A 47446-nucleotide genomic window follows, 5' to 3' on the forward strand; every position below is an offset into this window, starting at 1 on the left:
GGCTCGCGGGCGTGCCTTGCGTGCCGGGGCCGGACAGTGCATTGCCCGATGATCCGGCCGAGGTGCGCGCGATCGCCCGGGACATCGGATACCCTGTCATCATCAAGGCCGCCGGCGGCGGCGGCGGGCGCGGCATGCGGATCGTGCGCAGCGAAGCCGCCCTGGACGAGGCGCTGGCGCTGACCCGCACAGAAGCCAGCAAGGCCTTCAAGAACGCTGCTGTCTATATCGAGAAATTCCTAGAAAAACCCCGCCATATCGAGATCCAGGTGCTGTGCGATCAGCACGACAACCATCTCTGGCTCGGCGACCGCGACTGCTCGCTCCAGCGCAGGAACCAGAAGGTCGTCGAGGAAGCTCCGGCGCCAGGGATCGATCGCGCGCTGATCGAGCAGGTCGGCGCAAGTTGCGTCGAAGCCTGCCGGCGGATTGACTATCGCGGCGCGGGCACGTTCGAGTTTCTCTACGAGGACGGGCAATTCTTCTTCATCGAGATGAACACGCGCGTCCAGGTGGAGCATCCCGTCACCGAGATGACGACCGGGATCGACATCGTCAAAGAGCAAATTCGCATTGCGCGTGGCGAATCGCTTCAGATCGCCCAAGAGGACATCGCGCGTGTCGGCCATGCCGTCGAATTCCGCATCAATGCCGAAGATCCTGCCACCTTCGCCCCCTCGCCCGGTACAGTGACGCGCTGGGATGTGCCTGGCGGCATCGGCATCCGCGTCGATTCGCATATCACCGCCGGTGCCACCGTTTCGCGACACTATGACTCGCTGATCGGCAAGCTGATCGCCCATGGCGGCACCCGCGACGAGGCCCTGGCCCGCGCGCGAGTTGCCTTGTCTGAACTGCGTGCCGACGGCATCCGCACTAACGTGCCTTTGCATCAGGCGATCCTCGCCGATCCCTCGTTCTGCCGTGGCGGCTACGATATCCACCACCTCGAGCACTGGATGAATGCGAAGGTGGCCGCGCAATGACGGTAACCGACCGGCCGCGGATTAGCCTGCTTGGCACATCGGCCCTCCTGTTCGAGGCGCCCGGCGCATTCGACCTGCCGCATCAGCGAAGGATCTGGGCGCTGGCGGCGACCGCATCAAAATGGCCAGGAATTCGCGAGGCCATTCCCGGCATCACCAACATGATGCTGACCTTCGAGACCCCTCCCCGCGAGCTCGACACCTTGATCGCCGCGCTCAATGACGGCTGGGACGCGGCGGAAGGCCTCGCCATCGGGGGCCGCGAGATCAGGTTGCCGGTCACCTACGGCGGCGAGGTCGGATCGCAGCTCCAATCCGTCGCTGAACATTGCAACCTGTCGATTGACGATGTCGTGGCGATCCACGCCGCGCCGCTCTACACAGTGTTCGCACTCGGCAGCCACCCAGGCTATTGCTATCTCGGCGGCATGGACCCCCGCATCACCATGCCGCGGCGCCAGACACCGCTGCAACGTTCCGCGGGCGGTTCGGTGTCGATCGGCGGATCGCAGACCGGCGTCTCCGCCTCGCCAGGCCCCAGTGGTTGGCATGCAATCGGACACACGAACTGGACTTTCTTCGATCCAACCTGGCCGGCGCCTGCTGCGCTCGCACCGGGCGATACCATCCGCTTCGAGATTGAGCGGGTGATCCGGTGATGGAGATCCTGTCAGTCACGGGTCCCGCCAGCATCCAGGACCTCGGGCGCTTCGATCAATACCGCTTCGGGGTCGGCACATCAGGCGCAATGGACGAGGTCGCGCTGCGCGCCGGCAACATCCTGCTCGGCAACGACGAGAACGCCGCGGCGATTGAGATCCCGATGATGCCGTTCAAACTCCGCTTCGGCCGCGACATGGCTTTTGCGCTCACAGGCGCGGGCGTCGAGGCTGAGATCGCCGGACGTCCAATTCCGCCTTGGTGGCGCTCGCATGCGCGCGCCGGAGACGTCCTGACCATCAAGGCGATGTCCCGCGGCGCACGCCTTTATCTGGCCGTCGGAGGCGGCATCGATGTGCCCATGATACTCGGCTCGCGCAGCACACAGTTTCGTGGCGAATTCGGCGGCTGGCATGGGCGGCCGCTTCAGGCGGGCGACACCCTTCCCTGCGCGTCGTCTACGGCGGCCATAGACGAACTCGGGATCGAACCCGCCGATATCACGCTGGCGCGCCCGGACGCTGCCGCCGACCAGACTATCGTTCGCGTTGTTATCGCCGGCGAATATGACGCGTTTGACGCCGCCACACAGGCGCTGTTCTGGTCCGGCCGCTGGAAGATCACACCGCAGAGCAATCGCTACGGCTACCGCCTGCAAGGCCCTGACATGAAGCCGAAAGCACCGGTCGAGAAGCGCTCGCACGGCATTGTGCCCGGCGTCATCCAGATTCCGCCCAATGGACAGCCTATTATTCAAATGCGAGATGCACAGACGTCGGGCGGATATCCGAAGATCGCGACGGTGATCCGGGCCGACCTCTGGCGCGTCGGGCAAGCGCGGCTCGGCAGCGAGCTGCGGTTCGAGCAAACTGCCTACACCGACGCGCTGGCCGCCGAAGCCGAGATGTCGACCTATCTCGATCGGCTGCGCACCAATGTACGCCTTGTCGAGGAGCTCAGAGCATGCCGATAGAGATCAGCCACATCGAACGTCTGGCGCAGATCCTCTCGAGGTCCGGCGTCGATGCGATCGAGATCGAGGAGCCGGGGCTGACACTGAAGCTCGTCGTCGACACCGGTAACAGAACCGCGGCGTCTGCAACGCTTGCCGCCGCGGACGCCCCGGTCACGCATCGTTCCATCATCGCAAAAGCTGACGTCGCGGGGCAATTCCTTGCGGCCCACCCCTGGCAGGACAAGCCGTTCGTCTCGCCAGGACAACGCATTGAGGACGGCGCGATGGTCGGTCTCGTGAAGGTCGGCCTGTTGTATGCGCCTGTTGTTGCGCCAGCGGCCGGCACAATCGATGCCGTGATTGCGGAGACGGGTGCCATGGTCGGCTACGGCACCCCGATCGCGCGAATCCGCGAGCTCAATTAAGCAAGACGGTCGCAGGCGTGACTTCGCCGCCGCCCTCTTCGATGACACGGCGTACGGTGCTGGCAAGGTTCACCGATCCGGGCGTGTCACTGTGGATCAGGATCGAGCGCGCTTCGACCTTGATCGACTTGCCGTCGATGGCTTTTACCGTTCCGCTGTCAAGGAATCGCTTGACCCGTTCAGCAACTGCTTCGGTCGAGGTGATTACCGAATTTGGAAGCTTGCGCGACACCAGATGGCCGTACTCGTCATAGGCACGATCGGCCAGAAACAGCGTCAGGATGCGCAGGCCTACCTTGCGCGAGGCGCGCACGATCTCCGCGTCGGGCTGCGAGAATACGATGAAATCGCGATTGATGGTCGCAATCGCGCGGGCCACGACATCCGCCATGTCCGCGTCAGCGTTGACCATGTTACCCATCGCAGCATGGAAGCTGACATGGGTCACGCGGTGACCAGCATTGGCCGCGATCGCCTGCAAGGCGCCGATCTGATAGACCATGTGCTTCTCAAGCTCGGCGGCATCCATCTGGATCACGCGGCGGCCAAACCCGAGCAGGTCGGGCAAGCCCGGATGGGCTCCAACCTCGACCCCTTTCTGCTTGGCGAGGCGCACCATGCGATCCATGATGATAGGGTCGCCGGCGTGGAAACCGCACGCCACATTGGCTGACGAGACGATGCCCATCAGCGCCTCGTCGTCGCAGATCCGGTAATTGCCGAAACCTTCCCCCATGTCCGAATTGATGCCGATTTTCATGTTCGCACCCTGCTTTTGTTTTCGCTGACGTCCACTCAAAGCGCTCGATAGAGGTTCGCGGTCGCACGCAATTTCGCGAGATAATCGTTGACCGGAGCCATCGCCGCGACTGCGTCCTGGTAGCTCACCTCGCTGAAGACGATGAACGATCCCGGCGTCGCCTGGCCAAGACGCCAGAGATCGGCCTGGATCACGGCCGCCATCTTGGGATAGCCGCCCGCCGTGTTGGCGTCGCTCATCTGGATGATCGGCTCGCCGCCGGGCGGCACCTGCACAACGCCGGCCACCACGCCATGCGAACGCATCTCGACCGGCGCGTCCAGGATCAGCCTGGCTCCGGTGAGACGGTATCCGCCGCGGTCGCTGCGGGCGCTGATCTTCCAGCTGGTGGACCAGAACTTTGCCTGCACCTCTTCTGAGAACAGATCATATTCGCCGGCGCGCATCAGGCGTATCCGCAGCATGCGGTCATCGGCCGTACCGGCGCCTGCAATCGCGACGTCAGGCGGCGCAGCGCCGAAATCGAAGCGGCGGCCAGCCTCGCACGACGGCTTCCCGACCGGAATGACATCGCCTACCTGCAGGGTTCGCCCCTCGAGCCCGCCGAAGCCAGCGCGCAGATGCGTGCTGCGCGATCCGAGCACGCGCGGGACATCGACGCCGCCGCCGAAGGTCGCGTAGACGCGCGCTCCGCGGCGTGGTGTCCCGATCTCGAGAATGTCGCCCGCGCGCGCCCGCGTGCACCACCAGGAAGGAACGGGAGATCCGGCCAGCGTCGAGACCGGATCGGCTCCGGTCAATGCAAATGGGGCGTCGGTCTGGAAGCGCAGGCGGAACGGAAACGTCTGGATCTCGATACCGGCCGCATTGTCGTCGTTGCCCAGCAGCGCATTTCCGCCGGCAAGCGCGAGGGGATCCATCGCACCTGACGTACTCACGCCGAAACGACGCGCACCATTGCGACCGAGATCCTGGATCGTGTTGAAGGCGGGGCTGGCCAGAATCTCGATCACAGCTCGATCCGATCAATCCTGAATTTGACTCGGTCGCCCGGAAGCATCAGCGAGGGTTCCTCGGAGCTCGGATCGAACATCGCGACCGAGGCCCAGCCGATGGCATTCCATCCGTTCGGACTTGTCAGCACGGCGACGCCTGTCTGCATCCCGCCGATGGTCACCGAGCCCGCCCGCATGTTGAGCGACGGCACTGATTTGCGCGGCATGTGAATGCGCGGATCGAGGCCGTGGAGATAACCGAAGCCTGGCGAGCTCGCGACTGCACAGACGGTGTAATCGCCTTCGCTATGAATCCTGATGACGTCACGCTCGGAGAGCCCGGCGTGGCGCGCAATCGCCGGCAAATCGAAGGCGAGCTCGCCGCCATAGACCACGGGAATCTCGATGAGCTTGCCGTCGGCCTTGCGGCCGGGCAAACGATGCCACAGCTCGGCGATCGCGGCGCTGAGCATGCCGATATCCGCCGGGGGCTGCTCGAAGACGAGCATCACGTTGGTGACGCCAATGACGGCCTCCTGGACATTGGGCCAGGCGGACACGGCATCGGCAAGCGCCCAGATGCGGCCCTGCTGCACCAGGTCAAAGTCACCCGGCGCCTCGACCAGCATCGCAAGCGTGCCGATCAAGCTGATCTTCGGACTTTTCTCGATCGTGCCGACAAAAGGGGCGTTGGGCTGATTAATCGACAAAAGGGCCTCGCTGGTCGAACGCCCGTGGCGCTGCCACCCCTAGATCTAGCCAAGCGGCGCAAGCCGATCCAAGACGATGTTCGTCTGCGGGTATAAGGGATGTCGATTGCCGGCAGGACGTTTCGCTCGCCTCCGATTTCAGTGACGCGCAATGACGTGGTTGCTGGGCGACTCCCACCGCGCCACGACCTCCTCACCCACCGTGTATCGGAGTCCGGCCTGTTGCGACTGGTTCTGTTCGAATACAATGATCTGGCCGCCACTCGGCGTCTTGAGATAGTAGTGACTGACGAAGCCGCGGTAGATGGCCTGATCGACACGCGCCGTCACGCTGTTAGCGCGTTGCGCCTCCGGGCTCTGACCGGCTCGTTCGACCACGATCGCTTCAGGCCTGATCGAAACCATCACGTCGCTGGCCGATTGCGGGATCTGGTCGACTTGAAGGCTCAATTCCGGCGAGACACGGATGACCGCCCCACTTCCGTTTCGCCGCTCGACGGGCCCCTGAAACAGATTCGACGCGCCGATGAACTGCGCGACGAATTTCGAGGCGGGACGCTGGTAGATTTCCGTCGCCGAGCCGACCTGCTCGAGCCTGCCATCCCGCATGACCACGATCTTGTCGGCCATGGTTAGGGCCTCGTCCTGGTCATGGGTCACCATGACGGTGGTCAGGCCAAGCCTGCGCTGAAGGGCGCGCAGCTCGACCTGCATGCTCTCGCGCAGCCCCTTGTCGAGCGCCCCGAGCGGCTCGTCGAGGAGCAGCATGGCCGGCTCGATCACGAGGGCCCGCCCCAATGCGACGCGCTGCTGCTGCCCGCCGGAGAGTTGCGCCGGATAGCGCTTGCCGAAGCTGGAGAGCTGGACGAGGCTGAGCGCCTCGGCCACCTTCCTTGCGGCATCGGCCTTGGATATCCCGCGCATCTCCAGGCCGAAAGCGATGTTCTCCTCAACGGTCAGATGAGGAAACAGCGCGTAGTTCTGGAACAGCATTCCGACGTTGCGGCGATGCACGGGAACGTCGGTCATCCTCTTGTCGTTCACGAAGACGTCGCCGGATGTCGGGCAGATCAGCCCCGCGATCATGCGCAGGCAGGTCGTCTTGCCGCATCCGCTCGGACCGAGCAGCGCCACCATGTGGCCCGGCTCGATCGTGAGCGAGACGTCGTTGACCGCGGCGGTGCGGTTATATTCCTTGCTGAGGCGATCAAGCCTGACTTCGGAAGACCTCATGGCAGCCTGTCCTAGCTCGTGAACACCTGATTATAGCGCTCCAGCCACGGACCGCGGCGCGGAACGATGAACTTCCAGTCCGGCGTGAACAGTCCGAGATCGGTCGCCTTGGTGTCGGGATAGGCCAGGAACTTGGCCGTCTCCGGCTTGAAGTCAATGCCACCCACCGAGGGCGCGCTGAGCGTCTGCTCGGACAGCATCTTGGCGACCGAGGGCTCCAGAATGCGGTTGATCAGCGCACAGGCGAGATCGGGCTCGGGCGCATTCTTGACCAGCGTCATGCTGTTGATGCCGGTGAACGCACCTTCCTTGGGGAAGGTCATGTCGATCGGCATGCCCTTCGCCGTGTGCGGATAGATCGCCTTCGAATACTCGATGCCACCGATCGTGGCCTGGCCTTGGGCCACCTGAAGCACCTGCGCTTCGCTGTCGTAGATCGTCAGGACGTTGGGCTTGAGAGACGCGAGCTTGTCCCAACCGCCGTCGACGAGATATTGCGCCTCCTTCAATGGCTTTCCGGTCGCGAGCGCCGTGGCGACGATGAGCATCAGCACACTTTGGGTGTTCTTGGGCGTATTGAGCAGGATCTGCTTGCGATACTTCGCGTCGAAGATCTGCTCATAGCTCTCGAGCGGCTTCGTCACCTGCGGATTGATGAACATCGCAGCGCTGGAGATCGAGAAGCCGACGCCGTAGCCGTCTTCGAAGAGATAGCGCGGATAGACCTTCGCAAGGTTCGGAATCTTTGCCGCATCGAGCTTGTCGATCAGCTCCTCCTGCTTGGCCTGGGGGATGCCGACGTCGTCCATCATCATCATGCTGAAGCGCGGCGTATCGCGGGTCGCGCGGAGAGCGGCGATGTTCGAAAGTGTTGCACCTTCGATCGTGAAAACGCGACATTTGAACTCGGCCTCGAACTTGGGAATGACCTCCTTCTGGATAAGCTTGCCCAGCGCGGAGTTATAGACGCCGACATGCAGTTGCTTGGCGTCCTGCGCCCACGACCGGCTGATGATCGTCGGGAAGGCAACCGCGGATGCACCGGCCTTAATGAGAGTCCTACGTGTCAGCTTCATGGGTCCAATCTCCATCTAACCAATGCACATCAAGCAGCCAACGCGCGGCGAAGGCCGACCAGTTTCTCCAGCAGCAGCACGCCGACCATCGCCATCAGGATGATGATTGTCGACATCGCTGGCACGGAAGGGTCAAAGACGTTGACCAGTTGCCGCATCAGCACGAGCGGCACGGGCGAGTATTCCGAGTTCGCCAGCCACATCGTGACCGGATAATTGTCGAAGGACACCATGAAGGCGAACAGCCCGCCGGCCGCAACGCCCGAGGCGATCTGCGGCAACGTGACGCGCCAAAAGGTCCACAAACGGTTGGCGCCAAGCGTGCGTGCCGCGTCCTCAAGGTTTTCGTCCACCAGCTGAAGGCTGGAGACGACGGTGCGGATGACATAGGGCGACGTCACCACCACGTGTCCAATGAGAAGATTGATCCGAGCATCCTGGGAGCCGAGCCTGGTCAACACCTGGAGCAGCGCAAGGCCCGTGACCAGCGCCGGGAAAATCAGCGGCGACAGCAGGAACCCCTTGATCGCCGCTAGGCCAAAGAACTTGCCGCGAACCAGTGCGAAGGCCGCGGGCACACCAAGCAGGAGCGAGCCGGCCGTCGTGCCGAGCGCAAGCAGGATGCTCAGTCGCATCGCCTCGAGGAAGTCGCGATCTCCGAGAACCTTGGCGTACCATTTCAGCGTGAAGCCTTGCGGCGGGAACGTCACAAAATAGGAATCGGAGACAGACGCCGCCATGACGAGAAGAAGCGGCGCCAGGATGAACAACATCATGGCGGCGGTGATGGTGTAGAGAACGAAAGCGCCGAAGCCGGAGAATCGCTCGTCCATCACTCGGGCCTCCTGAGACGCCGGCCTTCCAGCAGCCACATCGACACGCCGTTGACGGCCAGCACCAGGCCGACGAGGACGACGGCGATGGCCGCACCGAACGGCCAATCGTAGACGACGAAGATCTGCTGTTCGATCAGATTGCCGAGCATGATCGCCGAGGCGCCACCCAGGATCGCGGGGATGACGAACGAGCCGGCGGTGAGCGAGAAGACCAGCGTGAAGCCGGCCACGAAGCCGGGCATGCTGAGCGGCAGCGTCACCCGGAGGAACACCTTCCACCAGGGCGCACCCAACATGCGAGCCGCATCTTCGAGATTGGGATCAATCTTACCGAGCGCCGAGGCCAGCGGCAGCACCATCATCGGGAAGAAGACGTGCAGCGATCCGATGACGACCGCCACTTCGGTGTAGAGGACCGAGATCGGCGCGTCGATAATATGTAACGTCATCAGGATCCAGTTGAGCATCCCCTTCGGGCCATTCTGGAGCACCAACTGCCAGCCGTAGCCGCGAACGACCACGCTGACGATGAGCGGCGCAATGACGATCAGCGTGATGATCCGCGTGACTATCGGGCGGCTCTTCACCATCACCAGCGCGACCGGATAGGCGAGCACCGTCGCGAGGGCCGAGGTGATGATGCTGATCCGCAGCGTCGTCCAGAGCACGCGCGCGTAGAGCTCGACATTGATGAGGCGCGCATAGTGCGCAAGTGTGAACGGGCGGCCGATGATGCCGCGGCTGTCCTGCGTCTGGATGCTCGAGAGGAGCAGTATCAAGGCTGGATAAAAAAAGAAATAGGTTAGGAATGCCAGCATCGGGACGGCAAGCAGCCCGACGGGCAGCACCAGGCGCCAGCGCGATCGCTGCCGGGCGGCTGGAGCCGCCTCAACGGTCAAAACCGCCACCACATGGTCGCTGGTGGTCATCGCGGGCCGTCCTCGACTGCGCAATACCAAGGCAATCCCCTCTTTGCACAAAGCTTATGCGCCGGCATTCTATAGGACCAAGAACATCTTCGTTTAGGGGCATCAGGAACGATTATGACAATTGGTTCGGCATATTGCTCCGATCTTGATCGACAGATGCCGCTAGGCGCGTCTTTCATTCTCCTTCCGGTCAGTCCTCCCGTCGTCTCGATGCCGGGTCAGCGCAGCCCTTCGCAGAAGATCGCGATGCGCCGGCAGCCCTCCTTCAGCGAATCGGTATCGGTCGCGTAGGAAATGCGGAAATATGGGCTCATGCCGTAAGCGCCCCCCGGCACCGCCGCGACATGCTGTTCTTCCAGCAGCGCCGAGATGAAGTCCGCGTCGGTTTCCAGCCGCCGCCCGCCTTTCGTGGTCTTGCCGATGCAGCCGGCGATGTTGGGGAACACGTAGAAGGCCCCTTCCGGTTTATGGCAGGTGATGCCGGGAATCTGATTGAGCAGCTTGACCACCAGATCGCGCCGGTCCCGATAGATGTCCGCGCGCTCCTTCAGGAAGTCCTGCGGACCGTCGAGCACCGCGACCGCCGCAGCCTGGCTCACCGTGCAGATGCCGCCGGTCGCCTGACCGTGGACATTGTTCATTGCAGCAATCAAGTCCTTGGGCCCGCCGCAATAGCCGACCCGCCAGCCAGTCATGGCATAGGCCTTGGACGCGCCGTTCACCGTCACGACGCGATTCTTCAGCCTCGGCTCAACCTCCGCAATAGTGCAGAACTCGAAGCCATCGTAGGTGAGATGTTCGTAGATGTCGTCGGTGAGAATCCAGACGTCGGGGTGCTTCAGCATGACGTCGGCGATCGCGTGCATCTCTTCGCGCGTACAGGCCGCTCCGGTCGGGTTGTTGGGGAAATTCAGGATCAACCACTTCGTCTTCGGCGTGATCGTCGCCTCGAGGTCCGCTGGACGCAACCTGAACTGGTTGTTCTCCGGACAGGGCACGGCGACCGGCGTCGCCTCCGCCAGCAGCACGATATCCGCATAGGTGATCCAGCCCGGCGCCGGAATGACGACCTCATCGCCGGGATTGCAGGTCGCGAACAACGCATTGAAGATGATCTGCTTACCTCCGTTGGCGATCAGGATCTCGTCGAGCGCGTAATCGAGATTATTCTCACGCTTGAACTTGCGCTGGACCGCTTTCCGCAGTGCGACAGTCCCCGGCTGCGCGGGATATTTGGTGTCGCCCGCGAGGGCTGCCCGATGCGCGGCCTCGATCGCGTGCGGCGGGGTTGGAAAGTCGGGCTCTCCGGACGACAGGCCGACAATCTTGACGCCTGCATCACGAAGTTCCCGCGCCTTGTCCGTCATCGCCGCGGAAGCTGATACCTTTACGGTCTTGAGGCGGTTTGCGAGCTCAGGCATTGGCAACTCCACTTCTCGTTTCTTTCAATCGCGCGGCCTCGGATCGGGTCGCGAATCGTAGTTCCCCGACGACCTGGAACGTGGGCATGCGCGACGTCCTCGGACTGGAGGGTCTCGAAGCCGCCGACGAAGCGAGCATCCGAATCGTCGGCGGTGTTCTGATTCTGGAAGATGCTCGTTGCCACGCGCCCAGGCGAGACTTCGGTGACGCGCACGCAAGTGCCGGAGAGATCGACGCGCAATTGCTGCGACAGCGAATGAACGCTGGCTTTCGTCGCGTGATAAGCAACGGATGAATTGAATGTCGTGGCGTTCTCGCCGAAGGCATAGTGGCCGGCGATCGACGAGACATTGACCACGTGTCCGCGGTTGCGCCGCGCCATGCTTGGTGCGATCAGCCGCGTCAGGTGCAGGACGGCCCGCAGATTGACGTCGACCAGCGAGTCGATATCGTCAGGCGCCGTATCAAGGATAGTGCCGCGCCGCGACTGGCCGGCATTGTTGACGAGAACATCGAATTCAGCCGCGCTCGCAAGGCGTTCCAGAGCGCCGAGATCGGTCACATCCACCGCCCAGGCGCGACATCCGGTCTCAGCCGACAGGCTGTCCAGCCGGCGAACGTCGCGCGCCAGCGCATGCACCTCGAGCCCCTCGGCGTGGAGGCGACGAACCGTCGCAGCTCCGATGCCTGAGGACGCGCCCGTCACCAACGCCGTTCGGTAATCCGAAAATCCCATCCGCAGCGCTCTCTTGCAGTCAGCCGGAGCGGCCGAAAGTTACGGGCGGAGGCCGACGGATGCCTACAGCGGATTTGTTCTGCCCTCATAAGGACATCCAATATCCCCGCCAAAGATTGTCGGGCGCGCGAGCCATAAGCACACCCGATGCAGGCAGAGTGATTTTCTCTTACTCGTCGCGGCGCGTATCCCCCTACATCTTGCCGTGCCTTTCGCTCACCCACAGGAGACGGACCAGGATGTTGGAAGTCGGCAATCGGATTGTCATGGTCTCCGGGGCTTCGCGCGGCATCGGGCGCGCAGTCGTCGACCGGCTGCTGGCGTCGGGCTTCCGCGTCTCGGCGGGGCTTCGCGACCCCAGCCGTCTCGCCGAGAGCGAGAGGCTCATGACGCACCGCTATGATGCCGAAGACGCCAAGAGCCCGATCTCCTGGGTCAATGCAACGGTCGCGCGGTGGGGCGGCGTCGACGCCATCGTCAACTCGGCCGGCATCAATCCGAAGGTCCGGGTCTCCGACGAGGGCGAGAACGAGCTGGATGAAATGTGGCGCGTGAACGTCAAGGGTCCGCTGCGCCTTGTCAGGGCCACCCTCCCCCATCTGGCTGTCTGCGGCAATGGTAGGGTCATCAATCTGGGGTCGCTTGCGGGTAAGCGCGTGGGCAGCAATGTCGGCTACGCCATGACCAAGTTCGCCTTGGTCGCACTCACCCACGGCATTCGCCGGGAAGGACGCGCGGCCGGCATCCGGGCGACTGTGATCTGCCCGGGCTACGTCGCCACCGATATGACGGTGAACGACGACGAGATTCCCCGCCACGAGATGAGCCAGCCGGGCGAGATCGCACGCTTGGTGGAAACTGCGCTCATGCTACCGAACAATGCGTCGGTCTCCGAGATCCTCGTGCACTGCCAGTTCGAGCCGATGCTTTAGACGGCAGACGACGAGCGCCAGAGCTTCGAACCGTTGACACCGCCAGCATTTTCACGGCCGATATCAGCCGAGCTCTGTACCTGCGTTCCCTTCGCGGCGCTTCCGAAGCTCTTCGTTCCTTCCTACGCGGCCTTCCAACCTCCAGTATCGACTGGTTAGCGCCAGTGATCTGTGCCGCGTCATCTCCGACCTCGACCTGCTCTGGCCGCTGTTCGCAGCAAGGCACATCGGACGTCTGCTGTCCGGCATCGCGGCAATCGCGAAGCAAGCGCCGATGCGGCTGGACGGCGAGATCACAGGTCGCGTCGGAGGCGTTCAATGGCGCGAGTTGACCGGCACTGACGAGGACAAAGTCCTCGTGAAGAGCAAGGCAGGCATCCTCACGACGACGCGCGCGTCAGATCTCGCGTCATGACACCGGCGCTCATACGGCAATCGCTCCCGAACCGCGCGCTTAGCGCGCAGCAGCTCGGCCATCTCGCTACGCTGTGCCTGAAGCTCGAGGTCGAGACCCATCCGAAGCCTGGCCTCGTCAGCCATGTCACCAATGGCGCGCATCGCGACATGGACTCAGCGCTGCTCTGCCTAAGCGCCGCGACTGATGCCGTTCTAGGGCGAGCTCGTCACCGCAGGCGCCGAGGGCGCGGGAATGAACCGGCTGCGGGCCATCGGCGTTGCCGCGGAACGCGCGATGCTGGCCGCAAGGCACGGCGTGAATACGCACCGCGGGGCGATCTTCGGGCTAGGTCTGCTTTGCGCTGCGGCCGGATACCGGAACGCCGTCGGCATCCACAAATCGCTCGGCCGGCTAGTTTCGGAGCGTTGGGACGACGACATCCTGTAGGGTCCGGTCTCGCTGCGCAGCCATGGCGCCATCGCCTCGCGGCGCTATGCCCCCGGCGGCGCCAGGGTTGAAGAAGCCGACGGCTTTCCGTCGGTCTACGACATCGCCCTGCCCGCGCTGCATGCGGCGCGCGAGCTCGCCCCCATGACGAGGAAGCCGCGCGCGTTGAGACCTGCATGCGGCTGATCGCCGAGGTCACCGACACCAACCTGCTGCATCGAAGCGGAGCGGAAGGATTGCGCTTCGCGCAAGAGAGCGCTTCCGGTTTCCCCGCCGCCGGCGGCATCGGTTCACCGGGATGGCGCAAGCGCGCGGCCGACATTCACCAAGCGTTCGTCGCTCGCAATCTCAGCCCCGGCGGCTCGGCGGACCTTCTCCCGATGGCGCTGTTCGTCGATCGGCTTGGAGTCTGATGCTGGCCCTGCTCTGTGGCGGACAAGGTACGCTGTCGGACAAGATCTTCGATCTTTTCGCGGACCAGACTGCTACGGAGCCGGTCTTCGCCGCCGCGGCCGCTTTGCTCGGCGCGGACCCGCGGGAGTTAATCAGGACGCGGAGTGCGGACGAACTCTCCGCTAATCATTCCAGCCAGATCCTGACCGTCACATCGACGCTCGCGATCCACGCCTGCATCGCCGACCTGCTGACCGAGCAGACCAGCGTCACCGGCTACAGCGTCGGCGAGATGACGGCCTGGACTATCGCGGGGATCTGGACCGCCGACGAAGCCTTGCGTCTGACGGATATTCGCGCGCTTGATGCAAGACGCAGCAGGGCCCGATAATCGCCTCGGCTATGTCCGCGGTCTCGACCGGGCTGCGCTCGGACCTCTCCTTGCAAAACATCGCTGCGAGATCGCTATCTAGAATCCTAACCTTCTCGTCGTGATTGGCGGCGCGGAGCGGGATGTCGTCGCCTATGCAACGAGGCCGCCAAAGAGCGTGTGCGCGAGGGCCTTCTCGCCGTGAAGATCGCGTCGCAGACGATGAGGCTCGCGCAGGCTTGCAAACCGCTTCAGCAAGCACTCGATGCCAGCAGACAAGCGGCCGTCGCAGGACAGCGTCTATTGCTTTCCGGCAGCGACGGCGAACGCATCTCTTCGGCCGCTGGCGGCACGGCGAAACTGGCGAACCAGGTCGCACGTCCCGTCGATTCGTCGGCAACGGCGGAGGTGTGTTTCAGAACTCGGCGTGACCCGCGTGCTGGATCCGGCCCCGGACATACACTGGCCGAGAGGATGCAAGCCTTTCGATCCTCCACCCGGTGCTGCGCGGCCGACGTATTCCGCATCATTGCGGGCCTGCGCAAGTGGATCGCTTCGGCCTGAGCATCGATCGAGCTCCCAACATTTCTTTCGAATCGGCTGGTCGGTGCCACGAGCGTGGAGACCCTGCGGGGTAGGCAGACCGGGACAGCTCTTGGGCCTGAGGGCCCTCCGTTTTCAGATGAATGCTGCTCACGTATGAGTGCAAAGTTCTCATTTGTCGGCCGGTTCCGGCTCGACGCAGACTAGCCCCAAAGACAACGCTCTCGAGCGTTTTGGGGAGGACGTGCATTTACAACGCCAACTGGCGTCCATTCAGGTTGCGGACGACAAACCGGGACCCGTGATGCGCCTGTGCCGCAAATCCTCACCATAGATGAATCTGTTTCTTTTCGGCGAGGTCGCCGCCGGCATGGTCCGTTCACGCCTGCGGCTGGCTAACCAGGCAAGGATCACGTGAGAAGCGCTCCGAAGCCGGCTCTTCCGGACTCCGGACGCCCAAGAGGAGGAGGAAGGGATGAAGTTCAGGAGGTTTCTCGGAGCATTCGCTGTCCTAGTGCTCGCTACCGGCTCAGCGCAGGCCGCCGACAAGGATGCGGCCGACACAGCGGTTGAAGCCGCAAAAAAGTACGCGGGTACAACGATTAGCATCGTCTGGGAGGCCGGTCTCCAGTCTCTGGACCCGCTGAACTATTCGGGGCCGCAATGGGAGAAGCTCACCGGCATCAAGGTGAAGGTGGTCGAAGTGCCGACCGACCAGATGTTCACCAAGATCATGCAGGATTTCAAATCGGGCGCAGGGGCCTATGACGCGCTGAACGTCATTCCGTCCTGGATGCCCGATCTTGCGCGTGCAGGCGCGCTCGAGCCGCTCGACAAGTATGTCGACAAGTTCGGCTACCGCGAGGAGTTGCAGGACATCGCGGCCGCCTATCGCGACAACCAGATGCAGTATGATGGGAAGATCTACGGCTTCCCGGACGACGGCGACGTGATGTTGCTCTACTACCGTAAGGACATCTTCGAGGATCCGAAGATGAAGGACGAGTTCAAGGCCAAGTTCGGCTACGAGCTTGCACCGCCAAAGGACTGGAAGCAGTTCGACGAGATCGGCCAGTTCATCACCGACAAGATGGCGCCAAAGGTCTACGGCGCCGGATTCTTCCGCACCGCGCCATATCCGCAATACATGTTCCAGGAACGGTTCCGCATGGAGGGCGGCAAGTTCTTCAATGCGGACTCCATGAAGGCGACAGTGAATGGCGAGGTCGGCCTCAAGGTCTTCAAGCAGATGCTGGCGGAGAACAAGTTTATGCCGCCGGGCGTGGAGCAGTGGAATTTCGTCGACAATCTCGCCGCGTTCCTGCAGGGCACGACGGCAATGACGATCTCCTGGCCGCCCTACGGCCGCTGGGCAGCGGGCTACGGCTCCGGCGAGGAAGCACTGAAGTGGGTGCCGAAATCGCAGGTCGCCGGCAAAGTCGGCTACGCGCTCACGCCTCTCGGCCGTCCCGAGCTCGGTGTCGGCTTCGACCTGTCGGTCTCGGCCACCAGCAAGAACAAGGAGGCCGCCTATCTCTTCATCCAGTGGCTGAACAGCAAGAAGACAAGTCTCGAGCGTGTCCAGCTGCCCTATACGCTGCGCGATCCATTCCGCCTCTCGCACTACGCGAGCGAGAAATATCGCGCGCTCTGGCCCGATGCTCCAGCCTATCTCGACACGATCAAGACGTCGGGCGAGAAGGGACTGCTTGATCTGTCGCTGCTGCAACAGGACAAGTACGACGAGGCGATGACCAAGGCGATCTCGAGCCTCTGGGCGGGCGAAGACCCCAAGGCCATTCTCGACCGCATGGCGCAGCAATTCGACGCGATCACCGACAAGGTCGGCATCGAGAACCAGAAGGCCGTCTACAAGGTCTGGGCCGCGAAGCCCGGCGCCTACCCGCAATAGCTGCTTTAGTCACCGCACAGGAGGCATCGCCCTCCCGTGCGGCCGTTTCCTGGACTGATGATGACGCTTTCCGCAAGTCTCAACGCTGCCGAGCAACGCCGCCCCAGCCGCTTCGGGCGCATGCTCGAGGAGCGCCTGCCCTATCTCATCGTCGCGCCGGCCATTCTGATCCTGCTCCTGGTCGGCTTGTTTCCACTGATCTACTCGCTGATCGTGAGTTTCCAGCGCATCACGATGACCGAGAACGACACGTCGCTCGTTGGCCTCCTGAACTATTCGGAGCTGTTCAGGGATACCCGCCTCTGGGCTTCGCTCGGTCATACCGCCATCATCACCGCGATCGCCCTCCCCCTGGAGCTGCTGGTCGGCTTCCTGATGGCGCAGCTCTTCATCGATCGCATGCCGGGCCGACAGATCTTCGTCGCGCTGCTGGTACTTCCGACGGTGATCTCTCCGATCGTCGCGGGTGCGACCTGGCGTCTGATGTTTGACGTCCGCTTCGGGCCAATTGGCCAGATCCTGAGTTTCTTCGCCGGCGAGCCGGTCCGGATCCTGTGGACCGTCAATCCCGCCTACGTCTATCCGGCGATCATCATCTGCGAGGTCTGGCAGTGGTCGCCTTTCATGTTCCTGCTGCTGCTCGCCGCGCTGTCGAATGTTGACCAATCCCAACTCGAAGCCGCGGAAATCGATGGGGCGTCATACCTGCGCGTGCTTCGCGCGATCGTTCTGCCGGCGATCGCGCCCGTGATCGCCGTCGCCTGCCTGATTCGCGGCCTCGATCTCGTTCGCATCTTCGACATCATCTGGGCCCTCACCGAAGGCGGGCCGGGTTCGATGACCGAGACCGTCTCGCTCTACACCTATGTGCAAGGCTTCTCGCAATTCGAAACCAGCTACACGGCCGCAATCTCCTTTCTGGTGATTGCGCTGCTCACGGTCATCACCACGCTGGTCCTCAAGCGCATGGAGCTTGCGCGATGAGGATCGGCAGACTTCCGGCCAGAAAAGCTCGCATTCTCGCGGTCCGCTATGTCGGCGCCGGCATCGTGACCCTGCTGTTCCTGTTTCCGGTCTACTGGCTGTTCATGATTTCGTTCAAGACACCGGACGAGATTTATCACGTTCCGCCGTTGTGGATTCCCGGGCAGATTCAGTTCTCGAACTATTATGTCCTGTTCAAAGATGGCGACGTCCTCGCAATCCTGAACAGCCTGATTGTCGCCGGCGTCAGCTCCGGCGTCGCAATCGTTCTTGGGACGCTCTGCGCCTACAGCCTCGCCAGGTTCGGCACCGGCGGCGAGAACCTCGCGATGTGGATCATCTCCCAGCGCATGATTCCGCCGATCGCTGTCGTGTTCCCGATCTTCCTGATCTACGTGTATTTTGGCCTCGTCGACGGCTATTTCGGCCTGATCCTCCTCTACACCGCATTCAATCTTCCCTACGTGATCTGGATGATGCGCGGCTACATAGTCGACGTTCCGCTGGAGCTCGAGGAAAGCGCGCTGGTCGATGGCCTCAATCGATGGGAGGTGATCTGGAAGGTCGTTTTCCCGATGGTTCGCCCCGGCCTGATGGCGACGTCGGTCTTCACCTTCGTGTTCGCCTGGAACGACTTTCTGTTCGCACTGGTGCTCACGCGCACCGAGGTCATCACCTTTCCGGTCATGCTGACGCACTATTTCGGCGGGCAATCGAATTTTTGGGCGAAGATTGCGGCGATGTCGGTCCTCGGCACGTTGCCGATCTTTGTCGCGGTTTCGGTGATGCAGCGCTATCTCGTGCGCGGCATCTCGCTGGGCGCAGTCAAGGGTTAGGGAGAGCGAAGTGGCTGACGTCAAGCTGTCCGGAGTACACAAATATTACGGCAATGTGCATGCGGTCAGGGGAGTTGATCTCACCATCGCCGATGGCGAATTCGCCGTGCTGGTGGGGCCGTCCGGCTGCGGCAAGAGCACGCTCTTGCGAACCATCGCCGGCCTCGAGGATCCGGATGGTGGGACGATCACCATCGGGGGCGCGGTGGTCAACGATCTGCGCCCGCGCGAGCGCAATATCGCGATGGTGTTTCAGAACTATGCGCTCTACCCCTATTTGCCCGTCAGCGAGAACGTCGCCTTCGGTCTGCGTGCCCGCAAGACTCCTGAGATCGAGATCAGGAAGCGGGTCAGCGAGGCCGCCGAGATGCTCGGCATCGGCAATCTCCTGCAGCGCTATCCGCGGCAGCTCTCCGGAGGACAGCGTCAGCGCGTCGCCATCGGCCGCGCCATCGTTCGCAAGGCCGACCTGTTCCTGTTCGACGAGCCGCTTTCGAACCTAGACGCTCAGTTGCGGGATGAGATGCGGACCGAGATCAAGCGCCTGCATCACGAGATCACGACGACCATGATCTACGTCACCCACGACCAGGTCGAGGCGATGACGCTGGCCGACCGCATCGTGCTGCTGCGCGACGGACAGATCGAACAACAAGGCGCTCCGCTCGAGCTGTTCGAACAGCCGCGCACGGGGTTCGTCGCCGGCTTCCTCGGCTCTCCCTCGATCAACCTCATCCCCGCGACCCTCAGGACAAACGGTCCCGGGGCAGCAGTGGTGTTTCAATCCGGCGGCGAACTGACGCTTCCGAGCGCAAAGACGAGGCCGCTGGCCAGTATGGATGGGCGAGAAATTCTCGTCGGCATTCGGCCCCAGCACTTCAGCCGGGCCGGCGGGCCGCTGCGCGAAGGCGTGGTCCCCTATTCGGCCACTGCCGATCTCATTCAGCCGACGGGGACGCGCACCTTCACCACCATCAAGATCGGCGGCGTCGTTGCGGTTGCCGAGCTGCAGGCGCACGATGTCAGCAGCCATGGCGAACGAATCGACCTCGCCATCGACCTCAATCGCGTGGTGCTGATCGATCCGGCCAGCGGCCTTGTCATCGCATAAGCGAGAGCAATATTCGAGAACGGGAGGGATGAATGGCGTCGAGACTGTTTGCAACCGGAATTGGCGCGCCGGAGGGTCCGGTGTGCCTGCCCGACGGTTCGATGTATGTCACGGAGATGTCGGCCTCGACCCTTTGCGTCACGCGGCTCGATCCTCGCGGCAATCGCCGTGTGATCCGAACGACGGGTGGCCGTCCGAATGGACTGACGACCGACGGCCACGGCCGGATCTGGATCGCGGAAGCTGGCCTCCGGGCCTTGATCTGCATTGACGAGAGCGGCAACGAGATCCGGCGCATGCAGGGCGAAGGCGCTGATCGCTTCCTGTTTCCGAACGATCTCTGCTTTGGTCCGAACGGATTGCTCTACATGACTGACTCCGGAATGGCCGCCGAGGATTTCATCAACGGCCAGGCCTTCGTCGACGGTTATATGGATCTCGACTGGGACGGCCGTGTATACGAGATCGATCCCGCAGCCATGAAGGTGCTCCGCGTACTCGATCGCAAGATCCGCTTCACCAACGGCATTGCCTTCGGTCCCGACAATCACCTTTACGCCAACGCATCCTTCAGCGGCGAGATCTACCGATATGACGTGCTTGGCGAGGCAGCGCCGAAACGCGTCCTCTTCGGCAACGTGCTGCAGCCGGATTCGAATCCGGACTTCAAAGGGCCGGATGGGATGGCCTTCGGAACGGACGGCCGGCTCTATTGCACGGTCTATAACCAGAAGAACGTTACGGTGCTCGACCGGCGGGGTGAGGTCGCCGATCGTCTGGTCCTGGACGGACCCCAGCCGACCAATTGTGCCTTTGCGCTCGAAGGCAGGAAGCTACGCGTCACTGAGGTCGGCAAGGGCCAGGTCGAGGAGATCGATATGCCCTGCGAAGGTCTCCCGCTGCATCTGCCGAAATTCGCCTGACGAGATGCCCTCGCGATTGTTTCGCGAGGGCGCCTCGCCCGTTATCAAAGAAAGCCGATCGACAGCCAGGGCACGGCGGCAACGATCAGCGTGCCGATCAGGAGCGCGATCATATAGCCCACAATCGGCTTCATGCCCTCGTCCGGATTGATGCGGCTGATGGCGCAGGCCGCGTAGTAGCCGACGCCGAACGGCGGCGCGAACAGGCCGATGCCCATGGCGAGGACGACCACCATCGCGTAGTGGACATCGTGCACCCCGACCTGCCGCGCGATCGGGAACAGCAGCGGACCGAACAAGACAATGGCCGGGATTCCCTCCAGCACGCTGCCGAGGATCACGAACGTCACGATCGTAACGGCCAGGAAGACGGGGACCCCGCCCGGAAGGCTGGTCATGAATTTGGCCAGAGAGGCTGAAAATCCCGATTGGGTCAGCGCCCAGGCCATGCCTGTCGCCGCGCCAATGATGAGCAGAATAGCTCCGGACAGCGAGGCTGTCTCGACCAGCATCGGATAGATGCGACGCCAGTCGAACTGGCGGTAGATGAACAGACCCGCGCAGACCGAGTACAGGATACCGATCGTCGAGACTTCCGTTGCCGTTGCCACGCCCTCGACGACCGCCGTGCGGATCACGAACGGCAGTGCGATAGCAGGTATCGCGATCACAAAGGCCCGCCCGATTTGCCGGCCGCTAGCCCGTTTGACGTGAGACAGGTCTTCGCGACGGTATCGCCACCACACCACGGCCGCGAGCATGACCGCGAGCACCACGCCCGGGAGCAACCCACCAGTGAAGAGCGCCGAAATCGACACGCCGGTGACCGAGCCGATCGTGATCAGGACCAACGAGGGCGGGATCGTTTCGGTCTGCGCGCCGGTTGCCGCCAGAAGCGCAACGAGGTCGCCCGGTTTAGCCCCGCGCTGCCGCATCTCGGGAAACAGCACAGGAGCCACCGCAGCCATGTCCGCTGCCTTGGAGCCGGAAATGCCCGAGACCAGATACATCGCTCCGACCAGCACGTAGTGCAGTCCGCCACGCACGTGGCCCAGCAGGCTCGCCAGGAAGCCGACCATGGCGCGGGCCATACCGGTCATCTCGATCAGAAGTCCGAGAAAAACGAAGAGAGGCACGGCGAGCAGGATCAGGTGGCTCATGCCCTCGTCCATTCGCCCGATCATTACCACGTCGGGCGTGCTGGTTGTCAGGGCGAGGTAGCCGACCGTGGCGAGGCCGAACGCGAACGCGATCGGCACGGCCGCGAAGACCATCGCGCCGACCACGAACACGAAGAAGATCAGGAGATTCAGATTGCCGAGGGGCTTCAAGACGGGAGCGAGCAGAACGAAGCTCGTGATGATGCCTGCGACCATCGCGACCGAAGCCAGCAAGCTGCGCAGGCTCGCGATGCGGATCAGCCGGAGGACCGCTGCAGTCAGCATCAAGCCGATCCCGATCGGCAACGCCGCCGCGCGCCAGCTGTTGACGATCTCAAGCGCCGGCGTCGTCACGAAGGCCTCGTCGGCCGCGAACTCATAGGCCGGCCAGACGACCAGCACGAGGAAGGCCAGCGACGCTGCGGCCGCGACGGTGTCCAGGAACGCGCGCAGTTCCGCACGCAGCACACCGACAATGGCGGTCATGCGCATGTGCTCGCCGCGTTGAAACGCAATCACCGATCCCAGCATGGCGAGCCAGAGGAAGAGAATGCCGGCAAGCTCATCAGACCAGATGATCGGCGAGCGGAACACGTATCGACCCACGATGCCGGCAGACAGCACAGCGATCTCCGCCAGCACGAGCAGTGCTGCCGGGACCGCCACAACATGACCAAGCACCGTGTTCGCCGTTATCACCCAACTGCGCCAGCTTGCATGCGGGGCGCTGGCCCCCACACCCGCATCGACGTGGGGCGGATGGCTCACGCTGGTCATGATAGCTGGCCCGCGGCTTTTTCGAGCTGCGACCATGCCTCCTCGCCAAACTTAGCTTTCCAGTCGGCGTAGAAGCTGGTCTTGGCCAAGGCCTGGCGGAAGGCGGCGCGATCGACGTCGATGAATTTGAGACCCTTGGCCGAGAGGTCGTTGCGCAGCGACTGGCTGAGCTTTGCGATGTCGGCACGCTGATCGACCGCAGAGCGGTCGAGTTCGCGCGTCACGATCTCCTGCACGTCCTTGGGCAGGCGCTCGAAGGCGCGCTTGTTGCCGAGGATCCAGTAGCCGTCCCAGACATGCCCGGTCAGGCTGCATGTGCTCTGCACTTCGTAAAGGCGCGCGGTCGCGATGATGGGCAAGGGATTCTCCTGGCCGTCGACGACCTTGGTCTGCAGCGCGGAATAAACCTCGTTGAAGTTGATCGGCGTCGGCCCGGCGCCTAGGGCCTTGAACAGCGAGGTCAATAGCGGCGCGGGCGGAACGCGTATCTGGAAATTCTTCAGATCATCCGGGGTGCGGATCTCGCGGCCGGACGAGGTCACCTGGCGGAAGCCGTTGTCCCAGGCCTTCGACACCGCCATGATCGGGGTCTTGGCGATCTGCGCCCGGATGTAGCTGCCGAGGTCGCCGTCCATCGCTTTCCATACGCTCCCGTAGTCGGTGAATGCGAAACCCGTGTTCACGATGCCGGCGCTCGGCACCAGGGTGGCAAGGATCGAGGACGATTGGTTGAAGAACTCCACGCCGCCGCTGCGCACCTGGGTCAGGAGCTCGGTGTCGGAGCCGAGCTGATTGGCCGGGAACAGCCTGATCTCCAGCCGTCCGCTGGTCGCTTCGCGGATGCGGTCGATCGCTTCTTGGGCGCGGATGTTCACCGGATGGGTCGGGTCCTGTCCGGTGGCGAACTTGTAGACGAACTCGGCGGCGGATGCCGGGCGGGTCAGAACCCCGCAGAGAGGTACCGCGCTCGCCGCGATTAATAGCGAACGGCGGCTGATGCGTCCGGGCTTCGAGACAGTCATGTTTTCCTCCTGGTCCTGTATTGACGTTGTGCCGGCTGCATGAGCCTGCGCTGTTTTCAGCTGTGCGGGCTCCTCGCCGGCCGCATTCGGGCAACAGCCATCGCACGCCCGCCCTACATGCAGCGGGCGGACTCTTCACTCGGATTTGGCCTGATCGGCGGTCAGTGCCGGTGCGTTAAAGCCACTGCTTGATCTGCCTTGCGACCTCGGCGGTGGAAATGCCGTAGCGGTCGTGCAGTGTCGGTAGTGCGCCGGCGTCAAGAAATTCGTCCGGCAATGCGATCTGGCGGAACGGCGGATGGACCCCTGAGCGCATCAGGAGCGCGGCGACCGCCTCGCCGAGACCGCCAATCGTCGTGTGGTTTTCGGCAACGACCACCAGGCGGCCTGACTTGCCGCCTTCACGCAGTATCGTCTCGGCGTCGAGCGGCTTGATGGTCGGAACGTGGAGCACCGCGGCATCGACGCGGTCGTTCGTCAGAATTTGCAACGCCTCGAGCGCACGCATGGTCATGATGCCGGATGAGATGATCAGAACATCCTTCCCGTCGCGGATCAGCTTGGCTTTGCCCAGCTCGAACTTGTAGTCATATTCGTCGAGCACAACCGGCACCTGGCCTCGCAGCAGGCGCATGTAGACCGGCCCCTGATGCGCCGCGATCGCGGGCACCAGTTGCCCGATTTCATGGGCATCGCAGGGATCGATGACCGTCATGTTCGGCATGGCGCGAAACAGTGCGAGATCCTCCGCGGCCTGATGGCTCGGACCATAGCCCGAGGTCAGGCCCGGCAATGCGCAGACGATCTTCACGTTGCGGTCTTCCTCCGCGATCGTCTGGTGGATGAAATCGTACGCCCGCCGCGAGGCGAACACGGCGTAAGTGGTCGCGAACGGCATGAAGCCTTCGGCGGCAAGGCCGGAGGCCGCGCCGAACAGAAGCTGCTCGGCCATACCCATCTGGTAATAGCGGTCCGGGAATTCCTTCGCGAAGATGTGCAGGTCGGTGTACTTGCCGAGATCTGCCGTCATGCCGACCACCTCGGAGCGGTGGCGTGCGAGTTCGACGAGTGCGTGGCCAAAGGGCGCCGGCTTGGTCTTCTGCCCTTCCGCCGCGATCGATGCGATCATTGCGGAGGTGGTCAGGCGCGGCTTCCCCGGCTGTGGTGCTGATCTGACGGCCTTCATGCCTGCCTCCCGGCTTCCAGTGCGGCCAGCGCGAGCTGCCATTCGTGCTGCTCGACGCGGATGAAATGGTTCTTCTCTCGCTGCTCCAGGAAAGGAACGCCCTTGCCCATCAGCGTGTCGGCGACGATCATCCGCGGCTTGGACGCGGGATGAGACTTGGCGACATCGAACGCCTCAACCACGGCATCGAGATCGTTGCCGTCGATCCGCTGCACGAACCAGCCAAAAGCTTCAAGCTTCTCGACCAGCGGCTCGAACGCCATGACCTGCGTCGAAGGACCGTCCGCCTGCTGATTATTGACGTCGACGATGCCGATCAGATTGTCGAGCTTGTAGTGGCCCGCCGACTGGATCGCTTCCCAGACCGAGCCTTCATCGAGCTCGCCATCGGAGAACAACGTGTACACCCGCGCGTCGGATTTCTTGCGCTTGAGCCCCAACCCTATGCCGACGGCTATGCTCAGCCCAAGCCCGAGCGAGCCGCCCGACATTTCCATGCCAGGCGTGTAGGAAGCCATGCCCGACATCGGCAGGNGGCGACTCTCGTCGCTGCCATAGGTTTCGAGTTCTTCCTCGGGGATGATCCCCGCCTCAATCAAAGCCGCGTAGAGAGCGATGGCATAATGCCCGTTGGAGAGAAGGAAGCGGTCGCGCTCCTCCCACGACGGATCTTCAGCCCGGTAGCGCATCGCGTGAAAGTAGGCCACGGCGAGAACGTCGGAGATGTCCAGCGCCTGTGCGATATAGCCCTGGCCCTGGACTTCGCCCATGCGCAGCGCATTGCGGCGAATGTTGTACGCGCGGTCCGCCAGCTTGGGCGTGTTGGTAAGCGTGTTGGTCGGCGTTTTCATCGATCGGGACCTCGTCTCGCTGGCTCAGTGGATCAGCATGCCGCCGTTGACATCGATCACGGCGCCGGTGACGTATGCTGAGAGATCTGAGGCCAGGAAGGTGTAGATGCCGGCGACGTCTTCGGCGGTGCCGAGACGATTGAGCGGAATGCCTTCCAGGATCTTCGTCCTCATCTCGTCGGTCAATTTCCCCGCGGTGATATCGGTGCCGATCAGGCCCGGCGTCACGCAATTGACGCGGATACCGTCCGGGCCGAATTCACGGGCCATCGCCTTGGCGAGACCAAGCACGCCGGCTTTCGCCGCCGAATAATGAGGGCCGCCAAAGATTCCGCCGCCGCGCTGGGCCGACACCGACGACATGCATGCAATCGATCCAGACTTCCGTGCGCGCATGTGGGGAATCACGGCCTGGGAGAGGAACAGAACTCCCTTCAGGTTGACGTCCTGGATGCGATCCCAATCGGCCGCCGAAATCTCCAAGAGCTTCACCGGCTGGGTGATGCCGGCGTTGTTGATCAGAACATCGATGCCGCCGAAGGATTCGATCACTCGGGCCACCGCCTGCTCGCAGGATGGTTTGTCGGCGACGTCGCACCGAAGTCCGATGTGGGATTTTCCAAGGGATGTCGCAGCATCCGCCGCAGCGTCGGCGTCGATGTCCAGAATGGCGACCCGAGCGCCCTCGGCGGCGAACCGCCGAGCGGTGGCAAGCCCGATCCCGCGCGGCGAGGCCGCGCCCGAAACGATGGCCGTCTTACCGCTGAGCAGCATCAGTTCCTCCCGCATGTTGTTCTTCCTTGGTAAGGCTAGGAATGACCCGCAGAAGGCCAATGGACAAACGCACAGTTGTCATGGATCGATGAATCTGGTTCACTTGTGAAATGCTGTCGAATGTCCCGATATCGGCAATTCGTGTCTTTGAAGCCGCGGCCCGCACCGGATCGTTTCGCGATGCGGCGAATGAGCTTCACCTGACGCCAAGTGCCGTCAGTCATGCCATCCGCAAGCTGGAGGCCACGCTTCGCACGGTTCTGTTCGAGCGCAGCGCGCGCTCGGTGCGGCTCACGCCGGCCGGCGAGAATTTGATGCGACACACCGGAGCGGCTTTTGACCAGCTACGCCGTGGCCTGGAGGAAGTCGCCGCACGCGGACCGCAATTGGTGCGCGTCCACTCAGCGCCCAGCTTTGCCGCGCAATGGCTGGCACCACGGCTCGCACAGTTTCTCGCCGCTTACCCGAAGCTCGAAGTTCGGCTGGCTGCCAGCACGGACTACGCTCGCTTTAGCAACGATGATTTCGATATCGACATCGTTTACGGTCCGTCGCGTGCGGAGGGCGTCGAGGTCGTCCCTCTTCCGGAGGAGACAGTCACACCGCTCTGTTCGCCCTCCCTCGGAAGTTCTATAAGAAAGCCCGCGGATCTCCTCGATCAGACGCTCATCCGTTCAGATGTGAAGCAGATTCAATGGCACCAGTGGTTCGCAGCTAATGGATTGGAAGCCCCCGCCCTACACGGCATGAGATTCGACCGGAGCTTTCTGGCGATTGCGACGGCTGTCGAGGGATTGGGCGTGGCACTGGAATCAACACTGCTAGCGGAACGTGAACTAGCCAGCGGACGATTGGTGGCTCCCTTGGCGGGCCGCGCAAACGATATCCGCTACGTCGGTCACCGCTTGATCTATCCCCGCGCCAGCCGACAGAGATCGGCAGTGCGGGCCTTTGCAGATTGGCTCGTGGCGCAGCTTGGTGGGGAAGACGCCGGTTCCTCGCACTGAACTGACGCGAACGCTCGAGAAGCTCGCGGCACGCCCATGACATAGGGCTCATTCGCAACTAGACGCTAAGCAATTCGAGCTCCGCGATCAGGTCGGTCGGTCCCCAGAAACGACCGAAACCTCTCTGTTTGAGGGTTCGCCATGATCTCGTGCGGCACGCCTTGCTCCACGATTGCGCCACCGTCCATGAAGATAACGCGATCCGCAACTTCACGAGCGAAGCTCATTTCGTGCGTGACCACCACCATCGTCATGCCTTCTGTGGCAAGTTCGCGCATGACGCGGAGCACCTCACCAACGAGCTCGGGATCGAGAGCCGACGTCGCCTCGTCAAAAAGCATAACAGCTGGTCTCATCGCTAGAGCGCGCGCTATTGCCACGCGCTGCTGCTGGCCGCCGGAGAGACGTGCGGGATATTGGTCGGCCTTCTCGGCCATCCCGACTTTCTCCAGCAATTCCAGCGCCTGCTTTCTCACCTCAGACTTGTCTCGGTGCTGGACGGATACAGGACCCATCATGACGTTTTGGAGGACAGTCCGATGTGAGAACAGATTAAAGCTCTGAAACACCATTCCGACGCGCTCGCGATTCTCCGCAACCATCTTCTCGTCAAGCATGCGGCGCCGGCCCTGGCCGTCGCTTCGATACCCGACCGGCGCACCATCGACGGTGATGGTGCCGCCCTCGAATGTCTCAAGGAAGTTGACGCAACGCAGCATTGTGGACTTACCCGATCCGCTTGGGCCGAGAACGACAACGACTTCACCGCGCCGCACGTCGAACGAAACACCATTCAAGACGCGATGCGGTCCGAAGGATTTCACAAGACCATTTACGGAAACGACGATGGGCGCGCCGGCGGGGATGGGCATGGGCAGCCTCAATGATCGAAGGAAAGTTTCCGCTCGCAAAAGTTCGCGAGCAACGAAATGGGATAGCAGATCAAGAAGTAGATCATCATGACGCCAAGGAAGATCTGGAAAGCTGCGAGCGTTCTCTCGACGATCTCTCGAGCCGCGAACGAGAGCTCCCAGGCTCCGACGACTGAAGCGTAGGAGGTCTGTTTGATCGCCATAAGCGAGATGTTGAGGATCGGAGCGATCGCAAGACGCGCCGCCTGAGGCAAGACGACTTCACGCAGCATGGTCAGCCGCCGCATGCCAAGGCTCTTGGCTGCTGCAACCTGGCCGGCTGGCACGGCCGCGATGGCACCGCGCACCGCCTCGGTGACGAAGGCGCCGACATAGACGATCATTGATATCGTCACCGCAGCATAGGCGCTGAGCCGGATTCCAAGTGCCGGGAAGGTGTAGAAGCCGAGAAACATCACGACCAGTACCGGAATGCCACGAAAGATGAAGACATAAGCCGTGACGATCGCCCGGAGAATCCGCCCACCGCCGCTCGCGATCGTTCCAACGATCGCGCCAAGAAGCGTCCCTGCTGTCACGACAATGAAGGCCAGCCATAGCGTTACTACCGCACCCTGGAATAGGTAGGGCAGATTAGCGAGAAGGACGGATATGCTCATCCGAGCCTCCGCGTAAAGCGCGCCTCGCTGATCCGGAAGCCTGCGCCTATGACGCTTGTCAGGATCAGATAGAGTGCCGCAACGAGAATGAACACCTCGAAGGATGCTCCTGATCTTTCGATGATGACTTTGCCAGATAGCGTCAGGTCGAGCACACCGATCGCCGATACGAGAGACGTGTCCTTCACGAGGACGATCAATTGGTTCGAGACGGGTGCCATGACCTTGATCGCAGCCTGAGGGAGAATGATCTGACGAAAAACTGCCCAGCGTCGCATACCGATCGCCTGGCCTGCCTCCCATTGCTTGGGGCTCACGGCTGCGATGCCGCTGCGAATAAGTTCAGACAAAAAGGCTGCATGTTGAAGCGAGACGGCGAGAACACCGCAAGTGATCTCGTCCCAGAAGATTCCAAGGATCGGAAGACCAAAGAAGAGCAGATACATCTGGACGAGGAGTGGCGTATTCCTCATCACCTCTATATAGGCTCGCACGAAACCGCTGAGCAGCCGCCAGCCAGCCACGCGCGGCACCGTAAGAACTACGCCGATTGCGACAGCCGTCGGCGCCGCGAGCGCAGCGACGGCGATGGTAACGAGCATTCCGTTCCAGAGTTGCGGAAGGTAGCGGGCGGCGAAGCTGCCAAACTGTGACCAATCCATCACCCGCCCTCTCTGCGCCTGTCGATTAGTTGTTGTTGAGATACCACTTCGCATTCTTCGGCTTTTCGCCGAACCATTTCTCGTAGATCGCACTGTAATCGGCGAAAAGATAGCCCCCGGTCATCTCAGACACCACGAGGTCGAAATACTGCCAAAGCCTGAAATCGCCCGGTTTCATAAAGAGGCCGGTGTTAACGACATCCGTTAGGCGAGTTTCCATGACGCGCATGTCCGGGTTGCTTTTGACATACCAGGCCGCGACGGGAGCATCGAGCTGGGCTGCCTGAGCTCGACCAAGCTTCACAGAGTTGAATTGCGAGGCGATGCCGTCAAAAGTCTGGAGCTTGGCCTGCGGGAAGAGGCGCTTGGCGCGTTCTTCCTGGGTCGGCGTGGTCAGATTTGCGATGGTGACGTTCGGCTTGTTCAGATCGTCGAGCGTCTTGAACGGCGCATCCTTACGGACGATGAGGACAATGCCACCATCGATATAGTTGCGGGTGAATGCGACGCGCTGCGCGCGGTCGGCGTAGATCGTGGTCGTCTGCGCGCCAAAGTCGATCGTGCCGTTCTGGGCATTGGGCCAGCGCTGGGCTGCGCTCTGGCGAATAAATTCGATTTTGTTGGGATCACCGAACGTTGCCTTGGCGATCAGCCGGGCAACATCGATGTCGAAACCGACAAGCTCCCCCTTCTCGTCGACGAAGCCGAAGGGAGGTGACTCGCTCGACACGCCGACGACCAGCTTGCCCCGCGCCAGGATTTCATCCAGCCTGGACTTCTCCTGAGCCTGGCTCGTCCCGGCCCCAAGCGCGAACCCGCAGAATGCCGCAACCAGACCGGTGATGAACCGCCGTCCAAAGCTTCGCATGTCCATGCTCCATTGGTTATTGGAAAGTTAGAAGACGTGGCCTTTGCTCAACCACTAGCGCTCGACCTGCTGCGGCGAAAGAACACGGCTCCTGACGGAGCACGTTAGAAATAGTTACGCCGCCAACGTTTTAGAGGCGGCAATTGAGGGCCGCTCGCTCTAGGGCCGCCAATGCAGCGGCGACGACGGGGCGCCGGGACGTGCCCTTGGGGACGGCGCTGAATATGTGTCTGTGTAGTGCGGGCGTAATGGGAAGAACGCGAAAGTCGGGATCCTTGTCGAGGGGCTGCACCGCCAGTCCCGGCAGGACTGTTACAAATTGCCCGGTGCGTACCATCTCAAGGGTGGCAGAAATATTACGAGCGCTGCAGCCAATTTTCATTTCGAATCCCGCGGCCAAGCACGCGTTCGTCAAGTTCTGCTGATAGGCGACCGCGGTTTGGTTGATCGCCCACTTCTCGTTCGAGAGATCCTTGAGCTCTATGCTTGTCAAGTCGGCCTTCGCAAAACGGTGATCTGAAGAGAGGATCGCATTGAGGGCATCGACATAGAGCGGGTGGAATTCGAGGGCCTGCTGGTACGCATTTGCATCGGTATAATCGTCGACAATTGCGATATCGACCTGCTTGGCGACGGTTGCCTTGAGACCCTCGGTCGGCTCAAGTTCGACGAAGCTGGCATCAATAAGGGGGTGTGTCTTGTGGAGATAGCCCAGAGCTCTTGGAACGATGCTGGTCGCGACACTCCCGAATGCGGCAAGTCGTAGTTCGCCCGCAGGAGGCCCGTCCTTTTCGTCGAGTTCGGCCTCGATGCGGTCTGCCAGTTGCAGCAGTGGCGTGACGCGATCCAGAAGTTGCTGGCCCTTGGTGGTCAAGCGAAGCCCTCCTGCCGAACGTTCAAAAAGTACCGCTCCCGCCTCCCGTTCGAGCAGCGCCAACTGTTGAGACACAGCCGGCCGTGTTTGGCCGAGCGCCCGTGCCACCGCCGAGATCGTACCGAGCTCGGAAAGTTCGTGAAAAAGACGCAGCCGTGAAAGACTGAGTGCCAAACTCGCATGTCTCCAAAGAAGCATACAGTAAGAATTTCTTTCGCCTCGCGTCAATTGGACTGGTCTTCCGGGGCTCGTCGAACCGGACCTAAAAGCGTCGGCATCACCCCTGTGATCGCGGTCATTGCGAAGATGAGGCCGCGATCGCCGAGTTTTGACCGGCCGAATGGCCAATATCGCGAGGATTTATCGATGCCGACGATCGCCTTCTTAGGTGTTGGCCGCATGGGTTCACATATGGCGCGTCGGCTTGCCGAAGCCGGGCATAAGGTACGGGCCTTCGACCCCAACGCGGCGGCCGTCGCCAAGCTCGCCGCGGCTGGCGTGGAGGCTGCCGCAAGCCCCAGGACCGCGGCCGCCGGCGCCGATTTCATACTGGCGAGCCTCCCTTCTCCAGCGGCCTTGAACGCGGCAGTGACCGGTGAGGACGGGATCCTCGCCGCCGCGAAGAAGGGCGCGACCGTAGTCGATTTCAGTACGGTCGACCCCGCCACCACCAAGGCGGTCGCTGCGATCTGCGACAAAGCCGGGATCAACTATCTCGATGCGCCCGTCAGCGGCGGCGTCGCCGGCGCCGAAAACGGCAAGCTCCTGATCATGATTGGGGGCGACCAGGCCGTGCTGGATGCAACGCGCTCCGTTCTTGAGACGCTGGCCGGCAAGATCATTTATTGCGGCCCGGTCGGATCCGGCCAACTCATGAAGTTAAGCCACAACCTATTGACCGCGATCAACACCGTAGCGCTTGGCGAGGTGCTGGCAGCCAGCGTGAAGTCCGGCGCAAGGCTAGACGTGCTGCTCGAGGTTCTCGGCGGGGGGCTCGCCGGCAGCAAGATGTTGGATTGGCTCGGCAAGACGCTCTTCACGCAGGAACGGCCTGCCTTCTTCGCGCTCGACCTGATGCACAAGGACATCTCGCTCGCACTCGACGAGTTCACGGCATCCCCGATGTATCTCGGGCAGCTCGTTCGCCAGATCTACAATACCGCCCGCGCGGACGGTCTCGGCGGAAAGGATTCTACCAGTGTTTCGGAGGTCTATGAGCGACTGCTCAAGGTCAATCTCCGTCAGCCCGCAGCATGATTTCGAAGACCAGGAACGAACAAATGAGAGCGCAAATCGCCACGACCAGCTACGATTCCGAACTGACGTTGCCCCGCTCCGGGCTATTGGGCAACTTCATCGGCGGAAAGTGGATCAAGCCCGTCTCGGGCCGCACGATGGCCGTCGAGAATCCCTGCCGACGCGATATCGTCGCCATGGTTGGGGCTGCAGACAAGCAGGACGTCGATGCTGCAGTCGCGGCAGCCAAGGCGGCTTTTCCGGCGTGGCGCCGCATGGCAGCCCGAGCCCGCGGCGCGCTTCTGACCGAACTCGGTAATCGCGTATCGGCGCATGCCGAAGAGATCGCCAAGGTCCTGGCGGCCGAAACGGGTAACGCGCTGCGCACGCAAAGCCGACCCGAGGTCGCGAGCACTGCCGAGGTTCTGCGCTACTACGGCGGCGTGGTGTCCGAGCAGAAGGGCGAGACGTTGCCGCTCGGCCCGGGGATATTCAGCTACACGACACGAGAGCCGCTTGGCGTCGTCGGCGCAATCATCCCCTGGAATTCGCCCCTCGTCCTCGCGGCCGTGAAGATCGGCATGGCGCTCGGCACCGGCAATACGCTGGTTCTGAAGCCCGCCGAGGACGCGCCGCTCGCGGTCATCAAGGTCGCGGAGCTTGCCGCCGACATCTTCCCGGCTGGCGTCTTCAATGTCGTCACCGGAACGGGCATCGAAGCCGGTGCGCCACTGTCGAACCATCCCGACGTGTCGAAGATCTCGTTCACAGGCTCGGTCGAGGTCGGAAAGCTCGTGGCGCATGCTGCCGCCGACCGCATTGCGAAGGTCACCCTTGAGCTCGGCGGCAAGAGCCCCTGCATCGTCTATCCCGATGCGGCGACGCCCGAACAACTCGACACCTGCGCGACAAACGTCATCAACGCCATGCGCTTCGCGCGCCAGGGGCAGTCCTGCACGGCCGGCTCGCGGCTCTTCATCCACCGGGACGTGTTCGGTCCGGTGGTTGCAAAGGTGGTCGAGAAGTTGAAGGCCATGAAGGTCGGCGATGCGCTCGACGAGGCCTCCGACATCGGCGCGATCATCAATGCCGAGCGTTACGGAGAAGTTTGCGCCTTCATCCGCGAGGCCGTCGATCGTGGTGCGAAGGTCGAAATCGGCCAAGTCCCGGCTCCCGCCAACGAAACCGACGGCTTCATGCCGGGCCCCGTCGTGCTGACGGGCGTCGACAATAGCTGGCGTGTAGTGCGCGAGGAGGTTTTCGGGCCTGTCCTTGTTGCGATCCCCTGGACGAACGAAGACGAGATGGTCGGCTGGGCGAACGACACCCATTACGGTCTTGCCGCCTACATCTTCACGAACGACATCACCACTGCCCTGCGCGCGGCGGAGCGAATCGATGCAGGCTGGCTCCAGATCAACCGCGCCGGTGGTCAGATCGCGGGCATGTCCTACGGCGGCGCGAAACAGAGCGGCATCGGCGCCGAATATTCCATCGAAGGAGCCCTTGAGAGCTACACCTATCGCAAGAGCGTGACCGTCACGGTGTGAGCAGAGAGACAGGCCAAGAGGTCTCCATGGTCATGCTCCTAACCGAAGACTCCACGGGTCCGGACCCTCTTCTGGCCATGGCGGGCGAGCGGTTCGATCGCCTGATGACGATCGAATCCCGTCCTCTCTCGGGCGGGCTTCCGCCGGGTCTCGTCGTTCCGATGTACGAGATCTGCCGTCGTCATCACGGCGAGCCGTTGTCCACGTTGGCAGCCAGGGCACTCATGTCGCGCGTCGCCTACGGCGACCACGTCATCGTGGCGACGGGCGCTGGCGTTCCGCCTAAACTCCCGCAGGGCGAGACCGACGGGCCGCCGGGCGCCGCTGTTCTTGCACGGGCTATGGCCCTTGGTCTTGGCGCCCAGGTCACGATCGTCTCGGAAGAGGCTCATTCTAAGCCAGTCGAAGCCTGCGCCGCGCTCGTTGGATCCTTCACGGCAAGGCCGATCAAGGTGGAGACTATCCCACCTCATTCCAAGTATGGGCCCAAGGCCGTCGAGGCGCTGCTGGCACGACACCAACCATCGGCAATCGTTTTCGTCGAGCTCGACGGCCCCAACCCGGAGGGTTTTTTCCACGGCGTCCGCGGCGACCGTCGCCCAGCGGGCACGATGGCGCACCTCCATTTGCTCGCAGAGGCCGGACACGCGGCGAAACGTTTGACGATAGGAATTGGCGACGGCGGTAACGAGGTCGGCTTCGGCGCGGTGCGGACGGCGCTTGCCGCTTTTCATCCAAATGGCTTCGTTGTCACGGCAGTCGAGACGGACGTGATCGTCAGCGCTGCAATATCGAACTGGGGCGCCTACGCTGTTTGCGCCGGACTTGCTGTCGGGCTTGGCAGTCCTGACCTGCTACACGACGAAACTCTCGAAGCGGAGCTGATCAGAGCCTGCGTTAAGGCGGGCGCTCGTGATGGCGCGACGGCAAGCACCGAGCCCCTCGTTGATGGTGTCTCTGAGAGCGGTCATCGGGGCTTTGTCAGTCTGCTCCAAAGCATCGTTGCAAGTTCGTCAAGCGAGCCTGGTCCGGCTTCATCGTCGCGTCAACGATCTCGCGAGGTGACGCCGTGACGCCGAGCTACGATCCCGCTGTTGGGCCCGACTTCATCGGTCTCGTACCGGGTTTGAAGCATCGAGAATGCCTCGCCCGGCGTATTCGCGCGGCAAGACGTTTTCGCCGAATGCTCCTGACAAGAACGCCCATTTCATCGCGCGTCGCCGGCCACCTGGCTCCCTGGTTGTCCGCATCGCCAAGTCACACTGGTTCTAGGAGAAGATGATGACAGCCACCACGGAGTCGAAAACGCAATCGCCGAAGGCCACAGATCGCTTCGGCAATCTGATCGACCCCATTGTTGGCTTTGCGCGCGGCAGCATCATCCGATCCAGTGTCGACGAAGCCCGCCGCCTTCGGCATGGACAGGCCGTAGCTGCCGATCGTGTCCGCAAGCTCGGCCCGCATTCCATTGGTGTGTTCACGGGAAATCAGAGAGATTTTCCACTCAAGGCGGAAGATCTCGCGACATTGTGCGAGGAATGGGTTGGCCCGGGCCTCTTCGCCGAAGACCTCCGAGAAGTCGCGATCAATCACCTCGGTGGCGAGGCCGGGGATGGCGTCGCTGTCTTCAACCGCACCAGCGCTGGAATCATTGCCACCATCGTCGCTCACGCCGCAGGCAGCTCCGTGATTTCGATCGTCCCTCCGGGCGGGCGATCGCACGCTTCGGTGATCCGAGGCTGTTCCATCGCACGGGTGGAACTCGTCGAAATCGGGGGCGATCGCGACTGGCAGGCAGCTCTGACCAAGGCGAAACCCAACCTCGTCGTCGTCACCACCGTAACGAGCGCGCTCGAGCTTCTGGATGACACCGTGACCTCGGCCGTCGTCAAGGCCACCCACGCGGTCGGCGCTATTGCGTTCGTGGACGACGCTTATGGCGCCCGTCTGCGTCCTGTGCTCCACGGCGGTAAGCCAGGCCTCGCACTCGGCGCCGACCTTGCAATCACCAACTGCGACAAGGCGGGTCTCGCCGGACCGCGCGCGGGCGTCCTTGCCGGCCGCCCCCATCTTGTCACGGCGGCCTCGGCGAAAGGCGCTGAATTCGGGATGGAGGCGCGCGCGCCGATCGCTGCCGGCGCCATGCGGTCCCTCCAGGGTTTTCGGCCTGAGGATCTGCGGGAGGAAGCACGCTCTGGTCAGGCACTCGCGGTCGCGCTTGCCGAGAAGCTCGGTCGCGACGTCGTTTCTATCAGCGATCTCGGGCCGATGGTCGACGAGCAGGACGTGCTTTCCCTTGTCCTGCGGCGCGCTGGCCGTTCCGTAGAGAACTTTGGACTCGTCCCCTGCGAGGTCTCCTCTGCGCTCGGAATGGTCCTGCTGCGCGACGCTGGAATCCTCACGGTCAACACCCATGGCCAGCCCGGGGCACGCGTGTCACTGCGCCTGAAACCTACCCTCGACGCGATCGGGCGAGTTGGAGGCCAGGACGCGGTCGTCGTCGCCGTCGACGCTGCACTCGATTACCTGGCCGCGCGGATCGACGAGGTTACCACGATCTCGCGGCTCATTCTGGGAGATCAGGCATGAGCGCCGCTAACACGATCTTCGCCGGCATGGATGACCGGCTCGACCGGCTGGTTAATCTCGACTTGGGTGGCCGCGGTGTTGAGCATCTTTACGAGGTAGCGCGCACGCGCCAAGGCGGTGCCCTGTGCGGCGCAGCTGCCGAGATGCTCGCGGATGTCCCCCTGGGTACGACGGTCTTGGTGACGACGGGCTCCGTCTCGCGGGCGTGGATTTCGCCGACCATTGGCGAGAACGACGGGCCAGCGGGCGCAGCCGCGGTCGTGCGCGCGCTTGCCCTATCCAAGCGGGCGACCTGTGTCGTTGTTGCGGAGGAGACCCTGCTGGACGGCACCGCCAAGATCCTTACCAGTGCCGGCTTGTCGGTGCTCCCCTACGAGCAGGCGCGGATTGCGAGCAACGATGGAAGCCTCGCTGTCGCCAGCACACGCTCCTTTCCCGTCACGGACTCCGAGGCGAAGGCCGCCTCCGCCGCCTTGCTCGACGAACTGAAGCCGGCCCTGGTCTTCTCGACGGAGCGGGTCGGCCGTAACGCCGACGGCATCTATTGCTCGATGCGCGGCATCGATTACGGCATGGGGCGGGCCCGGATTGACTACTTGTTCGACGAGGCGCTCGCTCGTGGGATTCCGAGCGTCTGCGTGGGCGACGGGGGCAACGAGATAGGCATGGGGGTCGTCGCAGACGCGGTGCGGCGCCATGTGAAGTTCGGCGATGCACGCCCGGAAGGAGGTGCTGGCATCGGAGCGGTGACTGGCACCGACGTGCTGGTGACTGCGGCCTGCTCGAACTGGGGTTGCTATGCCATCTTGGGAGCGCTTGCAGCACGCCTGAAGAGGCCCGACCTTCTCCATTCGCCCAAAATGGAAGAACACCTGCTTCGCCGAGGTGTCGACATCGGCTTGATCAACTCGGTCGGAAACGTCGTCGACGCCGACGTCGACGGGATTCCTCTGCAGACGCATGTCGCGATGACCGACCTGATCTCCGCGGTCGTTCGACCGGCGTTTCGCTGAAGACAGAGAGAGGGCGCCCAATGTCAACCGGACCGGCCGCACCCTTCCTCGATCTGCGCGACATACGAGTTTCGTACGGATCAAACGAGGTTCTGAAGGGCGTCAATCTTTCGGTCCGTCAAGGCGAGGTCGTCGTCATCATCGGCCCGAGCGGCAGTGGCAAAAGCTCGCTCCTGCGAACTGTCAACATGCTTCAACCGGTTACCCGCGGGGAGATCGTGCTGGAGGGCGAGGACTTGCTCTCCGGTAAGCAGGACGTAAACAAGGTCCGTCAGCGCGTGGGGATGGTGTTTCAGCACTACAATCTGTTTCCGCACCTCACTGTCCTGAAAAACCTCACCTTGGTTCCGCGCCGCGTCTTAAGGGAGCCGACTGCGGAATCTGAAGCTCGCGCCCGGGAGCTGCTCGCGAAAGTTGGCTTGGCGGACAAGGTCGCAAGCTACCCCGACCAGCTTTCGGGAGGCCAGCAGCAGCGTGTCGCGATCGCGCGAGCTCTCATGATGCGTCCCCACGTGATGTTATTCGACGAGGTCACATCGGCGCTCGATCCGCAGCTCGTACGCGAGGTCTTGAACGTCATGAAGGATCTCGCGCGCTCCGGCATGACCATGCTCGTCGTGACACATGAAATGAGCTTCGCGCGAGAGGTCGGCGACACACTCGTATTCATGGCCGACGGCGTGGTCGTTGAAAAAGGACATCCGGCTGACGTCCTCGATCGACCAAGTCACGACCGCACGCGTCAATTCCTTTCGCACACTGATGCCTAACGTCTTTTTTGCGCCATACCAAGGATCAACAGGAGAGAGGGATTAAGCATGCTGAAATGTTTGGTCGCGATCGCGGGTCTGTCATTTTCGATCGTGGCATTGCCCGCCGTAGCGCAGTCGAAGGTGGACGTGCCGCTGCCCACGGACCTGGCCACGCCAAAGGTGCTGACGATCGGCATCAATTGCCAGTATCCGCCTGCCGGCTATGTCGGGCTCGATGGAAAGCCGGCCGGCTTTGAGTATGGGCTCGTCAAGCGCATCGCCGAATATGCATTCGGCACCGAAGCCGGTCTCCAGACCCAATGTGTGAACGACAGCAATCGTATTCCGTTCCTGCAGTCCGGCAAGGTCGATCTCGTGCTCGCCTCACTTGCCCGAACCCCGGCGCGCGCTGAGCAAATCGACTTCTCGGACCCGATCTGGCTGAGCAATCTCCAGCTTGTTGTGAAGAAGGATTCTCCTATCAACAACTACGCCGATCTCGCCGGTCGCACCGTCGTGACGCCGACTGGGAGCACCTATCAGACCTGGTTGCAGAAGTGCCATCCGAAGGCGAACCTGATCACGGCCCAGAGCCCGGCCGATTCCTCCACGATGCTGGTCCAGGGACGTGCTGATGCCTTCGCCTACATCGACATCTACGACTACAACTTCGTGCAGAATAACAAGAACTTCAAAGTCGTTGGCGAGCTTGCATCACCGGCGATCCAGGGCATCGGCGTCAAGAAAGGCAACGCGGCCACGCTCGCCTGGATCAATGCAGTGATCGCCAAGATGCGCGAAGAAGACGCCTTCTACAAAGCCTTCGCCGAAGAAGTGAAGGACCCGACGATGGTCGCGAAGTACCGCAATGTCGTCCCGGGGCCGAAAGTCAAGCTCGACTACGCAGGCGTCGACCCGATGGAATGCAAATTGTGAGGAACCTCGCGGCGCTGTAGCGTCCCAATTCGGCTTGAGTGGAGGTGCGGATCGTGCAGACCGATCTCATGAAAGAGGTAACCGAGCTGCTGTCAGGGCTTGGCAACAGCCTCCTCATCAGCGCGATCGGCATCCTGCTCGGAATTGGGATCGGGATCGTACTCGGGGCAATACGCCATGCACGGATCCCGGTGGCCAACATCGCAATTGTCGGGTTCGTGAATGCCTTTCGCTGCACGCCGCTCCTCGTACAGATCTTCCTGCTATTCTACGCGCTGCCCGATATCGGGATTCGTCTGACGCCATTCGAGACCTCCTGGCTCGCGCTCGCATTGTGGGGCGGTGCTTATCAGACGGAAGTCTTCAGGGCCGCATTCGAAGCTGTACCGAAAGGCGAGGTGACGGCGGCTCGCGCTCTTGGCTTGCCGGCGTTCCAGACCTTTCTTGACGTCACCCTTCCGATTGCGCTGCGCATCGCGATCACCGGCGCAACGACCACCGCGATCACGCAATTCAGATCGTCCAGCTTCATGATCGTCGTCGGCTATCAGGAACTAACCTACGTCGCTAACCGCATCGTGTCAGATACCTTCAAGGTGTTCGAGACCTTCGGCATTGCCTGCCTCATGTATCTGCTCATCTGCAGCATCCTAAGCGCAGCGTCCCGGGCGTTCGAGCGCAGGCTGTTGATTCCAGGACTGGGAGTGGTCAAATGAACGACTGGATTTGGCCCGTCGCTGCTTATCTTGGTCAGGGTCTTCTCGTTACTCTGTGGATTTCCCTGCTCACCGTCCTGTTGGCGACGGTTCTTGGACTCCTGATCGCGGCGTTGTCGCGAAGCACACTCAGTCTCGCGCGCCTGATCGGACGTCTTTACGTCGAGGTCTTTCGCGGCGTGCCGTCGCTGATGATCCTCCTCTTCGTATTCTTCGCCCTTCCTCAAATCGGGCTTCGCACCGGCCCGCTCACGGCCGCAATCATCGGATTGGGACTTTGGGGCGGGGCAAACATCGGCGAGGTCTTCCGTGGCGCCTTGAATTCAATTCCATACCGGCAGGAGCAGGGTGCCCGGGCACTTGGGTTGAGCGCAACCGAGGCGCTTGTGTTCGTCATTCTGCCGCAGGCATTTCGGCGTGCGTTGCCGCCCTACGTCGGCCAGCTCACCGTTCTCGTCCAGGCGAGCGCGCTGACGTCTGTCGTCGGCGTGTCGGATCTCTTGGGATCGGCGCGTCAAATGATCGAAAGACTAGCGTACGTCGGAGCCGGAGGCTCACACGCCATCGAGATCTATCTCGGTGTGCTGAGCATATTCTTTGTGATCTCCTACTCGTTGACCGCGCTGGCCAGTTTGATCGAACGTCGTCTACGAGTCTGAAAACATTTCCTTAGTCGATCGAAACCTTCGAGGGGAAGGCAGTTGACTTGTTTTGGCGACCCGATCGAGTCCATCGAGAGCTTTGCGCGGAAACGTACTCTAGTTCAAGCGAGCCCAAACTACCGCGCCGGGAGCGCCCCTACGTCGGTCGGATCTTCGCCTAAAAAGGCGGCCGTGCGGGCTGCCACCGACCGTCAACGTCAACTTACAAGGATCGTGCAATGAGCATCTACAGCGGGCCGGTGTTCGCAATGGCGCAGGAACAATTCAATCTTGTCGCAGACTACATCGGAATCGAATCGGAACATCGTGATCGGCTGCTATACCCGAAACGCGCAATCAGCGTGTCGATACCGTTGCACACGGACGACGGGCAAACAAAGGTGTTCCAAGGATATCGTGTTCAGCATCATCTTACTTTGGGACCGACTAAGGGTGGTACTCGATTCTCGCCGCAGTTAGATGTCGGCGAAGTCGCTGCCCTGGCAATTTGGATGAGTTGGAAGTGTGCATTGGCGGGGCTGCCTTATGGGGGCGCGAAAGGTGGAGTTGCTTGCGATCCAAATAGCCTTTCCGTACGCGAACTTGAGGCCGTAAGCCGCCGCTACATGCAGGAGATGATCCCGTTCGTAGGACCGAATACGGATGTCATGGCGCCTGACATGGGGACGAATGAACAAGTCATGGCTTGGTTCATGGACACATACTCCATGTACAAGGGCCACGCGATCAATGAGATAGTAACCGGGAAGCCCGTCGCAATTGGCGGCACCGCGGGCCGGCGGGAGGCGACTGGACGGGGTGTCGCGCACCTCGTCAAACGCGCGCTAGAATCAATTCAGCTCGATTCGTCCAGATCGACAGCGATTGTTCAAGGGTTTGGCAACGTAGGAAGTATATCGGCGTATATTTTGGCCCGAGAGATGGGCGTAAAAATCGTAGGTCTCAGCGATCACACAGCTGCTTACTACGACCCTGCCGGACTACCGATAGATGTCATTGAGCGTTACGTCGCTGAGAAGCGGAATTTGGCTGGCTGGTCCAACGAGTCGGCCATTGATCCTTCCGAACTCTTGACCCGCGAATGTGACATTTTGATCCCCGCCGCCACTGAGCAGGTCATTACAGCCACAAATGCTTCGAGGCTTTCGTGTCGGATCCTAGCGGAGGGAGCAAATGGTCCGACAACGCCAGATGCCGACGCGATTATCGAGGAACGAGGCGATATCTTTGTATTGCCCGATATCCTCTGCAACTCCGGCGGAGTGATCGTTTCCTATTTTGAGTGGGTTCAGGATCTGCAACGGCTCTTCTGGACCGAGAAAGAAGTGAATGATCGATTGAAGGACATCCTGAATGTGACCCTCGATCGAGTTATTCGACGGGCCCGCAAAGACGGCATTTCCCACCGCGTGGCTGCAATGGCGATAGGGATTGAAAAAGTTCGTGAAGGGAAAAAGCTGCGTGGACTGTTTCCTTAGTTGAGCTTGGCGTGGTCATCCAACCCGCTGAAGCCCAAATGGCGAATTGCGGATCCCGCAGGACCCTCCCGTCAAGATGTGTCGACCAATGTTCCAGTTCCTCCCTGACTGGGCCACCGCGTGAGCGGTGGCCCTCTTTTTTGTTTTCGTTGGCTTGAACGCCGTAGTCGCAGGATAACGCCCCCGTTCGCAAGTAAGGATGCATTCGACCTCAGTTTCGAAGCATGCGTGAGCTGGACATTATGGACTTGAATTTCTCGCATCCATTGCGTGCGGAGCTTCATAATGAACTCCACGCGCGACCATCCCCTTGTACTTCGAGGGTGATACAGACGTATGGCATGTCGCCATAGTCGGCGACAACAGTCACCCCTGTGTACCGAGTTGCCTGTCATCCCTTGAGGGATTGGCGATCACGCAGCTAGTCATTTCAACCTCTCCTGTTTGCGCGCGACCGAAATGGTCCCGCTATACTGCCCCGAGCCCAGAAACCCTTTCGGGTGCCTGGCGTGGGCAGCTCGGAGGACTGCGGCTAAGAGGCAATCACATTGTTCGGCATAAACCAGTCGCCGCTCGGGCGCTGGCTGATGATCGCAACTCGGTGGCTGATCACTTCGTGTTCGGTGATGACCGATGTCAAAACTTCAGGAAGGGGGTCGAAGAGGCCTGGAGCTTGGCTGTATGTGTGATCTTTTCAATCGAACCTATAGGACGCCTGAAAGAATGTACCCCAGCGCTCCATGCTGTACTTCGCAAAACCAGATAAATTATCGAAGCAGCCGCGGTTGCTACATGCAGTGTCGCTCCCCGTCCTTTTAGTCCACATGGCCCAATAGCGCCCGCCGACGCCGACGCTGATGTTCTTGGTGATGAAGTAGGACAACACGCCTTCAACCTGGACCCCGCCGCCACCATTGCCGCGTTGTTCAGCGAAGGTGGTCGTCGGGCGCAAGAGATGATTGTCACGGCCCTTGAAATCGGTCCAAGGCAGGTAAGCGACGTCCGTGCTCAAACGCCAACGCTCGGTGAGCATGGTTTCGGCGCTTAGGCCGACACGAGGTGCATTCCACTGAGTATTCTGGCTACCAACGATCCTGTCGTCACCCGGCGGCAAGCATGTAGCTAACGGATTAGCTATCTGTACACACCCCGTTGTGTCGGAACTCTGTTCGTAATAGGCCCATCCGAAAAATCCGCCGACCTTGTAGTTGGCGCCGCGCAAGAAATCGTAACCGGCGTCGGCCGTGTAATAGGTAAACCTTCCGTTGGCCTGGCCCGATATCGTATTGACATAGGAGAGACTGCGACCGAGGCTCCAATCTTCATCGTTCTGGGTTCCCTTGTTGAAGCGCCCGGTGCCAACGGTGCTCTTCAGGAACGCTCCCCACGGACTGTCGAGACGACCAAATAATTCCCCGGAAAGTCCGTCCAGCCCGTGATAGGTGAGCCTCGACTCGAGAATCCTGGGGTCTTCAAGACGGCCATAGGGCACTGCGCTGTGGTCCCATTGGAAGCGTCCGCGGCTGAGCCAGAGGCGCGATCCGCCTTCGAACGACCAACCGGCACCGTAAGCAATCGGCGGCGCGCTGACGGGTGCTTTTGCGTACAGCGGCGCATCCGGCCATTGCACCGCCCACGGGTCGGCGCCGAAATGGTAGTTCAACCCGATCTTTCCGACGTGATAGTTGCTGGACAAGTTCGTTGTGTTCGCCGGAAGAATTGCGAACGGCGGATCCTGCACCGTTGGAGGCGTTGCAACGCTCGGCCCGCCGAAATGCAGATAGTCATATTCAGCTTTGACCGACCATGCAGGCGAAAGCGCTTGCTCGACGCCCAGCCCGATGATGCCACCGATCCGACCATAGTCGAAATGGGTTTTCTCCTGTTGCCCGCTGCCTTCAAAGTTGTTGACGACGTCGCCCCGATTGTTTTGCCAAGCCAGGCCTCCCTTGAGATAAGCCAGCGTGCGGCCCAGCGCACCAAACGCGTAACCGACGCGGCCGGTCCCGGTGGCAAAGACGTTGGGACTTACCTTGCAGTTTGCGTTCACGATAAAGCCGGAGGCAGCGAAGCAAGTATTTGTGCCGTCGGAGACAGCACCGCTGGCATCGAGTCCGACGCCAAATACCCAACCGTTCCTCTGCCAATTGTAGCCGATCTGTCCACCCGCGAGGAACACCGGGGTATCGACGACACCGCCATAGATTGACGGACCGTAGGGATTGCTGAAGGAGGTTCGGCCATACCCACCGCCGACGTGCCCGCCAATATAGCCACCGGACCAATTCCACACCGCCGGCGGCAGTTTTACTTCTGGCTTAAGATCTGCCGCATTCGCTGCACTGTTTGCGACGAGCGCAATTGTCGTGGCTCCTAAAAGAAGAACTCCAGATCGCATCCAACGCTTCCCTGCATTTTCTCGGTCCACGACCGCCCTTAAGTTGTCGCCGCAGCAAACCGTCGGGGCGGATCAGACGTTAACAGCGACGCGCGCCGAATCCGCCCCGAAGACCATCGCACTGCGATCGGTGATGATGCCGCGAAGAAAGCAAAGCGCGTGCCGAGTGAATTGGTAGGCTCTGCAGGCACTTCGTCGCGGCGTGTAGCGTCAGGTTACTGACAATGGTCTCAATACCGACAGCGGCGCAGCAGTGCCCGAGCAATACGGGTGCTGCGCGAGGTCATCGACCGATGACCACAATGCACTTGTCTTGCTCGATTATCGGGACCAAGCACTCAAGCTCGAACTGCTCGAATTAGACAAGGCTCGCGCCGCCATGATGGTGATCGCTCACGGGAATTCTAGTTTTTTAGGCGCTAGAGCCGCAATCTCGGCCGGCTTACAGATATCGGTTTGCGCAATTTTGATATCTTCTTTGCGATCATTTCCGCTAGGGGATCATCGCGATCCTTCACGCAAAGAGTGTGGAACGCTTGCTTATAAGCTGCCGCGATGCGGCTGACCGTTTCCGGCTCAATCGCGGCGTCGTGAACTAGCCTTGAATTATACGAGCAGCGTCGCGGCCAAGCTCGGCGTTGTTACCCGGGCCATCATCACCGACGGCGGCGACTTCACCGATTTCGAATGGAAGTTCGGCGAAGGCGTCACCTATCCGCCGGGAGCGCGAGGGAAGCAATGATGGTCCGCAAGGTCGTTGTCACCTTCGACGAGCACGATTTCGAGCAGCTCGAGATGCTGGCCAAGCTGCGCAAGATCAGCATTGCCGAAGAGATCAGGCGCATGTGCCGCGCCCAGCTCGACTACCGCATTCCTTATCGGATCAGAAGGCAGGTCTGCGATGAGCGATTGCGGTCCCGCCGTCGTTTGCCTCTATTGCGAGCCGTTGCTTGCGGAGCTGGCCGAGCTTCGCGCGCTAGAGCGGTAATGGGCCCGGCTCCGGAGCAAGGCCATGGGCCAAGCTTGAACAGAGAGCAGTATGCGGTGAAAGGTGCACGTACGGTTGTGTGTCCAGCGAAGGCTGGCATGTTCAGCAGGAGACAAACCTGCCTGGGGTAGAAGTCAGAGCCCCGTAGTGTGGATAGCAGAGGTGATGGAAACTGAAACTCTGAAGCCTATCGACAAAGTCTCCCAGGGGAGGCTACGAGTCATCGGGCCGTAATAAAAGTGAACGCGTTGTGGCCTCGAAAGTGAGAGTATCCCCGAGGGCCGAGCCTTCAACCGGAGGGCGAAGGCAGCATGAGCAACTGAAGACTGACCGATACGGATGTTCACCTCGGAGGGTGGAAGCAACAGCTCGGTGACACGGACATGCTGAGCAACTGGAGAAGCCCTCCTCGTCCCGACGCGAAATCGTCGGAGCAAGGTAGGCCGTATAACCGGCGAAACCGGGAAGTCGGCCGAAGACGAGAGGGTAGCGGCCGGGTCCGGAGTAGCAATGAAGCGGAGTAATATCCGTGGAGCCAAGGGACCCTGCCATTTGCAATGTCTCCAACATAGGGAAGGCGAGGACGAGATGACAAAGGCGTCCATCGATTTGCAGGACCTGAGGCGGAGAATATACGTCAAGGCAAAGGCTGAACCGTCCTGGCGGTTCTGGGGACTATACGTCCACGTCTGCCAGATGGAGACCCTGCGCGCTACGTATGAGATGGCCAAAGAGAACGATGGAGCACCGGGAATAGACGGCGTCACCTTCGAGGCCATTGAGACGCAAGGCGTGGAAGCTCTGCTCGAGCAGTTACGGGGCGAACTGATCGGGCGCACCTACCAGCCACTTCCCGCGCGGAGGCAGGAGATACCGAAGGACGGGGGCAAAGTCCGTGTCCTCTCGATTCCGGCGATCCGCGACAGAGTGGTGGAAGGGGCGCTCAAGCTCATCCTCGAGCCTGTGTTCGAGGCTGACTTTCAACCGGGGTCGTATGGATAGGGTAACGTTCAAACCGGCGCCCTTGCCATGCAGATTCCCGCAAGCCAATGCCTGGTACCCAAACGAAGTCGCGAGTGACTCATGGATACAACAACCGTTGCGCGACAAGTTGTCCTAGTACCCACTTTTCCTGGAACGTGAGTCGTGATTCAAGGTCGGGATGATACCCGAAGCAAGAGAAGTCCACCTTTCGAGGAAAGATCGCAAGGTACTTGAGGCATGCTGTCGCTCACCGGTGACGTTGCAGCGCGATTTGAAGCGGGCTCGGATCGTTCTGTTGGCGGCGGATGGGCGCAGCACCCGGTTGATCGCCAAGGAAGTCGGAGTCCAGCCGCGGATCGTCAGCCTTGGCGGCATCGCTATGCCGACCACGGCCTTGAAGGTCTGCAAGACAAGCCGCGGCCGGGCAAGCAGCCGATCTATACCAAGGCCTGCGCGTTCCAGACGATCGTGATCACCAATTCCAGGCCATCGTGATCACTCATTCCAGAGCATCGTGATCACCGTTTCCAGGGGATCGTGATTACCAATTCCACGGGATCGTGATCGCTATTTCCAGCGGATTGTGATCGGGGACAGCGAGCCGGACACCACTGACAGTCTGCAACCCAGGTAGCTTGGTCTTTTGCCCGACAGCAGAGGATCGAGATGCCGACAGAGAGACTGTCCATGCGCCACATTCGCGAAGTTTTACGCCTGCACTACAGCGTCGGCATGTCGCAGCGTACGATTGCCCGTAGCCTCGGCCTGGCCCAGGGCACGGTTTGCAAGTACCTCAACATGGCACGCCGCGCAGGTTTGACCTGGCCGTTGCCGCCCGAGCTCAATGATGAGGTCCGGCTC

Annotated in this window: 48 protein-coding genes and 5 pseudogenes; 32 read left to right on the forward strand and 21 right to left on the reverse strand. The window is 61.6% G+C overall.

All coding sequences use genetic code 11. The annotated features are described in order from the left end of the window. Positions 1–62 precede the first annotated feature (62 nt). Genes AOQ71_RS17890 through AOQ71_RS17905 form a run of 4 tightly spaced genes read left to right on the forward strand, consistent with a single transcriptional unit; the run spans position 63 to position 3026 of the window. The gene (locus tag AOQ71_RS17890; protein WP_347336701.1) at positions 63–986 is read left to right on the forward strand and encodes an ATP-binding protein; all 924 of its coding nucleotides are present in this window, start codon (positions 63–65) and stop codon (positions 984–986) included. Then, positions 983–1645: a 5-oxoprolinase subunit PxpB gene (pxpB, locus tag AOQ71_RS17895; protein WP_057748611.1), complete on the forward strand. Its 663-nt coding sequence runs from the start codon at positions 983–985 to the stop codon at positions 1643–1645. Before AOQ71_RS17890 ends, pxpB (AOQ71_RS17895) begins: the two co-directional genes overlap by 4 nt. Beyond that, positions 1645–2619, forward strand: coding sequence for a 5-oxoprolinase subunit C family protein (locus AOQ71_RS17900; protein ID WP_347336702.1), 975 nt, complete (start codon positions 1645–1647; stop codon positions 2617–2619). Before pxpB (AOQ71_RS17895) ends, AOQ71_RS17900 begins: the two co-directional genes overlap by 1 nt. Then, the gene (locus tag AOQ71_RS17905; RefSeq protein ID WP_057748617.1) at positions 2610–3026 is read left to right on the forward strand and encodes an acetyl-CoA carboxylase biotin carboxyl carrier protein; all 417 of its coding nucleotides are present in this window, start codon (positions 2610–2612) and stop codon (positions 3024–3026) included. The genes AOQ71_RS17900 and AOQ71_RS17905 overlap by 10 nt, the downstream gene beginning before the upstream one ends. Here AOQ71_RS17905 and AOQ71_RS17910 read toward each other — a convergent pair. The 9 genes from AOQ71_RS17910 to AOQ71_RS17950 all read right to left on the reverse strand — a co-directional run bounded on the left by AOQ71_RS17910 (position 3019) and on the right by AOQ71_RS17950 (position 11723). Next, the gene (locus tag AOQ71_RS17910; RefSeq protein ID WP_057748620.1) at positions 3019–3786 is read right to left on the reverse strand and encodes a LamB/YcsF family protein; all 768 of its coding nucleotides are present in this window, start codon (positions 3784–3786) and stop codon (positions 3019–3021) included. The two genes, AOQ71_RS17905 and AOQ71_RS17910, sit on opposite strands and share 8 nt — an antisense overlap. A 35-nt stretch (positions 3787–3821) precedes the next feature. After that, positions 3822–4799, reverse strand: coding sequence for a 5-oxoprolinase subunit C family protein (locus AOQ71_RS17915; protein ID WP_057748623.1), 978 nt, complete (start codon positions 4797–4799; stop codon positions 3822–3824). Then, entirely contained in the window at positions 4796–5491 is a 696-nt protein-coding gene (pxpB, locus tag AOQ71_RS17920; RefSeq protein ID WP_057748626.1) for a 5-oxoprolinase subunit PxpB, read from the reverse strand. Before pxpB (AOQ71_RS17920) ends, AOQ71_RS17915 begins: the two co-directional genes overlap by 4 nt. 138 nt (positions 5492–5629) lie before the next feature. Then, entirely contained in the window at positions 5630–6724 is a 1095-nt protein-coding gene (locus AOQ71_RS17925; RefSeq protein WP_057748629.1) for an ABC transporter ATP-binding protein, read from the reverse strand. Between the two features lie 11 nt (positions 6725–6735). Next, positions 6736–7800, reverse strand: coding sequence for an extracellular solute-binding protein (locus AOQ71_RS17930; protein WP_245316958.1), 1065 nt, complete (start codon positions 7798–7800; stop codon positions 6736–6738). Positions 7801–7829: 29 nt separating this feature from the next. Continuing rightward, positions 7830–8633 (reverse strand): ABC transporter permease, encoded by an 804-nt coding sequence (locus AOQ71_RS17935; protein WP_057748634.1) that lies wholly within the window; start codon positions 8631–8633, stop codon positions 7830–7832. Beyond that, the gene (locus tag AOQ71_RS17940) at positions 8633–9565 is read right to left on the reverse strand and encodes an ABC transporter permease (protein ID WP_057748637.1); all 933 of its coding nucleotides are present in this window, start codon (positions 9563–9565) and stop codon (positions 8633–8635) included. The genes AOQ71_RS17935 and AOQ71_RS17940 overlap by 1 nt, the downstream gene beginning before the upstream one ends. 218 nt (positions 9566–9783) lie before the next feature. Next, the gene (locus tag AOQ71_RS17945) at positions 9784–10986 is read right to left on the reverse strand and encodes a pyridoxal phosphate-dependent aminotransferase (protein ID WP_057748640.1); all 1203 of its coding nucleotides are present in this window, start codon (positions 10984–10986) and stop codon (positions 9784–9786) included. Then, positions 10953–11723 carry an SDR family oxidoreductase gene (locus AOQ71_RS17950; RefSeq protein ID WP_157083560.1) on the reverse strand — a complete coding sequence of 257 codons (771 nt, stop codon included), beginning with the start codon at positions 11721–11723 and terminating at the stop codon, positions 10953–10955. The genes AOQ71_RS17945 and AOQ71_RS17950 overlap by 34 nt, the downstream gene beginning before the upstream one ends. 239 nt (positions 11724–11962) lie before the next feature. Here AOQ71_RS17950 and AOQ71_RS17955 point away from each other — a divergent pair, with 239 nt between their 5' ends. The 11 genes and pseudogenes from AOQ71_RS17955 (at position 11963) to AOQ71_RS17990 (ending at position 20571) form a co-directional block, all read left to right on the forward strand. Beyond that, positions 11963–12655 carry an SDR family NAD(P)-dependent oxidoreductase gene (locus tag AOQ71_RS17955; protein ID WP_057748643.1) on the forward strand — a complete coding sequence of 231 codons (693 nt, stop codon included), beginning with the start codon at positions 11963–11965 and terminating at the stop codon, positions 12653–12655. A gap of 151 nt (positions 12656–12806) precedes the next feature. Continuing rightward, a complete protein-coding gene (locus AOQ71_RS43425) occupies positions 12807–13070 on the forward strand; it encodes a phosphoribosyl-dephospho-CoA transferase MdcG domain-containing protein (RefSeq protein WP_083514292.1) in 264 nt (87 codons plus the stop codon). Continuing rightward, positions 13067–13499, forward strand: a pseudogene (locus tag AOQ71_RS50565) (triphosphoribosyl-dephospho-CoA synthase). Before AOQ71_RS43425 ends, AOQ71_RS50565 begins: the two are co-directional and overlap by 4 nt. A gap of 140 nt (positions 13500–13639) precedes the next feature. Beyond that, positions 13640–13912 (forward strand): annotated as a pseudogene (locus AOQ71_RS50570) (triphosphoribosyl-dephospho-CoA synthase); the annotation flags it as partial. Beyond that, positions 13912–14283: a hypothetical protein gene (locus tag AOQ71_RS48060; RefSeq protein WP_245316959.1), complete on the forward strand. Its 372-nt coding sequence runs from the start codon at positions 13912–13914 to the stop codon at positions 14281–14283. The pseudogene AOQ71_RS50570 and the gene AOQ71_RS48060, both read left to right, overlap by 1 nt. Positions 14284–14463: 180 nt before the next feature. Continuing rightward, positions 14464–14826, forward strand: a complete 363-nt coding sequence (locus AOQ71_RS48065) for a hypothetical protein (protein ID WP_245316961.1) — start codon at positions 14464–14466, stop codon at positions 14824–14826. A gap of 454 nt (positions 14827–15280) precedes the next feature. Then, positions 15281–16717, forward strand: a complete 1437-nt coding sequence (locus AOQ71_RS17970; protein WP_083514293.1) for an ABC transporter substrate-binding protein — start codon at positions 15281–15283, stop codon at positions 16715–16717. Positions 16718–16753: 36 nt separating this feature from the next. Further along, positions 16754–17701: a carbohydrate ABC transporter permease gene (locus AOQ71_RS17975; RefSeq protein WP_157083561.1), complete on the forward strand. Its 948-nt coding sequence runs from the start codon at positions 16754–16756 to the stop codon at positions 17699–17701. After that, positions 17698–18537, forward strand: a complete 840-nt coding sequence (locus tag AOQ71_RS17980) for a carbohydrate ABC transporter permease (RefSeq protein WP_057748651.1) — start codon at positions 17698–17700, stop codon at positions 18535–18537. Before AOQ71_RS17975 ends, AOQ71_RS17980 begins: the two co-directional genes overlap by 4 nt. Before the next feature lie 10 nt (positions 18538–18547). Next, the gene (locus AOQ71_RS17985) at positions 18548–19648 is read left to right on the forward strand and encodes an ABC transporter ATP-binding protein (protein ID WP_057748668.1); all 1101 of its coding nucleotides are present in this window, start codon (positions 18548–18550) and stop codon (positions 19646–19648) included. Positions 19649–19680: 32 nt separating this feature from the next. Then, the gene (locus AOQ71_RS17990) at positions 19681–20571 is read left to right on the forward strand and encodes an SMP-30/gluconolactonase/LRE family protein (RefSeq protein ID WP_057748671.1); all 891 of its coding nucleotides are present in this window, start codon (positions 19681–19683) and stop codon (positions 20569–20571) included. A gap of 44 nt (positions 20572–20615) precedes the next feature. Here AOQ71_RS17990 and AOQ71_RS17995 read toward each other — a convergent pair whose 3' ends face one another. The 6 genes and pseudogenes from AOQ71_RS17995 to AOQ71_RS18015 all read right to left on the reverse strand — a co-directional run bounded on the left by AOQ71_RS17995 (position 20616) and on the right by AOQ71_RS18015 (position 26341). Next, complete coding sequence (locus AOQ71_RS17995) at positions 20616–22508, reverse strand: TRAP transporter large permease (RefSeq protein ID WP_057748673.1); 1893 nt, start codon at positions 22506–22508, stop codon at positions 20616–20618. After that, positions 22505–23530, reverse strand: a complete 1026-nt coding sequence (locus AOQ71_RS18000) for a TRAP transporter substrate-binding protein (RefSeq protein WP_057748674.1) — start codon at positions 23528–23530, stop codon at positions 22505–22507. Before AOQ71_RS18000 ends, AOQ71_RS17995 begins: the two co-directional genes overlap by 4 nt. Positions 23531–23705: 175 nt before the next feature. Continuing rightward, a complete protein-coding gene (locus AOQ71_RS18005) occupies positions 23706–24716 on the reverse strand; it encodes a transketolase family protein (protein WP_205668237.1) in 1011 nt (336 codons plus the stop codon). Continuing rightward, positions 24713–25250, reverse strand: a 538-nt coding sequence (locus AOQ71_RS48070; protein WP_245316963.1) for a thiamine pyrophosphate-dependent enzyme, incomplete at its 5' end; no start/stop codon positions are given. The genes AOQ71_RS18005 and AOQ71_RS48070, both read right to left, overlap by 4 nt. 1 nt (position 25251) lies before the next feature. Further along, positions 25252–25567, reverse strand: a pseudogene (locus AOQ71_RS48075) (transketolase); the annotation flags it as partial. 24 nt (positions 25568–25591) lie between these two features. Beyond that, the gene (locus AOQ71_RS18015; RefSeq protein ID WP_057748739.1) at positions 25592–26341 is read right to left on the reverse strand and encodes an SDR family NAD(P)-dependent oxidoreductase; all 750 of its coding nucleotides are present in this window, start codon (positions 26339–26341) and stop codon (positions 25592–25594) included. Positions 26342–26451: 110 nt separating this feature from the next. On the opposite strand from AOQ71_RS18015, the gene AOQ71_RS18020 reads away from it, so the two are divergent. Further along, complete coding sequence (locus tag AOQ71_RS18020) at positions 26452–27348, forward strand: LysR substrate-binding domain-containing protein (protein WP_057748683.1); 897 nt, start codon at positions 26452–26454, stop codon at positions 27346–27348. A 65-nt stretch (positions 27349–27413) separates the two neighbouring features. Here the strand turns inward: AOQ71_RS18020 and AOQ71_RS18025 are convergent, their stop codons facing one another. The 5 genes from AOQ71_RS18025 to AOQ71_RS18045 form a co-directional block, all read right to left on the reverse strand. After that, positions 27414–28220 (reverse strand): amino acid ABC transporter ATP-binding protein, encoded by an 807-nt coding sequence (locus AOQ71_RS18025; RefSeq protein WP_057748684.1) that lies wholly within the window; start codon positions 28218–28220, stop codon positions 27414–27416. Positions 28221–28228: 8 nt separating this feature from the next. Next, complete coding sequence (locus AOQ71_RS18030) at positions 28229–28879, reverse strand: amino acid ABC transporter permease (RefSeq protein WP_057748689.1); 651 nt, start codon at positions 28877–28879, stop codon at positions 28229–28231. After that, complete coding sequence (locus AOQ71_RS18035) at positions 28876–29541, reverse strand: amino acid ABC transporter permease (RefSeq protein ID WP_057748692.1); 666 nt, start codon at positions 29539–29541, stop codon at positions 28876–28878. Before AOQ71_RS18035 ends, AOQ71_RS18030 begins: the two co-directional genes overlap by 4 nt. Before the next feature lie 25 nt (positions 29542–29566). Next, a complete protein-coding gene (locus tag AOQ71_RS18040; RefSeq protein ID WP_245316964.1) occupies positions 29567–30409 on the reverse strand; it encodes a transporter substrate-binding domain-containing protein in 843 nt (280 codons plus the stop codon). Positions 30410–30539: 130 nt separating this feature from the next. Then, positions 30540–31457: a LysR family transcriptional regulator gene (locus AOQ71_RS18045; protein ID WP_083514297.1), complete on the reverse strand. Its 918-nt coding sequence runs from the start codon at positions 31455–31457 to the stop codon at positions 30540–30542. Between the two features lie 132 nt (positions 31458–31589). Between AOQ71_RS18045 and AOQ71_RS18050 the strand changes: the two genes are divergently transcribed. The 11 genes and pseudogenes from AOQ71_RS18050 to AOQ71_RS49945 form a co-directional block, all read left to right on the forward strand. Continuing rightward, positions 31590–32540: an NAD(P)-dependent oxidoreductase gene (locus tag AOQ71_RS18050; protein WP_057748743.1), complete on the forward strand. Its 951-nt coding sequence runs from the start codon at positions 31590–31592 to the stop codon at positions 32538–32540. 23 nt (positions 32541–32563) lie between these two features. Next, positions 32564–34069: an aldehyde dehydrogenase family protein gene (locus tag AOQ71_RS18055; RefSeq protein WP_245316969.1), complete on the forward strand. Its 1506-nt coding sequence runs from the start codon at positions 32564–32566 to the stop codon at positions 34067–34069. Between the two features lie 77 nt (positions 34070–34146). Beyond that, entirely contained in the window at positions 34147–35142 is a 996-nt protein-coding gene (locus AOQ71_RS18060) for a glutamate cyclase domain-containing protein (RefSeq protein ID WP_162268377.1), read from the forward strand. A gap of 205 nt (positions 35143–35347) precedes the next feature. Beyond that, entirely contained in the window at positions 35348–36658 is a 1311-nt protein-coding gene (locus tag AOQ71_RS18065) for a PLP-dependent aminotransferase family protein (protein WP_057748705.1), read from the forward strand. Next, on the forward strand, positions 36655–37671 hold the full coding sequence (locus AOQ71_RS18070) for a glutamate cyclase domain-containing protein (protein WP_057748708.1): 1017 nt from the start codon (positions 36655–36657) through the stop codon (positions 37669–37671). Before AOQ71_RS18065 ends, AOQ71_RS18070 begins: the two co-directional genes overlap by 4 nt. Positions 37672–37691: 20 nt before the next feature. Beyond that, positions 37692–38441 (forward strand): amino acid ABC transporter ATP-binding protein, encoded by a 750-nt coding sequence (locus AOQ71_RS18075; protein ID WP_057748711.1) that lies wholly within the window; start codon positions 37692–37694, stop codon positions 38439–38441. 48 nt (positions 38442–38489) lie between these two features. After that, positions 38490–39359 carry a transporter substrate-binding domain-containing protein gene (locus AOQ71_RS18080; protein WP_057748714.1) on the forward strand — a complete coding sequence of 290 codons (870 nt, stop codon included), beginning with the start codon at positions 38490–38492 and terminating at the stop codon, positions 39357–39359. A 53-nt stretch (positions 39360–39412) separates the two neighbouring features. Then, complete coding sequence (locus AOQ71_RS18085; RefSeq protein WP_245316970.1) at positions 39413–40075, forward strand: amino acid ABC transporter permease; 663 nt, start codon at positions 39413–39415, stop codon at positions 40073–40075. Next, complete coding sequence (locus AOQ71_RS18090) at positions 40072–40734, forward strand: amino acid ABC transporter permease (protein ID WP_057748717.1); 663 nt, start codon at positions 40072–40074, stop codon at positions 40732–40734. Before AOQ71_RS18085 ends, AOQ71_RS18090 begins: the two co-directional genes overlap by 4 nt. A gap of 221 nt (positions 40735–40955) precedes the next feature. Next, a complete protein-coding gene (locus AOQ71_RS18095) occupies positions 40956–42215 on the forward strand; it encodes a Glu/Leu/Phe/Val family dehydrogenase (protein WP_057748720.1) in 1260 nt (419 codons plus the stop codon). 242 nt (positions 42216–42457) lie between these two features. Then, positions 42458–42636, forward strand: a pseudogene (locus tag AOQ71_RS49945) (DUF3422 family protein); the annotation flags it as partial. Between the two features lie 273 nt (positions 42637–42909). On the opposite strand, the gene AOQ71_RS18100 reads toward AOQ71_RS49945, so the two are convergent. Then, a complete protein-coding gene (locus AOQ71_RS18100; protein ID WP_157083563.1) occupies positions 42910–44613 on the reverse strand; it encodes an outer membrane protein in 1704 nt (567 codons plus the stop codon). 601 nt (positions 44614–45214) lie between these two features. Here AOQ71_RS18100 and AOQ71_RS45155 point away from each other — a divergent pair. The 5 genes and pseudogenes from AOQ71_RS45155 to AOQ71_RS48080 all read left to right on the forward strand — a co-directional run. Next, positions 45215–45355, forward strand: coding sequence for a hypothetical protein (locus AOQ71_RS45155; protein WP_157083564.1), 141 nt, complete (start codon positions 45215–45217; stop codon positions 45353–45355). Then, the gene (locus AOQ71_RS18105) at positions 45352–45732 is read left to right on the forward strand and encodes a hypothetical protein (RefSeq protein WP_057748723.1); all 381 of its coding nucleotides are present in this window, start codon (positions 45352–45354) and stop codon (positions 45730–45732) included. The genes AOQ71_RS45155 and AOQ71_RS18105 overlap by 4 nt, the downstream gene beginning before the upstream one ends. A gap of 457 nt (positions 45733–46189) precedes the next feature. After that, positions 46190–46603, forward strand: coding sequence for a reverse transcriptase family protein (locus AOQ71_RS18110; protein WP_057748725.1), 414 nt, complete (start codon positions 46190–46192; stop codon positions 46601–46603). 160 nt (positions 46604–46763) lie between these two features. Continuing rightward, positions 46764–47074 (forward strand): annotated as a pseudogene (locus AOQ71_RS18115) (helix-turn-helix domain-containing protein); the annotation flags it as partial. A gap of 198 nt (positions 47075–47272) precedes the next feature. Further along, the coding region (locus AOQ71_RS48080) for a sigma factor-like helix-turn-helix DNA-binding protein (protein ID WP_430648633.1) at positions 47273–47446 on the forward strand (174 nt) is incomplete at its 3' end.

This window comes from Bradyrhizobium manausense, assembly GCF_001440035.1.
In the GTDB taxonomy this organism is placed as follows: domain Bacteria; phylum Pseudomonadota; class Alphaproteobacteria; order Rhizobiales; family Xanthobacteraceae; genus Bradyrhizobium; species Bradyrhizobium manausense.

Bases quoted from the DNA above. Each gene is read 5' to 3' on its own strand.
- AOQ71_RS18000 (WP_057748674.1), bottom strand. From the start codon at position 23,530: ATGACTGTCTCGAAGCCCGGACGCATCAGCCGCCGTTCGCTATTAATC.
- AOQ71_RS18050 (WP_057748743.1), top strand. From the start codon at position 31,590: ATGAGGCCGCGATCGCCGAGTTTTGACCGGCCGAATGGCCAATATCGC.
- AOQ71_RS48060 (WP_245316959.1), top strand. From the start codon at position 13,912: ATGCTGGCCCTGCTCTGTGGCGGACAAGGTACGCTGTCGGACAAGATC.
- AOQ71_RS17905 (WP_057748617.1), top strand. From the start codon at position 2,610: ATGCCGATAGAGATCAGCCACATCGAACGTCTGGCGCAGATCCTCTCG.
- AOQ71_RS17925 (WP_057748629.1), bottom strand. From the start codon at position 6,724: ATGAGGTCTTCCGAAGTCAGGCTTGATCGCCTCAGCAAGGAATATAAC.
- AOQ71_RS18080 (WP_057748714.1), top strand. From the start codon at position 38,490: ATGCTGAAATGTTTGGTCGCGATCGCGGGTCTGTCATTTTCGATCGTG.
- AOQ71_RS18100 (WP_157083563.1), bottom strand. From the start codon at position 44,613: ATGCGATCTGGAGTTCTTCTTTTAGGAGCCACGACAATTGCGCTCGTC.
- AOQ71_RS17910 (WP_057748620.1), bottom strand. From the start codon at position 3,786: ATGAAAATCGGCATCAATTCGGACATGGGGGAAGGTTTCGGCAATTAC.
- AOQ71_RS17980 (WP_057748651.1), top strand. From the start codon at position 17,698: ATGAGGATCGGCAGACTTCCGGCCAGAAAAGCTCGCATTCTCGCGGTC.
- AOQ71_RS18075 (WP_057748711.1), top strand. From the start codon at position 37,692: ATGTCAACCGGACCGGCCGCACCCTTCCTCGATCTGCGCGACATACGA.
- AOQ71_RS17945 (WP_057748640.1), bottom strand. From the start codon at position 10,986: ATGCCTGAGCTCGCAAACCGCCTCAAGACCGTAAAGGTATCAGCTTCC.
- AOQ71_RS17940 (WP_057748637.1), bottom strand. From the start codon at position 9,565: ATGACCACCAGCGACCATGTGGTGGCGGTTTTGACCGTTGAGGCGGCT.
- AOQ71_RS17930 (WP_245316958.1), bottom strand. From the start codon at position 7,800: ATGAAGCTGACACGTAGGACTCTCATTAAGGCCGGTGCATCCGCGGTT.
- AOQ71_RS18015 (WP_057748739.1), bottom strand. From the start codon at position 26,341: ATGCTGCTCAGCGGTAAGACGGCCATCGTTTCGGGCGCGGCCTCGCCG.
- AOQ71_RS17950 (WP_157083560.1), bottom strand. From the start codon at position 11,723: ATGGGATTTTCGGATTACCGAACGGCGTTGGTGACGGGCGCGTCCTCA.
- AOQ71_RS18110 (WP_057748725.1), top strand. From the start codon at position 46,190: ATGACAAAGGCGTCCATCGATTTGCAGGACCTGAGGCGGAGAATATAC.
- AOQ71_RS18090 (WP_057748717.1), top strand. From the start codon at position 40,072: ATGAACGACTGGATTTGGCCCGTCGCTGCTTATCTTGGTCAGGGTCTT.
- AOQ71_RS18040 (WP_245316964.1), bottom strand. From the start codon at position 30,409: ATGCGAAGCTTTGGACGGCGGTTCATCACCGGTCTGGTTGCGGCATTC.
- AOQ71_RS18025 (WP_057748684.1), bottom strand. From the start codon at position 28,220: ATGCCCATCCCCGCCGGCGCGCCCATCGTCGTTTCCGTAAATGGTCTT.
- AOQ71_RS18030 (WP_057748689.1), bottom strand. From the start codon at position 28,879: ATGAGCATATCCGTCCTTCTCGCTAATCTGCCCTACCTATTCCAGGGT.
- pxpB (WP_057748611.1), top strand. From the start codon at position 983: ATGACGGTAACCGACCGGCCGCGGATTAGCCTGCTTGGCACATCGGCC.
- AOQ71_RS18105 (WP_057748723.1), top strand. From the start codon at position 45,352: ATGATGGTCCGCAAGGTCGTTGTCACCTTCGACGAGCACGATTTCGAG.
- AOQ71_RS18095 (WP_057748720.1), top strand. From the start codon at position 40,956: ATGAGCATCTACAGCGGGCCGGTGTTCGCAATGGCGCAGGAACAATTC.
- AOQ71_RS18005 (WP_205668237.1), bottom strand. From the start codon at position 24,716: ATGAAGGCCGTCAGATCAGCACCACAGCCGGGGAAGCCGCGCCTGACC.
- AOQ71_RS17955 (WP_057748643.1), top strand. From the start codon at position 11,963: ATGTTGGAAGTCGGCAATCGGATTGTCATGGTCTCCGGGGCTTCGCGC.
- AOQ71_RS18020 (WP_057748683.1), top strand. From the start codon at position 26,452: ATGCTGTCGAATGTCCCGATATCGGCAATTCGTGTCTTTGAAGCCGCG.
- AOQ71_RS18035 (WP_057748692.1), bottom strand. From the start codon at position 29,541: ATGGATTGGTCACAGTTTGGCAGCTTCGCCGCCCGCTACCTTCCGCAA.
- AOQ71_RS17995 (WP_057748673.1), bottom strand. From the start codon at position 22,508: ATGACCAGCGTGAGCCATCCGCCCCACGTCGATGCGGGTGTGGGGGCC.
- AOQ71_RS17935 (WP_057748634.1), bottom strand. From the start codon at position 8,633: ATGGACGAGCGATTCTCCGGCTTCGGCGCTTTCGTTCTCTACACCATC.
- AOQ71_RS18070 (WP_057748708.1), top strand. From the start codon at position 36,655: ATGAGCGCCGCTAACACGATCTTCGCCGGCATGGATGACCGGCTCGAC.
- AOQ71_RS17970 (WP_083514293.1), top strand. From the start codon at position 15,281: ATGAAGTTCAGGAGGTTTCTCGGAGCATTCGCTGTCCTAGTGCTCGCT.
- AOQ71_RS17900 (WP_347336702.1), top strand. From the start codon at position 1,645: ATGGAGATCCTGTCAGTCACGGGTCCCGCCAGCATCCAGGACCTCGGG.
- AOQ71_RS18065 (WP_057748705.1), top strand. From the start codon at position 35,348: ATGATGACAGCCACCACGGAGTCGAAAACGCAATCGCCGAAGGCCACA.
- AOQ71_RS17990 (WP_057748671.1), top strand. From the start codon at position 19,681: ATGGCGTCGAGACTGTTTGCAACCGGAATTGGCGCGCCGGAGGGTCCG.
- AOQ71_RS18060 (WP_162268377.1), top strand. From the start codon at position 34,147: ATGGCGGGCGAGCGGTTCGATCGCCTGATGACGATCGAATCCCGTCCT.
- AOQ71_RS18055 (WP_245316969.1), top strand. From the start codon at position 32,564: ATGAGAGCGCAAATCGCCACGACCAGCTACGATTCCGAACTGACGTTG.